The following is a 55793-nucleotide window of genomic DNA, read 5'->3' on the forward strand; positions in this document are numbered from 1 at the left end:
CAGCGTAAGGAGCAAGAGGCAGCACGGCAAAATGGTCAGGACCTGGGTCGGGACACTCCGCCTTCGTCATCGCGCCATCAAAGCGCGCTGGGATGATTGGAACCCGATCCGCGTAACCCTTGCGGGCTAGCGGTCATCAATGTCGACCGCATCAACAGGCCGAATACATGACCGCTCCAGACTATCCGCCAAAATGCCGAATGCACCTTGCCAACAGGGGGCCGTCCATACATGACGAAGGAGGAAGGGCTTCGGCCAATCTTCCAACCGCTCTAACCGCATCAAGCAAACGGCACCGCGGTCGTGCCCTTGGGCAGCTTGGCCTCGTCGTCGGGCTCGACATGGATGGTCACCCGCACCGAGGGAATGTCGGCCTTCAGCGCATCCTCGATGCGGTCGCAGATGATATGGCTGGCGCCAACCGACATGTCTGCATCGACGACCAGATGGAACTCGATGAAGGTGGCGCGGCCGGCGATGCGGGTCTTGAGATCATGCACCTCCAGCGCGCCCTTGCAATTGGCCGAGATGATGTCGCGGATGCGCATGTGCTCCACTGTGTCGACGGCCCGATCCATCAGGCCGTTCATCGACGAGCCGATGACATGCCAGCCCTGCCACAGGATGTTGAGCGCGACGATGACGGCCAATGCCGGGTCGAGGATCTGCCAGCCGGTCAGGATCGCTCCGACCAGGCCGCCGAAGACACCAACCGAGGTCACCACATCGGTCATGATGTGATTGCCGTCGGCGACCAGCGCCGGTGACTTTTCGGCTCGGCCCGCGCGGATCAGCGTCCAGGCCCAGAAAGCATTGATGGCGGTGGCGACGCCGTTGACGGCAAGGCCTTCCCAAGGCTGTTCGAGTGGGGCCGGGGTCTGCCAGGAGCGCCAGACCTCGCTCAGGATCAAAAGCGCGGCGACCACGATCAGCACGCCTTCGAGCACGGCCGAGAAATACTCCGCCTTGTGATGGCCGAAAGGGTGATCCTGGTCGGCCGGCTTGTAGCTGACCTGGATCGCCCAGAAAGCGGCCATCGAGGCAATGACATTGACGATCGATTCCAACGCGTCCGAATAGAGCGCGACGGATCCGGTTACGTACCAGGCGGCGGCCTTGAGCGCGAGCACGACAAAGGCGACCACGATCGACCAGAAGGCGAGATTGGCGACCTTGCGCTTCGCGGCGGCTTTCGCCGCGATCGCCATGGTGTTCTCGGCTTCGGCCATTACCGTCAGGCTGCCTTTTCCTTGGCCTTGCGCGGCAGGTGGGCGACGATGTTCTCGATGATGCGCATGCCGGCATTGTGACCGAGCGTCATGATCGATTCCGGGTGGAACTGCACCGCGGCAATCGGCTCCTTGCGGTGCTCGAAGGCCATGATGACGCCGTCCTCGGTCTCGGCCGTGACCACGAAATCGTCAGGCAGGCGCACCGGATCGGCGAAGATCGAGTGGTAACGGCCGACGGTGACTTCCTTGGGCAGGCCCGAGAAGATGATGCCCGGCTTCGAGACGCGGATACGCGACGGCTTGCCGTGCATGGGAATGTGCAATTGCCTGAGTTCGCCGCCATAGGCTTCGGCCAATGCCTGCAGGCCAAGGCAGACGCCGAAGATCGGCAGGTCGCGGGCGCGCGCTCGTCTGATGGTCGCCGCGCAGTCGAAATCCTTCGGCGTGCCGGGTCCGGGCGACAGCACGACGAGGTCGGGCTTCAGCCGCTCGAAGACTTCCTCCGGCACCGGCGTGCGCACGGTCGAGACATTGGCGCCGGTCTGGCGGAAGTAGTTGGCCAGCGTGTGGACGAAGCTGTCCTCATGGTCGACGAGCAGGATGTTGACGCCATCGCCGACGCGCGCCGTGGTGCGCTCGGTGCTGGTCGAATTGCCCAACTTGGCGTCGCGGATGGCGGAGAGCATGGCGGATGCCTTCAGTTCGGTTTCAGCTTCTTCTTCCTCGGGAACGCTGTCGAAGAGTAATGTAGCGCCGGCGCGCACCTCGGCGATGCCGTCCTTGATGCGGATGGTGCGCAAGGTGAGCCCGGTGTTCATGTCGCCGTTGAAGTTGACCATGCCGATGGCGCCGCCATACCAGGCGCGCGGGCTCTTCTCGTTCTGCTCGATGAAGCGCATGGCCCATAGCTTCGGCGCGCCGGTGACGGTGACGGCCCAGGCATGCGACAGAAACGCGTCGAAAGCGTCCATGCCTTCGCGCAGCCGGCCCTCTATGTGATCGACCGTATGGATCAGGCGCGAATACATCTCGATCTGGCGGCGGCCGATGACGCGCACCGAACCTGGATCGCAGACCCGCGACTTGTCGTTGCGGTCCACGTCCGAGCACATGGTGAGCTCGGATTCATCCTTCTTGGAGTTGAGCAGCTTGATGATCTGCTCAGAGTCCGAAATGGCATCGTCGCCGCGCTTGATGGTGCCGGAGATCGGGCAGGTCTCGACGCGGCGGCCGTTGACGCGCACGAACATTTCGGGCGACGCGCCGATCAGGTATTCGTTCTCGCCCAGATTGATGAAGAAGGAATAGGGCGACGGGTTGATCGACTTCAGCTTGCGTGAAATCTCGGATGGCTGCGTCTCGCAGCGTTCGTAGAACATCTGGCCAGGGACGACCTCGAACAGGTCGCCGCGCTTGAAGCTGTCCATCGCCCGGCGCACCAGATTAGCGTATTCGCCCGGCTCATGGTCGCCGCGCGGCGGGATGCGGTCGGCGGTCTTGAACGGCTCGGCGATTTGATCGCGCGGCAGGCCTTCGGTCGAAAAACCCTCGCCCGCATAGTCGTAGCGGTCGGTCCAGGCCTTGGCCGAATAATGGTCGACGACCAGGATCTCATCGGGCAGGAACAGCACCAGGTCGCGCTGGCTTTCCTTGCGCACGAGCGTGTGCTCGACCGGGTCGAACTGGAAGGCGAGGTCGTAGCCGAAGGCGCCGTAGAGGCCGAGATTGGCGTCTTCGGCTGTCCTGAACAGAGCGGTGATGGCGCGCAGCACGGTGAAGACGGAGGGAACGCGGCTGCGTTCCTCCTCGGTGAAGACACGGCCGGGCTTGGCGACGTCGAGGCGGATCAGCTTTTTGGTGGTCTCGGCGATCGTGACCTCGGCGAGACCGCCGAGCGCCTTGCCGATGACCGGCAGCAGCGCCTCGCCGCGGCCGTTCAGCGCCTCGATGCGCATGGCGCGACCGCGTGCGGAGATGACCAGCGGCGGATCGATGATGGCGGTGTCCCACCGCGTATAGCGGCCGGGATATTCGTAGTTCGAGGAAAATACCGCGCCCCGGCGCGAATTCAGCCCGTCGACATAAGCGTCGATCGCACCTTCATAGGGCCGGCCATGGCGCTCGCGGGTGATGGTGATGCCACCCGCCGTCACGAAGCTTTCAGCGCCGGTTTCCAGAACCTTCAACGTCATTGCCGTCTCCATCAGCTACTTGGGCAACGGACCCGGGAATGGCTTTGAAAAACAAATGGCCGCCCGGACATTCCGTTGCGGCCACCCTCTATTTTCACGCGCACGCGTTCGAACAGGCCGCTGTCAGCAGGCCCACCACCAAATGGTCTTGATCGAACGCATGTTCATGGCGATTCCCTTAGCGGCGATTGGGCGGCCGCGCAACTGGATTCGACGGAGGCTAATCCTCCAGCGTGCCCGACCTGGCGTCGGCGCTCTTCCTGTCGCCGACCAGTTTCAACAGGTCTTCGCCGGCGCGGATGATGCGGCGCGAGCGGCGGGTCAGGATGATGCCGTCCTGCGGCGCGAACACTTCGGTGCGGCCGTCTGCTTCGCCCGGCGCGTGGACGATGGTGGCGAGGCGCGCGCCCCTGGTGACGCGGTCGCCAGGCTTCACGTCGTAGAGGACGGCGCCGCCCCGGGGTGCCGGCATCATGTCGATGTTTTCCAGAGGTGCCGCGACACCCTTGAACGGGCCGGGCGCGGGCAGCGTGCTGTCGGATATCACGCCGCGCGCCGCCAGCAGCCGGTAGAGGCCTGCCGCGTCGGCCGAGGCAAGCGCGCCATCGACATCGAGGATGCCGCGATATTCGACGGTGGTGGCGACGCGCCCGTCGAACTTCGCCACGCCGGCTGATGCGTTCTGGTAGGGCATGATCGAGGCGCCCTCGAAGGTGCCGTCGGTGTCCTCGCTCCACAGCACCACGGCATCGACGCTCATGGCGGCGGCGCAATCGGCCATTTCAGGCCACAGGCTGGTGTGAACGTAGAGATAGGCAAGGCCCTCATCGTCGCAATGCAGGTCGAGCACGATGTCGTGGCCCAGCGAAAGCTGCACCAGCCGCGACTTCAGCCGCTGGTCGGCGCCGCCAAAAGAGGCGTCCGGCAAAAGCCTGGTGTCGGGCGCGGCAAGCAGCGGAAAACCGCGGTTGAAGTTGGTGCGGGTGCCCAGATGAAAGCGGCCCTGGTGCTCGCCGAAATGATATTGCGCGCGGCCGATCGGGTTGGCCCAGGGCACGATGGTGATGTTGCCCTTGATGCGATCTTCGGCATCGGCTTTGTTCAGCATCGGCATCAATGCATCGATGGCGACGACGCCAGGCAATTCGCCGGCATGGAGCGCCGCCTGCAGATAGGCCGAAGGTGCCGCCTTGTCGGCACCGGCGAAGCGGAACACCGGGAATTCGTAGGAAACGCCTTCGCTGTCCCCGGCGATGCGTTCGATCGATTTCTGCATGACATCCTCCATCAAGTGCGAGAAGACATGCCCATTTGAAGGTGCCGATGTCGATTGGTCCAGCCCGCCGCGCCATGGGCGCAAGCTAGTCTTTTGCCTTGCTGCATGTCGTTGTCCCAAAACCGCTTCGCATTTTTGGGCGACAGGCAGTTACTCCGCGGCAGGCTGAAGGGCGACGGCCGGCGCGCGCCGGTCAAGCGTCTGCGACAGCACCGCGACGGCGACCGCCAGCAGGGCGAGCACCGCCCCGACCAGCGGCAGATTGGCGTAGGAAACGCCCGCGGACAGCGCCACGCCGCCGATCCACGCGCCGCCGGCATTGCCGACGTTGAAGGCGCCCTGGTTCAACGTGGCGGCAAGGTTCGGGCCTTCCGACGCTGCCTCGACGACGCGGATCTGCAGCGGCGGCACGACGACGAAGATGAGCAGGCCCCACAGGAAGACGATGCCGACGGCAACACTGGCGATCGCGCCGAACTGCATGAAGCCGACGAACAGCAGGGCCATCAACAGCAAGGTGGCGATCACCGTCGACATCAGTTTCCAGTCGGCCAGCCTGCCGCCTATGATGTTGCCGATGGTCATGCCGGCGCCGAACAGCAGAAGCACCCAGGTGACCGCCGCGGTCGACAGGCCCGACACGTCGGTGAGGTAGGGTTTGATGTAGGTGAAGACGGCGAACAGGCTGGCAGAGGTCAGCGCCGCGATCAGCATCGCCAGCCAGACCTGCAGCTTGCCGAGCACGCGGACTTCGGCGCGTAGGCCGCCGCCGCTCGGTTCCGTGACGTCGGACGGCACCAGCCAGGCGATGGCCGCGACCGAGATCAGGCCGATGCCGACCACGGCCAGGAAGGTGGCCCGCCAGCCAAAGGCTTCGCCAAGCGCCGTTCCAGCGGGAACGCCGAGGATATTGGCCAGCGTCAGCCCGGCGAACATCAGCGCGATGGCGCTGGCGCGCTTGTTGCGCGGCACCAGGCTGGCGGCGACGACCGAGCCGATGCCGAAGAAGGCGCCATGGCCGAAAGCGGTGAAGACGCGCGCGGCCATCAGCAGCCAGTAATTGGGCGCGATGGCGCAGAAGAGATTGCCGACGACGAACAGGGCCGCAAGCCCGACCAGCACGGGTTTGCGCGGCAAATGCGCGGTGGCCATGGCCACGACAGGCGCGCCGAAGACGACGCCCAGCGCATAGCCGGTGACCAGCAGGCCGGCGGCGGGGATCGTCACGCCGAGATCTGCGGCGACCTCCGGCAGCAGGCCCATGATGACGAATTCGGTGGTGCCGATGCAGAAGGACGCAATGGCAAGCGCAAGGATCGGCAAAGGCATGGGAGGTCCAGACTGAATCGGTTCAATTCGGAGACTGCGCGACGATCCCGACTGGGCGCAACAGACATTGCCGCAATGCAGCAATGCAGAAAGCGTGGAGCAGATTGAAAACGGGCGCCGAGGCGCCCGTAGAGCGGCTCGGCGGTTTGCCAAACGCTGAACCGCTCCAGTCTCAGGCCAGCGGCTTGAGTTCCTGGGCAATCGTCGGCAGCAGCTCCGAAACCGTCGGGTGGATGTGCATCGCGCGTGCCAGCGTATCGACCGGCGCCTTGGCGTACATCAGGTCGAGTACGCAATGCACCGCCTCGTCGCCGCCGGGGCCAAGCACCGAGCAGCCGAGGATTTCCCTGGTGTCGGCATCGACGAGGATCTTCATGAAACCTTGCGTCTCGCCCTTTTCGACCGCGCGGCCGACGCGGGTCATCGGCCGCTGGCCGACCAGCGCGCGGCGTCCCGATTTCCTCACCGCAGCCTCGGTCATGCCGCAGCGGCCGAGCGGCGGATCGATGTAGAGCGCGTAGGCCTCGACGCGATCACTGACCTTGCGCGGATCATTGTCGAGCAGATTGGCGGCGACGATCTCATAATCGTTGTAGGAGGTGTGGGTGAAGGCGCCCTTGCCGTTGCAGTCGCCCATCGCCCAGATACCTGGCACGCTGGTGCGCAGCTGGTCGTCGACGACAACCGCGCCGCGTCTGTCGACCTCGACGCCCGCCTTGTCGAGGCCGAGATCGTCGGTATTGAGCGTTCGGCCCAGCGCCAGCAGCACATGCGATCCGATCGCGGGCGGCTTGCCGGCGGAGAAGGTCACGGCAATATCCCCACCATGTTTGACGAAGCCGATGTTGTCGGCGCCGACATGGACCGCGATGCCTTCGTTTTCGAGGATCGACAGGATGGCGGCCGAGACGTCCTCGTCCTCGCGGCCGGTCAGGCGCGGGCTCTTTTCGATGACGGTGACTTCAGAGCCGAAGCGGCGGAACATCTGCGCGAATTCGAGCGAGATGTAGCTGCCGCCGACGACGATGAGGTGGCGCGGCAAAACGTCGAGATCCATCATCGACGAGTTGGTCAGATAGTCGATGTCGTGGATGCCAGGCAGGTCCGGCACCGAGGCGCGGCCGCCCGTGTTGAGGAAGATCTTTTCGGCGGTCAAAAGGTCGTCGCCGACACGTACCGTGTTGGCGGATTCGAAGCGTGCGTGGCCGCGATAAAGCGTGCAGCGCTCCATTCCGGCGATCCAGGTCTCCAGATTGCCACGGGCGTCGTTGGTGACCTTGTCCTTGCGCGCCTTGATCCTGTGATAATCGACCCCGACGGGACCCGAAAGCGTCACGCCATAGTCGGCGGCGCGCCGAGCCAGATGCGCGGCATAGGCGCTGGCGACCATGGTCTTGGTCGGCATGCAGCCGGTGTTGACGCAGGTGCCGCCGACCAGCTTGCGCTCGATCAGCGCCACGCTCATGCCCGCGGCCGTCAGGCGACCGGCCAAGGGCGGCCCCGCCTGGCCAGCGCCGATGATGATGGTGTCGAAGGTTTTCGCCGTCATGCCACCGCCGCCACGATCAGCAGCCCGCCGACAATCGCCACCGTATCCTCGGTGAAAGCCGCGGGCGTGTCCTTGCCGAAAGCGGCCGCCAGCCGGCCGCGCGCTTCGGCACCGCCCAGCGTGCCTATGACCGCGCCGATGGCGCCGGCGATCAGGCAGACGATAGTGGCGCCGCCGGCCGCGCCGAGCACCGCGCCGGAAAAGGCGCCGAGCAGGATGCGGACGCCGAACTGCTGCGGCACTTTGCGGCTTGGCGTCGACGGCAGCTGGTCGGTGACCAGTTCGACGATGGCCAGGACGGTGAAGATGCCCACAGCCGCCCAATGGCTCATGAAGCTCGCCCAGGTGCCGGCAACCGGCAGCCAGCCGAGATAGGCGCCCCAGGCGACGGCGGCAGGTGCCGTCATGGCGCGCAGGCCGGCAACGACGCCGATCAGAAGTGCAAGGATGTAGAGCAAGCCGATCCCTCTCGATGCCGGGCCGGAACAGCCCTGAAACGGCAAGCTACCATAGGTCGGATATTTGGCTAGGCCGCAGACTCATGAGCGCAGCCACGGCGGATCGAGGCGAGTCATTTGCTTGATGGAGCGTTGATCGCAAATTGCGCGGCGAAGGCCCTGATATAAGCGGGCCGAGCTTCCCCGCGCGCCACATAGGCGGCCAGGTTTTGGTATTCGTCCAGAATGCCTGACATTCGCAGTCGCAGCAGCACGGACACCATCAACAAATCGCCGGCGCTGAACGCATCATCGAGCCAGTCGGCGACGCCCAGGTGAGCCGAGAGACTGTCCAGCCGGGACCGAACACGGTCCTTAACCAGCGGCAAGCGCGCCTCGCTCCAGGGCTTGTCGGCTTCGAATATCCTTGCCGTGGTCAATTCGAGGATCGGCGGCTCGACGGTGTTCAGTGCGGCAAACATCCACGTTATCGCGCGGGCGCGGGCATTGCGATCCTTCGGCAGCAGGCCGGCATGCTGCTCGGCAAGATGAAACACGATCGAGCCGGTCTCGAACAGCGAGAGAGAACCATCCTCATAGGTGGGGATCTGCCCGAAGGGATGGATCGCCAGATGGTCAGGCGCCTTCATCCTTGCAAAGGAAACAAAACGAACCTCGTAGGGCTGTCTCACCTCTTCCAGCGCCCAGCGAACACGGGTATCGCGCGCCAGTCCCTTGCCGCCATCGGGCGATCGTTCAAATGCCGTGATGGTGATTGTCATCGCAGTCGTTTCCTTGCTTTGGCGAATTTCTTCGGCTTCCTGCCGAGGACGAACGAGTTACCCGGAAATCGACAGTGGTCTTGAACTATTTCATTGCCGGGCGCGGATCGCGAATGTCCGCTTGCGATCGAAGGTCGTGACGGCACGGTGACCAGTTCCGTCAAGCCGCTATCCCGGTCTATAAGTTCACGTCCTGGTCCTTGCCTCGGCGCTGTTCGCAATGATCTCAAACGGAGGCACTGCCATGGTTCAGAGCGAACGGGCGAAAATGGCGGCCGGCGAATGGTATACATGCCTGGATGACGGTCTTGGCGCTTTGCGCGGCCTGGCCGCGGATGCCGTGTTCGAGCATAATACGCTTCCGCCCCATCAACGCGGGAACCTCGGGCCAGCCCTGCGGACACTGCTGGGCGGCGTGGGCGAGGGTGCCCGCATCGAGGCGCCGTTTCACTGTGCCTACGGATTCAACATTTTCCTCGGCGACCGCGCTTTCCTCAATGCCGGTTGCACCATCCTCGACACCGCTTCGGTGCGCATCGGCACGGGAACGCTGCTTGGCCCCAATGTGCAGATTTATTGTGCCGAGCATCACAAGGAGCCGGCAGGGCGGCAGGCGGGACTGGAGATCGCCAGGCCGGTCACGATCGGCGACAATGCCTGGATCGGCGGCAGCGCGGTCATCCTTGGCGGCGTCAGCATCGGCGAAGGCGCCATTGTCGGCGCCGGGGCGGTGGTGACGCGCGACGTGGCGGCGAACACGACGGTGGTCGGCAATCCGGCGCGGGTGGTCATGCGTCGTTGACGTTACACAGTGGGAAACTGGATCTTTGCTTCAAAGCCATCCTGCCGGCCGGTTGCCGGCGAGTTCAGGGCCAGCGTCGCATCGACCTGTTGCAGGATTTTGTTGACGATCGCCAGTCCGAGGCCGGATCCCTCGGCACGTGTTGCGCCGCGTTCGAACCGTTTGACCAAGCCGCTTGGGGCGGAAACCACCGGACCATCGTTGATCACGCTGAGGCTGGCGTCACCTATGCGCACGACCACAGGCGCGCCTTCGGCACCATGTCGCAAGGCATTCTCGACAAGGTTGCGCAAGACAATGGCCAGTGCATCCGTGTCGATGGCCGCATATGCCTTGCCATTCGCCGGTGTTTCGAGACAAAGGCGACCCTTGTATTGGTTGTGCTGTTCGAAGTCCGCGACCACCAGCGCGGAGACGGCCGTAATGTCGGCTGGCTTGCCGGCGACCGCCACTCCTGCATCAGCACGCGCCAACTGCATCAGTTTTTCGGACAAGCCGGCGAGATCGGTCAGGGCCGCCTTGATCTGGCGCGGGCGTTTTCCGGCCGCCTCGTCGGGAGCTTCGGCGATCAGACGCTCCGTCTGGGCCAGCGCGCCGGCGATCGGCGTGCGCAATTCATGCGCAGCGTTAGCGGTGAATTCCTTCTCGGCGTCGAGTGCCATGCTCAAGCGCCGCATCAGGCTGTTGACCGACTTGGCGATGGCTGCGAGTTCGGAGGGCAGATCCTCTGTGCGGATCGGAGCCAGATTGTCGCCATGACGGGTGCTGATCTCGCCGCGGAGTGTAGCGATCGGCCTCAAGAAGCGCTCCCAGCGTCAGCCACGCCACAAGCGCGCTCAACGGGATGAGGATAACCATCGGTATCAGGAAGCCTATGGCGGCTTCGAATGTTTCCTCGTTGCGCCGCGTGTCGAGTTCGGCGACCTGAACGAAGACGGTGCCGCTGACTGCCGGCTCGGTATAAACGCGCCAGCCGGCTTCCTCCGAGAAACCTTGCGCCAATTTGATGGTCAATGGTTCGGCGGGGGCACCGTAGGAATGCATCAGGACGTGCCCGGCGCCATCACGAACCTGAAAGACCATACGACCGCCGTCATCGTCGGGCACAGCCTCCCCCAGCTTGCGGGGGGACTGTGACGTCTCGCGCCCAAAGAGGTCGTCGATGACGACCGGCAGCAGCCGGCGTGCCGCTTCCTGCATCGAGCTGTCCATGGCCTCGTTGATCTCACGATGCAGCGTGATGCTTCCGGTGCCTGCGGCTACCAGGCCAACGGCGACGGTGACGAGGATCAACGAGGCTACGAGGCGGCCGGCAAAGCTATTGAGCATTCTCATGGCGACGCCAGGCGGTAGCCTAGCCCCCTGACGGTGGTGAGCGCCTCGCGTCCGATCTTCTTGCGCAGGCGGCTGACATAGACTTCGACGGTGTTGCTTTCGATCTCCGCGCCGAAGGCATAGAGCGCGTCCTCGATCTGGTGCTTGCCGACCGTCACGCCGGGCCGTCGCAAGAACTGCTCCAGGACTGCCCATTCCCGGGATGTCAGCATGGCCTCCGTGCCGTCGACGATGACGCGGCGTGCGGCCTGATCGATTTTGACCGCCCCGAGCCGGATCAAAGGGTTCGGGTTTCCCGAGTAGCGGCGCGCGACCGCGGCCAGGCGCGCGGACAGCTCGCCGAGATCAAACGGCTTGACCAGATAGTCGTCCGCCCCGGAATTCAACCCCTCTATCCGGTCGGAGAGCTGGTCGCGCGCGGTCAGGACGATAACCGGTGTATCGGTGCCCCCATGTCGCAACGACTTCAGGAATTCAAGGCCCTTGCCGTCCGGCAAATGCAGGTCGAGCAGGATAAGTTCATAGGAGACGACATCAAGGTGATCGCCGGCACCGCCGAGCGTCGTGCTCCAGTCCACGGCATGGCCGTCAGCAGCGATGTGGTCGCGCACTGCCTCACCCAAAACCGGGTCGTCCTCGATCAGCAGAACGCGCACTTTGTCTCCGTGTCCGGCAACAGACCGCTTCTATGCGGCAGGAGGCTGACAGGAACCTGAATGAAAGCCAATCGCGGCTTTTAGACGATGCGGGAGTGTTCAGGTGGCTGTCAGATTTCACGGCCAGGGTCGCCGTATCGGAATTGGCCGATGGAGATAGCAAGATGAAAGCCTTGATCCTAACCGCATTGGCGATGGCCATTGCCGGACCCGCCCTTGCTGCCGACAAATGCGATGTGCCGACCGCCCAGTGGCAGCCGCGCGAGGCACTGCAAAAGAAGCTGGAAGGCGAAGGCTGGAAGGTGCGCAGCATCAAGACGGAAAACGGCTGCTATGAGGCCAAGGCAATCGACGCCAGCGGCAAGAAGCTGGAAGGCGTCTTCAATCCCAAGACGCTCGAGTCGGTCGGCGCCGATTCCGACGACGGTTGATCGCCATGAACGCCACCGTCTCGACACGAGAAACCTCGGTCAAGGTCTGGAGCCCCTATGTCCGCCTCTTTCACTGGTCGCTGGTCCTGTGCGTTGCGGTGGCGTGGCTTTCTTCTGGGGAGATCATGAAGGTGCATGAACTGGCCGGTTATTGTGCCGGGGTTCTGATCGCCTCGCGTCTGATCGCCGGCTTGGCCGGGTCCGGATATACCCGCTTCCGTCAGTTCGGGCGTGGGCCGCGTACGGTGAGTTCATATCTTGTGGACGTGGCGCATGGCGATGAAAGGCGTTATCTCGGCCACAATCCCGCCGGCGGCGCCATGGTGCTGGCGCTCCTTGCTTGTTTGGCGGGAATTGCACTTACCGGCTGGATGCAAACCACGGATGCCTGGTGGGGCGTGGGCTGGGTAGAGGACATGCACAAGATCCTAGGCAATGGAATTCTCGTGCTCGTCGGACTTCATGTCTGCGGCGTGTTGCTGGCCAGCCTGCGCCACCATGAGAATCTGGTTCGCGCCATGGTCACTGGCCGCAAACGGGCGCCATCGCCGGAAGACGTTACCTGACTGCAGAGGGTGGAAATGCAGGGGCGTCGCGGCGATGTGACGCCCTTTGTCGTTCGATCTCAAGACGACAGGGCCTGTGCCATCCGTTCGTTCTGGTCGATACGCCTGGAGAATTCGCGCCTATATTGCGCCGGCGACGTTTTCAGCCGCGCGGAAAAGTGCTGGCGCAGCGATGTGGCGCTGCCGAAGCCGGCCTCGAAGGCCACGATGTCGATCGATTTGTCCGTGGCTTCCAGCAGCCGTTGCGCCAGTTCGATCCGCTGGCTGGTCAGCCAATCGCCAAAACTGGTGCCGATCGATTTCTGAAAACGGCGGGTGAAAGTGCGCCGTGTCAGGCCTGCGGCGTCGGCGACGCTGTCGAGGCTGTGCGTTTCGCCTGATGTCGCGCGAACCGCGTCGAGCGCCTCGGTGAAACGGTCGGCATTGGCGCTTTTTGCCACGGGACGCTCGATGAACTGCGCCTGTCCGCCCTGCCGGTGCGGCGAAAGCACGACGTGCCGGGCGAGCCGCAGTGCCGCCTCCGCGCCATAGCGGGCACGCACGATGTGCAGGCAGCAGTCGAGCCCGGCGGCGACGCCGGCGGAGGTGACGATGTCGCCATCGTCGACGTAGAGCACGTCGGCATCGACTGAAATGTCGGGATGGAGGGCCCGCAACTGGTCAGTATAGGCCCAATGCGTGGTCGCCTTCCGTCCCGAGAGCAGGCCGGCGGCGGCGAGGGCAAAGGTGCCGAGACACAGGCTCACGATCAGCGCGCCGCGCCGGTGGGCGCGGCCGAGCGCTTCCTCGAGCGGTTTGGCCAGAGGCGCTTCGAGATCCTTCCAGCTCGGGATGATGACGATATCGGCGTCTTCGAGCGCGGCAAGCCCGTGCGGGACCAGGATACCCAGGCCGGCATCGGTCCGGATCAGCCCTTCCTCGACCCCGCAGACACGGAAGTCGAAGCGTGGCAGGCCGAGGTTGGTCCGATCCGCGCCGAACACCAGGCAAGGCACGGAGAGATGGAATGGGCTGATGCCGTCGAAGGCGAGGACGGCGATGATGGGAGCGGTCATGGGCGTTTCCAGTGTGAGTGTGGATTGTCCCACTTCTTTCGGATGATGTCAATCGGGCCACTGTTGGCTCCCAAGCCAGCAGATTACTTTCGGCCCATCGCATTCAAGCCTGAAAGGAAACATCATGTCTGACCCAGCCAACACCGCGCCGCGCCGCGCGCTCGTCGTCATCGACGTCCAGAACGACTATGACGGCGGCAATCTGGCCATCCAGCATCCGCCGTTCCGCGACAGCGTCGTCAACGTGGCGCGCGCGATGGATGCCGCGGCGGCCGCAGGCATCAAGGTGGTGGTCGTCAAGCAGATGGCGCCCGAGACGTCGCCGATCTTCGCCACGGGCAGCCATGGCGGCGAACTGCATCCGGAGATCGCCAAGCGTGGCCGCGACCATTATGTCGAGAAGAAATTGCCGAGCGCCTTCACCGGCACCGACCTCGAGGACTGGCTGCGCGCCAATGCCGTCGATACGATCGCGGTCATCGGCTACATGACGCATAATTGCGACCTGTCGACCATCATCCACGCCGTGCATATGGGCTTCGCGGTCGAGTTCCTGTCCGACGCGACCGGTTCGGTGCCCTACGCCAACAGCGCCGGCTACGCCTCGGCCGAGGAGATCCATCGCGTGGTGAGCATCATCCTGCAGTCGCGTTTCGCCGCCGTGCTCAAGACCGCCGAATGGATCGACTGCCTCAAGACCGGCGCGCTGCCGGAACGCGACACGATCCATGCGTCCAACCAGCGGGCGCTGGCGCGCAGCGCCGCGTAGCCATCCGCGAAATGCAAAGGGCGCCGCGGTGATGCGGCGCCCTTTGCCGTTTGGACTTGAAGGATTTAGAACAGGCCTTCGATCTGGCCAATCTCGTTGAGGAAAATCTTTTCCGAGGATGGCGCCTTGGGCAGGCCGGGCATGGTCATGACCTCGCCGCAGATGATGACGACGAAGCCCGCGCCCGCCGAAAGTCTGACCTCACGCACCGGCACGGTGTGGCCGGTCGGCGCGCCGCGCAGGTTGGGGTCGGTCGAGAAGGAGTACTGGGTCTTGGCCATGCACACCGGCAGGTTGCCGTAGCCGGCCTGCTCCCAGGCGTGCAACTGGTCGCGCACCGACTTGTCGGCGATGGCTTCCGAGCCGCGATAGATGCGCTGGACGATGGTGTTGATCTTCTCGAACAGCGGCATGGCGTCGGGATAGAGCGGCGCGAACTGCGAGGCACCGGATTCGGCCAGCGCCACCACCTTGTTGGCGAGGTCCTCGATGCCCGCCGAGCCCCTGGCCCAGTGCTTGCACAGGATCGCCTCTTCTCCCATCGAGGCGACATAGTCCTTCATCGCCTGGATCTCGGCATCGGTGTCGGAGTAGAAGTGATTGATGGCAACCACCGCCGGCACACCGAACTGCCTGATGTTCTCGATGTGGCGGCCAAGGTTGGCGCAGCCCTTCTTCACCGCCTCGACGTTTTCCTTACCGAGGTCTTCCTTCTTGACGCCGCCATTCATTTTCATGGCGCGCACGGTGGCGACGATGACGGCGGCCGCCGGCTTCAGGCCCGCCTTGCGGCACTTGATGTCGAAGAATTTTTCCGCGCCCAGATCAGCGCCGAAGCCGGCTTCGGTGACGACATAGTCGGCGAGCTTGAGCGCCGTCGTGGTGGCGACGACCGAGTTGCAGCCATGCGCGATGTTGGCGAACGGGCCGCCATGCACGAAGGCCGGGTTGTTCTCCAGCGTCTGCACGAGGTTGGGCTGCATGGCGTCCTTGAGCAGGACAGCCATGGCGCCGTCGGCCTTGAGGTCGCGGGCATAGACCGGCGACTTGTCGCGGCGGTAGGCGACGATGATGTCGCCGAGGCGCTTTTCCAGATCCTTCAGGTCGGTGGACAGGCACAAAATGGCCATCACTTCCGAGGCGACGGTGATGTCGAAGCCGGCTTCGCGCGGGAAACCGTTGGCGACGCCGCCGAGCGAGCAGATGATCTCGCGCAGCGCCCGGTCGTTCATGTCCATGACGCGGCGCCACACGACGCGGCGGGTGTCGATGCCGAGCTCATTGCCCCAGTAGATGTGGTTGTCGATCAGAGCCGAGAGCAGGTTGTGCGCCGTGGTGATGGCGTGGAAGTCGCCGGTGAAATGGAGGTTCATGTCCTCCATCGGCACCACCTGCGCGTAGCCGCCGCCGGCGGCACCGCCCTTGACGCCGAAATTCGGGCCGAGCGAAGCTTCGCGGATGCAGACGATCGCCTTCTTGCCGATGCGGTTCAGGCCGTCGCCGAGGCCGACGGTGGTGGTGGTCTTGCCTTCGCCGGCCGGCGTCGGGTTGATGGCGGTGACGAGGATCAGCTTGCCGTCCTTGTTGCCCTTCACCGACTTGATGAATTCTGCTGAGATCTTGGCCTTGTCGTGGCCGTAGGGCAGCAGATGTTCGGTCGGGATGCCGATCTTCTTGCCGATCTCCTGGATCTGCTTTTTCCTGGCGCCACGCGCGATCTCGATGTCGGATTTCACTTCGGCCATGACGGCGTTCCTCTGGATTGGACGGTGGAGGGGACGGGTTGATCTCACTCGCAAGAAGGCTGGAGCCGGACGCGCGGGGCATCTAACCCTGTCGCTGCGGCGGCGTCAACTTTCATGCAACTATGTTTCCTATAGAGAAAATTCCTCTGCGGCTGGCCAACCTATTCCCGGTTCTTTATGGCTCCGCTTGCCGCGCCGTATAGAAGCCAGAGCAGGGGCGCTTCCGCCGTCTCAAAACAGCCGCACAATGCACGGAATGCGACAGACGCGACGGCGCAAATTCGCCATCGCTGGTGTTGCGGTGGGACAGCGCTACTGCGTCAGCACGTTGCTGATTTCAACCATGTTGGAGCGCACCCGAAGCACGTAGAAGCCCATCGTCGTCAGATGGGTCGGCAGCAGCCAGCCGTCCTCGCGGCCGTTGGCGATGATGAAGGGCTGGATACGCAGGGCCGACACGAACTGCGCGTCCATCGTATCCCAAAGGCTCTGCAGGTGCTTTTCCTTGATGACGTTCTCGAAGTCGGCCTGGGCGCCTTTCATCAGGCCGTAATAGGCATAGAGCTGGCCATAGGCGAACCAGTAGCGGTCGTCGGCGCGGGTGTCGAACCAGCCATTGTTGTGGTTCTCGGCGCGCTCCTTGAGGATGGCGGACGTCGAGCCGATGTCACTGGCGATGCGGTCGATATACTGCTTCAAATTGTCGGCGCGGGCATCGAAAGTGGCCTGGCAGGTGGCAAGCCGGGCATTGAACGAACGCAGCTTGCGCACCGCGTCGCGATAGTAGCTCGGCGTCGGCGTCTTCGGTCCAAACGGGCTCACGCCGAAGTACCAGGTATACTCGTCGAACTGCAGATTGCCGCGCGCGTCCTGCAGGTCGGCATCGATCTGCGAAGTCGTGCGCACGCGGCCGAGATTGTCGGCAAGTTCGGTCGCCGTACGTCGCACCGCCTGGTTGATGCCGCGCTGGAAAGAGGCCTTGTTGTCCATCCACGGGGTGTTGTCCCAGTCGATGCCGAACAGGCCGAGCTTGTAGAGGATCATCGACGAGATCCAGGCGTTCTGGTTGACGTTGAAGTCGGTCAGGTCGGCCGCCACCTGGGCGATGCCGGAGTTGCCGCAGGTCTTGGCCGTGTCGGTGCCTGCGCCGGCGGCCACCTGCTCACCGGCGGAAACGTTGCGCTTCTCGAAAGTATAGGTGTCCGGGTAGTTCGGGTTGAAGTTGTTCCACCACTGGGTGGCGTAGAAGAAGTTGGCGTAGAGGCCGATCAGCACCAGGACGGCAAGGCCGACTATCGCCTTGAGGATCCAGCCGCGCTGCGTGTACCAGCGGCCGGCCCACATGAAGGGCCACAGGATCGCGCCGATCAGAAGACCGATGCCGCGGCCGATCCACTGGAAAATCCGGGTGAAGAAATTCACGATCGGATCGAGCATGGCTGTATCACCCCCTCAACATGATGCCAAAAAGTTGCAGACTTTTTTGGATAACATCATGCACCAAAACAACAAGTTAGAACGGAATGGCGGTGCATTCGTTCTAGTCGGTCAGGCCGTAGAGGCGTGTGCGAAACGCCACCTTGTCCTTCAAATATGTGGTTTTCAGAACGTCCACAACATGCGATCGCCAGGCGTCGCTGAAGCCGTCATAGTCCTTGTAGAAGCCGTCCTTGTTGAAAATGTAGCGCGAGACGAAGTCCGACGGCACGAAATCCGAGATCAACTGGTTGGTCAGCCAGGCGTCGGGATGGTCGGTCTTGGCGCGGACCACCAGGAAGCGCTGCTGCGGGAAGACATCCTCGACCTTGAGATGGCCGAGCTGGGCGATCTCGCGTTTGGCGGCGTTGAGGAAAGGAAAATTTCCGTCCGAGGTGATCAGGTCGGCATGGCTCTGGATCCATGTCTGCAGCCAGACCTTGTCGACATCGGTCAAATTGCGATCCGGCTCGGCGTCGCGGATCAGCGCGCGCACCACCATTTCGGCGCGATGCTCGAGATAGCCCGAGGCCTCGATCCAGGAAGCGCGCGGCAGTTCGATGCGGCCGGTGGCAGCCAGGAATTTGAACACCTTGTCGGCGTCCTTGATCGAGAGATAGCTCACCTGCCAGGGCCGCGAGCGGCGAAAACCGGGGGCGGCCGGATCGCTGATCACCGTCGTCATGTCGGGATCGACAAAGACATAGAGCCCGCCGAAATGGCTGGTCCAGTAGGCATTGTGGCGGAAGATCACCTGGTCCGGCACCAGCGCGTTCTCACGGATGTCGCCGCAGACCTTGGCGAGTTCCACCATGCGGGTCAGCATGGCATCGTCGCGCCAGGCGTCGGGCTCCTGCTTCAGCCGGTCGACGAGCTTGCCGAGTTCGGCGGCCTTGCCCAGCACGTCTTCCGCCGACAGCACCTTGAATTCGACCTGGCTGATCGACAGCAGGTCCTCGATGTCGTTGACCTTGGGAACGGAATCCTCGATCTCGCCGTAGATGACGTCCTTGATGGTCAGCGCGTCGATGGCGCGTTGGTTCCTGGACATGAACTCGAACATCAGTTGCGAGGTGTTGGAGAAGGCGGTGTGCACCACCGGCAGGTCGATCTGCGACGGCGTCAGGATGATGAAGCGGCGGTTGACCTCGTTGGGATCGAGATAATCATAGTCGCCACACTCCTCGGCCACTTCGGGCGAAAAGCCGGTGCGGTCGATCTGGAAGCTCTTCAGCTTGGTGGGCTTGAGGCCGAAAGCAGCCAGCGCCTTGTTGTAACGCTGGATGAGATGCGCCTCGTCGACGGTGAGCAAACGGCCGTAGATGAGCTCGTTATCGCGAAGGAGGTCGGGTTTTTTGCTCATCTTGCCTTCTCCCCGTGAACGGGGAGAAGGTGCCCGAAAGGCGGATGAGGGGCGCGGCTCTTCCTTCTCCCCTTGTGGGAGAAGGTGTCGCCGAAGGCGACGGATGAGGGGTGTTCCAGCTTGGCGCGATCAGCGCCAGCACCCCTCAACCGTCTCGGCGCTTCGCGCCGATCCACCTTCTCCCACAAGGGGAGAAGGGAAGGCTGGCGCGCCTCACGCATTCCACAGACCCTTCTTCTTCATCTCCTCCATTTCGCGCACAGCGCGTTCGCGCAGGCGGGCGTCGCGTAGCAGTTTTTCGACCGCGGCGTCGTCGGATTTGTCGGAATAGCGGAATTCGGAATCGGCGTAGCGGTTGATCTCCTGCATGACCATCTCCATCGAGAACGGGCCGCGCAGTTCCTCGATCATCGCTTTCTTGTCGTCGTAGCTCTTGTGCATGAAGGCTTCCGGCTTCTCGAACCAGTCGTCGGGAAGCTCGATGTCCATGGCGCGCATTTTGATCGCGTCGGTGACGTTCTTGATGGCGCGGCCGGTGAAGCGCGGTTCGGCGTCCTTGATCAGGTGCAGGTAGGTGCCGATGTCGGCCATGGTCTTGGGCGCGCCGTTTTCCTTCATGTAGCGCTCATAGACCCGCATCAGCCCGTCCTCCTGCGGCTTTTCATGCTCCTCATAGGCTTCGGTCACGGCGCGCTGGATCTCCTGCGCGGCGTAGAGCTCGTGCTTGCCCAGGGGGATCTCGTGGTTCTTGCCGGCGAGCAGCACGAAAATGTCGATATAGTCGTCGCGGGTCTGCGGCCCGTCGACCAGCCAGCGGGCGCCGGCGCGCTGGCGCAACGCGTCGTCGACATTCTCCGGATAGTTGGAAAACATGCCGAACGAGCAATTGCCGCGCACCACGGTGGCGGCGCCGGCGAAGGCATCCATCAGCACGCCGGTGATCTCCTGCTGGCCGGCCGACGCGCGGTCGTCGGAGCGGCGTGCCGCCACCTGGTCGATATCGTCGATGGTGCCGAAGCCGATGACGCGCGGGTTCAAGACATTGTTGATGAACTGGCGGCAGTTCTGGCCTGATTTGCCCTGGTAGGAGGAAATCTGGTCGACGCCGAAATTCTCGTAGGCGAAGGGATAGCCGGCGACCTGGCAATAGCCGTTGACGAGGCCGGCGATCATCTGGATCAGCGTCGTCTTGCCGGTTCCGGGCGCCCCATCGCCGATAAAGGTGAACAGGAAGCCGCCAAGCTCGACGAACGGGTTCAGCTCGCGCTCGAAGTCGTAGGCCATCAGCATCTTGGCGAGCTTGACCGACTGGTATTTGGCGATGTGGTTGCCGACGACCTCTTCCGGCGTCTTGAAAGTCATCACCAGCGGCTTGGAGCGCTTGCCCGGCGCGACGTCGAAGCCGTCGAGGGTGAAGTCGTCGGCGTCGATGCGGATATGGGCGTTCTCGAACGGGCCGATGCCGTCGAAGCGGCCTTTGCGCGCCAGAAGCCCGTCGATGGCGACGCGGGCGAAGGCGCGGGCGCGGGTCATCAGGTCGGTATCGTCGGTCGAGCCCGATATCGCCTTGTCGAGACCGGCCAGGATCGATTTCACCGCGTCCTGCGGCGTGTCGAACAGGAAGTCCGGTTCTGGTATGTCGTTCGGCGCCTCGCCGTCACTGTCGATGAGCTGGAACAGGTAGGAGGCAAGGCTGAAGGCCGAGATATAGGCCGAGGCCGACAGCAGTTTCTTGAAGGTGGACGCCTCCTCGCCTTCGAGCGGAGCGCGGGTGTTCCTGGCCTGCAGGCTTTCAAGATCGGAGCCTTCGGCGAATACGTCCGATACCGCGAGCGCGAGCGCCGTGCCGCGCCGGGCGCGAAAGAGCAGCGTGTGCTGCGCGATGGTGAGCAACTGGTCGTCTGGATGGACGGCGCCGACGGTCTTCGACAGCTCGACCTCGCGCGTGCGGCGCACCGAACCGACCGAGACGGTGGAAACGAAGCGCCGGTTGGTGCCGGCAAGCGCTGTACCGGATTCGCGCGAGGGATCCTCCAGCACGACGATGCGGGTGATGAAGCTTTGCGCGGTGGCGCGGTGCTTTTCGATAGCCGCTTCCGGGATGGTGGTCAGGCCGGTGTCCATGATCAGCTCCTTATCGGGATTACTTTCCCGCCTTCCGCAGAATGATCCTGCGCCTGACGCGCTGCGTCCAGATAGATGTCCAAAGTCTGATCCAGCCTTTCGAAAAGCAGCTTGTCGAAAGCGACGTGCCCTCCGCCGCTCTGGTCGATCTCGAGCGCGGCAATGTAATCGGGACGATCTTCGGGACGGATCGCTACCGGCGGGTATCCACCGCGCGCCAGCACCAGATTCATCAAAAGGCGTGCTGTACGTCCGTTGCCGTCATTGAACGGGTGAATGGCGACGAAACGCCGATGAGCCTCGAAGGCAGTACGTGGCGTGCTTGGCGCCGCGCTCAACCACCGGCAAAAAACTTCCATCAGCGCTGGAATCTCCACAGGGGCGGGAAAATTGAATACGCCGACATTGGTATTCACGTAACGGGCGCTGTCGGCGTATTGGCCAGCTATCTCCGGCTTGGAGTTCGCCACGACCAGATGATGAAGATTGCGGATGTCCGCCTCCATGATCGGATGGTCGTCTTTAGATGCGATTTCGAGTACCCAACGCAGTGCGCGTGCGTGGTCGATTGCCTCGAGATGATCCTTGAGCGGCTTGCCACTGATCGTGATGCCTTTTTCCAGAACCAGGGCCGTCTCGCCCGCCGTCAGTGTGTTTCCCTCGATCGCGTTTGACGTGTACGTTATGTCGATACGCTGGCTGTGTTCCAAGCCTTCCAGGGCGCCGGGCCGAACTCTCCTCTTCAGCGCATCGAGCTGCCGCTTCTTGCTGGAGACATTAGCTGCGGCGGTCATTGCTGGCGCCTCAGTGCTGCGTGGCTTTCAATGACGCAAAGCAGGTTCCTAGACATCCGATATCACCTGCCCATTCGACAGGATGTGAACCTTGTAGCCGGCAAATATCTTCTGTGCTTCGCCCGCGGCGTAAAGCGCCTGGTAGGCCTCGTGCGGGATCAGCGCGTGGTTTTCGTAGCTCGATACGCCCTGGCGAGCGGCCTCGAGGTCATCGGTGTTGATGAAGAATTCCTGCGTCGTCTTCTCGCTTGAGAACAGGCCCTTGCGGCCCGGCTTCTCGCCCTTGGAATAGACTTCCTGGATGGTCCAGGTCAAAAGCCAGGCGTTTTCGGGCTTGCGCACCTTGGCCAGCACTTCCGTCACCGTCGAATTGTTGTCGGTGATGCCTGCCGAGTAGAAGGGGCCGAGCACCACCCGCCTCAGCTGCTTGGGGTGCAGTGGCTCGAAGTCCTCGTCAAGGTTGACGGCGATGGTCGCCGGCGACAGCGTATAGGCCGAATTCTTCTCGGTAAAATCGTCGAAACGATGGGCAAGTTCGGGGTTGAGCAGGCCGTCGACCGGCAGCGGAATGTCGACCTTGTCGCTGAGCTTGCCGCTTCGGTCGACAAGCTGGCTGACCATGCTTTCCGATGAATCCTCCACTGTCACCATGTAGACCAAAGGCAGGTTGGCGCTGCCGTCGAAGGTCGCCCAGTGGACCAGATAATAGGGCCGCGCCGTCTTCGGATTGACCGACACCTTGGCCGTCTGCGCCAGCGTGAACGGACCGAAGGTCTGCTCGCTCTTGACGTCCTCAAGATAGAGCCGCTCTGCCATCGATTTCTGCAGCGCGTCGGGGAACTGCTTGTGGCGCAGGATGAAGTCGGCCATCTCCTCGCGCAGCTCGCCGGCCTGGGGAATGTTGGCGAGCCGACCGTCGGCCTGGCGGCGGTCGTTTTCCAGTTCGAGCAGGTTCTGGAACACCGGGTAGCCGCTTTCGGCGCGCGAAATGCGGAACGTGTCCATAAAGCCCAGCCGGTTGCGCCAGCAGGAAAAGGACTTGTCGAGCCGGGCGATGTATTCGGCAACGATCCTGGCGACGATGCCGTGCCGGTAAAGCGGCGAGCGGTCGTCGCGCATGAACACTTCAAGGCCGCCGAGCGCGGCCGTGATTGCCGAGAAATACCGCGCCGCCGCGTCGTTTTCGGGTGTCATGCTGTCAGCCCTGCGATTGTCGCACCGGTGCGCGCGGCAATTATGACTGCACGTAGTTGGCCGAATTGTGCTTCTTCAGCACCTCGTCGAAGCGGCGGGCGAAGGCATCGTCGGCCAGCTTCTTGCGGCGCTGGATGTCGGCGCTGGCCACCATGTTCTTCTCATGCATCTCCAAGAGGTCGCCGATGTGCTTCTGGGAGGCTGCGCCGATGCCGGCCATGGTTTCCTCGGCCGTGTTGTCGACCTGGCTGCCCAGCGTGTTGATCTTGTGGGCGACGTCCTGCTGCGCGGCGGTCTTCAGTGAATCCTCCAGCGCCTTGTAGAGCACGATGCGCTGCTCGGTATCGATGGTCAGTTTGTTGATCAGCGTCGACTGCGCGGCGATCTGGTTGTTGAGCGAATCGACGAAGGTCTGGAACATCGAGGTGTAGCGCTCCAGCGTCTGGCTTTCGGCCAGCAGCTCCTGTTCCTTGGCCTGCTTTTCATTGTATTCGGTGGCGAGCTTGGAACGCTCGCCCTCGAGCTGCGTGCGGTCTTTCTGGCTTGTCGAGGCGGCGATCTTGTTTTCGATGTCGAGCAGCATCGGATTGAGCTCCTCGATGCGCTTCTGCACGGCTTCGAGGTTCGTCATAGTGGTCTTGCGGCGCTCGATAACCTGCGACAGGCTGGCTTCGGAGGTCTTGTAGCGCTGGTCGAGAACTTCCTTCTGCGCCTTCAATATGCCGACGATGGTGTCGGACTTGGCCAGCAGTTCCTGCAGATTGCCGGCGAGCGACATGTTGCGCACGCGGTCGGTGCGCATGCGCTGCTTGCGCTGCGCCGAAAAGACGCCGACGAAGTTTTCCCAGCCGGTATAGTTCTTCATGCTCTCGAACTCGGCGCCGAAGACATTGGTGGCGTCCTCGAGGCCGATGATCAGGTCGGCGATGTTGCCTTCCATCACCTTCTGCTGCTTCAGCACATCCTCGATGCGGGCGTTCTCGATGTCGAAATTGGCGTCGCCGATCTTCTTGTCGGCGGTTGCGAGCGTGTCGAGCACGGTGCCGGATTGCTCGATCTTGGTGCGCATATCCTGGACGACCTGCTTGGTCTTGGCAATTTCGGCATCGAAATTCTGCAATGTCGCCATAGGGGCCTCCCGCTTCGGCTTCCGCTCGCTGGTTGCGAACAGCGGCGAATATATGTGGGGTATCAGGGGATTGAAAGACGTGAAAACAGTGCGCTGCGCGAAACAAATATTCGGCCGAACCCTTGAAAGGCAATGGAGCCGTGGTCATGACGTGATCAACTGGCCGGCCAAGCCTGGTTCAGCTGATTTTGAACTTTCATGTCGGCAAAGCAATCAGTCCACGGCGAAGCGGATGGCTCCGAAACTTGACAACAACTGACCCTTCCAGCCCCACAGGCGGGCGCAAGCCGGCCCTGCCCACTCTCGACGGCGTCTCTTCAGGGTTTGGGGTCAGCCTTCAGATAGGCAATGACGTTGGCGATGTCGTCGTCATTGCTCAGACCGCTGAAGGCCATCCTGTTGCCGGGCACCTTCAGCTTGGGCGATTTGAGGTATTCGGCAAGATTTGCCTCGTCCCAGACGAGACCGGCAGCGCCCGCGCTCTTCATCGCCTCCGAATAATGGCCGAGGAAGCTTTCGGCGGTTCCCGCCGTGCGGCCGACGACGCCCATAAGATGTGGGCCGACCTTGTCGCGGTCGGTGGCCGCCTCATGGCAGGTCATGCACCGGTTGAAAACATGTTTGCCCAGCACAGGATCGCCTCCGGCCTCGGCAACGGAGGTGGCCAGGAGAAGAAGGCTGGCGGACAAGACGGCTCGAAGCATGGCTGACCCCGGGGAGTTCTGGCTGAGGCGGGAAAATAGGGCGCCGACCCTAACAAAGGCAACATGGAATGGCGCGGCTGCAAGAGGTGGCAGCCGGCTACCCGATGCCGGCGTCCAGCGGGCGCTCGTCTCAGCCGCTGACAAAGCCGATGAAGTCGTCGGGTGCCGCGCGGCCCATTTCCTCTTCCCAATGACGGCGGCAGAGCGAGACATAGACATCCTTGCCGATCGCCACCTGTTCGCCCTGGCGGGCCACCTTGCCGTCGGGACCGAGGCGCACGACCATTGTGGCCTTGCGGCCGCAACGGCAGATGGTGCGCACCTCGCGCAGATCATCGGCGATCGCCAGCAGCGCGCGCGAGCCGGGAAACAGCTTGCCCTGGAAATCGGTGCGCAGGCCGTAGCACATGACGGGGATGTTGAGCCGGTCGGCGATGCGGGCAAGCTGCCATACCTGTTCTTCCTCCAGGAACTGCGCCTCATCGACGAAGATGCAATGCACCGCCGTGTGCAGGTGATGCTCGGCGACGCGGGCGAACAGGTCGTCGCCATCGCGAAACATCTCGGCTTCCGCCTCCAGCCCGATGCGCGACGAAATCAGGCCGGTGTCGCCCATGCGGTAGTGACCGGCGACGAACAGCATCGTCGTCATGCCGCGCTCGCGGTAATTGTAAGATGCCTGCAACAGCATGGTCGTCTTGCCGGCGTTCATCGTCGCGTAGTGGAAGTAGAGCTTGGCCATGCCGCCCTTTTAAGCCGACTTGCCGTCGCGCGGGGAGAGGCCGCGGCCGCATTCCCCTGAAAAAGCAGCCATTGCCGAGGCAGATTGCGCTTGGGCCTGGCACGGAAAGCGTCAGCGGTGTCGCTGATTGGCCAGCCAGCGCCGTTGATCGTGATTGTCTTAGTGCTTGAAACCACTCCAGAATGGTGTTTGGCTGACGAAACAAGGCGGGCACAAAAACCGTAACTTCGCTTCGCCAAAGAATCGAAATGGGAGAATACAGATGTCGCGTATGAATTCCTTCGTCGCCGGCCTAGGCTTGGCGGCTTTCCTGTCCACCGGTGCAGCCTTCGCCGGCGATCCGGCAAGCTGCAAGGCGGTTCGCCTCTCCGATGTCGGCTGGACCGACATCCAGGCCACCACCGGGCTGGCCTCCGTGCTGCTCACCGCGCTCGGCTACGAGCCGCAGGTGATCCAGCTCTCGGTTCCGGTGACCTATGCGTCGCTGAAGAACAAGGACCTCGATGTCTTCCTCGGCAACTGGATGCCGTCGATGACCAACGACATCAAGGATTACACGGCCGACGGTTCGGTCGAGACCGTCAGCCAGAACCTGGCCGGCGCCGGTTACGGCATCGTCGTGCCGACTTATGTCGCGGATGCCGGCGTCAAGTCGCTGACCGACCTCGGCAAGTTCAAGGACAAGTTCAACGGCAAGATCTACGGCATCGAGGCCGGCAATGACGGCAATCGCATCATCCTCGACATGATCAAGAACCCGAAGGACAATCTCGACGGGTTCGAACTGGTCGAATCCTCGGAGGCCGGCATGCTGACGCAGGCCGAGCAGTCGATGAAGAACAATGAGTGGATCGCCTTCCTCGGCTGGACGCCACATCCTGTGATGGGCGCCATGAAGATCACCTATCTCGACGGCATGGGCGACAGCGGTTTCGGCGCGGCCACCGTCTCGACCAATGTGCGCAAGGGCTACATGACCGAGTGCCCGAATGTCGGCAAGTTCATCGCCAACCTGAAATTCAATCTGGATATGGAAGGCCAGATGATGGACGCCATCCTGAAAGGCAGCGATGCAAACACGGTGGCAACCGACTGGCTGAAGAAAAATCCGGATGCGGTAAAGCCCTGGATCGCCGGCGTGACCACCTTCGACGGCGGCGACGCGGCGGCGGCGGTCAAGACCGCGCTCGGGAGCTGAGCCGACTTTGATTTCGGCGTGACCGAAACAGAGGGCAGCCATCGTGGAAAAGGCTGCCCTTTTTCGTATCCTGTGACAAGATGACGTTGCGACAATACGGGGCCGAAGGCAGAGCTCTGGCAAACGAGGGGTGAGATGGATCCGATTTCCAAATTCATGGTCGATCACAAGATCCCGATCGGCGCCTGGGGAAAGGCGTTCTTCGGCTTCCTCACCGACAATTTCGACACCGTATTCAGGGCTTTTTCGAATGGCCTCAATTTCCTGCTCGACGGGCTGGTCAACATCCTGCTGATGGTACCGCCGGTGCTGCTCGCTTTGGTGATCGCCGTCATTGCCTGGCTGCTGCAGCGCTCGCGGCCGCTCGCCATCGCGGTTTTCCTCGGCCTGATCTTCATCATCAACCAGAACCTCTGGAAGCAGACGGTGCAGACGCTGGTGCTGGTGGTCGCGGCCGCCGCGGCGGCGATGGCCATCGGCGTGCCGCTCGGCATCTGGGCGGCGCACAAGCCGAAGGTCTATCGCATCATGCTGCCGGTGCTCGATCTGATGCAGACGCTGCCGACCTTCGTCTACCTGATCCCGGTGCTGACGCTGTTCGGCCTCGGCAACGCGCCCGGCCTTATCGTCACCATCATCTTCGTCATCCCGACCGCGGTCCGGCTCACCCATCTCGGCGTCGTCTCGGTGCCGAAGTCGATCATCGAGGCCGGCGAGGCCTTCGGCGCCACCAAGAGCCAGCTGTTGTGGAAGGTCGAGCTGCCCTCGGCGCTGCCCACCATCATGGCGGGCCTGACACAGTCGATCATGCTGTCGCTGTCGATGGTGGTGTTCGCCGCCCTGATCGGCGCCGGCGGTCTGGGCACGGAAATCAACCGGGCGCTCGGTTCGCGCCGCATCGACCTTGGCCTTGAGGCCGGTCTCGCCATCGTCGTGCTCGCCATCGTGCTCGACCGGATGACCCGCATTGGCGTTGGAGGCAAGAAATGACCGTCGCCGTCGATTTCAGGAATGTCGATATCGTCTTCGGCGCCGACCAGGCCGGTTCGCTGGCGATGATCGACAAGGGCGCTACCCGGGCCGAGATACTCGAGAAGACCGGCAATGTGCTCGGCTGTGCCGGAGCCAGCCTGACCGTGCATGAAGGCGAGATTTCCGTCCTCATGGGCCTGTCCGGTTCGGGCAAGTCGACGCTACTTCGGGCGGTCAACCGGCTCAACGTGGTGTCGCGCGGCCAGGTGCTGGTCAAGGACGGCGACCGCACGGTCGATGTCGTCACTTGCGACGAGCCGACCTTGCGGCGGCTGCGGCAGAAGCAGGTGGCGATGGTGTTCCAGCAGTTCGGCCTCTTGCCGTGGCGCACGGTGGAGGAGAATGTCGGCCTCGGCCTCGAACTCGCCGGCGTGCCGGATGCCGAGCGCAAGGAGCGGGTGCACAGGCAGCTCAAGCTGGTCAACCTCGACCAATGGTCGAACAAATACGCGCATGAGCTCTCGGGCGGCATGCAGCAGCGCGTCGGCCTGGCGCGCGCCTTCGCCACCGAGGCGCCTATCCTGTTGATGGACGAGCCGTTCTCGGCCCTCGATCCGCTGATCCGCACCAAGCTGCAGGATGAACTTCTGCAGCTGCAGGCGGAGCTGAAGAAGACCATCATCTTCGTCAGCCACGACCTCGAGGAGGCACTGAAGATCGGCAGCCACATCACCATCATGGAGGGCGGCCGTATCGTCCAGACGGGCGCGCCGGAAGACATCGTGCTGCGCCCCGCCAACGATTATGTCCGCGACTTCATCGCCAATGTGAACCCGCTCTCGGTGCTCACCGCCTGGAACGTCATGCGCGACCGTCGCGACCTCGAGCATGGCGACAATGGCTGGGTGTGGCTCGACCGGCGCAAGACGACGCGTTTCAAGATCGACGAGCACGGGCTGGTGGCGGCGGCCGAGCGCGACGGCAAGCCGGCCGTATGGGTGTCCTGCGCCGACGTCGAGGGCCAGCCGGAGGAGTTGGCGCAGGTGTTCTGGGCCAATCCCGGCACCTCGCTGAAGACCGTGATGCTGGCCATGCACCGGTCGCAGACGGCACCGGTAGCGCTGTTCGACGATCAGTCCCGCTTCGTCGGCGCCATCGGCATTCGCGATGTGCTGAGCGCGGTGCTGCGGCGGTAGGCCGGCAACGTCAACCGAAGGCTTTCGGGTCGCATCGGGAGGCGCCTTGGAACGGATCTTGAACTGGCTGTCGACGGCGCGAGCGGCGCAGGCGGCGCTCGGGTTGCTGATGGTGATCGCGATCCGGTCGATCCTGGAGTTCTTCCGTGTCGGAGGCGCAAGCGGCGGGCCGATTGACGGCGCACAGCTCTTCTATGTCGAAGGGGCCCTTGCCGCGTCGATCGCGGCGCTGGCCGTTCTCGTTCTGCATGCATCCGGGCGGCACCGCTGGGCAACAATGCTCACCGCGGCGGTCATCATCGTGCTGTTGGCCTGGAAGATCATCGCGACAAGTTGACGTTCGATGCGGCCTGATCAGTCTCAAGCCGCCAGCGGCAGGCGCAGCTCCGTCAGCAGGCCGCCGTCCGGATGGTTGGACAGGCGGACTTCGCCACCCGCCGCACGCGCGATGTTGCGGGCGATGGTCAGCCCGAGCCCGAGCCCACCGGTCTGGCGATTGCGGGACTGTTCGAGGCGCACGAAGGAGCCGAACACGGCGTCGATCTGGGCCTGGGGTATGCCCGGCCCCTCGTCACGGATGGCGAGCGTGATCGTGCCGTCGGAGCGGCGCAGGCTGAGATGCGCCTTCTTGCCATAGGTGACGGCGTTCTGCACCAGATTGGTGACGCAGCGCTTCAGCGCCACCGGCCGCGCCATGCAGATCAGGCCGCGTGAGCGGGTGTCGTCATTGTCGAACGAGACGTCCGGATAGGCGTCGGCGATCGATTCCACGAGCGACCAGAAGTCGATGCGTTCACTCTTTTCCTCGTTCACCTCGAAGGTGGCGAAGTCGATCACCGAACTGGCGATGCTCTCGACATCGGCGAGATCATGCGCCAGCGCCTCGCGAACCGCCGATTTGCGCAACAGCTCCAGGCGCAGCCGCATGCGCGTCATCGGCGTGCGCAGGTCATGCGCGAGTGCGGCGGCAAGATGTTCGCGGTCCTCGACATATTCGCGCAGCCTGGTCTGCATGGCGTTGATCGCCCTGGCGGCGGCACGCACCTCACGGCTGCCGCTCTCGGCGATCGGCGGGCTCTTCAGGTCCTTGCCGATCCTGTTCACGGCGGTTTCCATCATCCGGTAGGGCGCGGTCAGCCGGCGCAGCGACCAGATCGACATGATCACCACCAGCCCCGCGATCAGCGCATAGAGCGGCAGGCTGTCGACGCTCAGGATCGGGCCGACGGGGGTGATCGGTTCGGTGAAGTTCAGCCATTGGCCGTCGGCGAAGCGCAGCGAGGCCGTCAGCTTGTCGCTCTGGGCGAAATCGGCGGCCAGCACCAGAAGGTCCCGCTCGACCTGGCCGATATCGGGCCCCGGCGCCGCGCCGCTGGCATCATCTGCTTCGCGCGTCGCCGGATCGCGGCGCACGCGCGCGTCGGTGATGCCGAACTTGGACAGTCGGCCGACGAGGATGTCCTCGAGCTCGGCCAGTTCGTCGTCGCCGGCGATCGAAGAGGTGACGGCGGGCGTGTCCGAGACGGTGAGCGCGTATGTCGAGTTGAACAGGCCCGCGGCGGTCGCCTTGCGCTCCTCCGGCGTGGCGCCACTCATCAACTGCACGAGCGAGAAGGCGCGGTCGTTGAGACGGTAGAGGTCGACCACGTCATTGGCGGCGGCGCGGTCGCGCGACACGATGTAAAGCGTCGCGACCTGGCTGATCAGCAGGCCGGCAATGACGATCAGCAGCACCCAGACAGGCAAGGTCTGCGGCAGGAAACGTCTCATTCGGAGGTCGTCTCGGGCAGGAACTGGTAGCCGCCGCTGCGCACGGTGAGGATCAGTTTGGGCGTCTTGGGATCATCTTCCATCTTGCGCCGCAACCGGCTGACCAGGATGTCGATGCTGCGGTCGAAGGAATAGTCGCTGTCGCCGCCGGACAATTCGATGAGCTGGTCGCGGGTCAGCACGCGCTGAGCGCTCTTGACGAAGGTCTGCAAGAGGTTGAACTCGGCCATGGTCAGTTCGACCCTGACGTCGTCGGGCGCGGTCAGCCGGCGGCGCGAACAATCCATGGTCCAGCCGGCGAAATGGTAAATCTGTTTTGCGGTGGCGCGCTTCGGCTCGGCGGCGCCGTTGCGCCGCAGCACGGCGCGGATGCGCGCCAGCAACTCGCGCGGGTCGAAGGGCTTGGGCACGTAGTCGTCGGCGCCCATCTCGAGGCCAACGACACGGTCCGTTGTCTCGGTGACGGCGGTCAGCATGATGATAGGTGTCGTATACTGGGCGCGCAGGTCGCGGCACAGTTCCAGCCCGCTCCTGCCGGGCAGCATCACGTCGAGCACGATGAGATCCACCTGGGAACGACGCAGGACGGCCTCCATCTCGGCGCCGTCGGCGGCAACAGAGGTGTGCAGGCCTCGCTTCTGGAAGAACTCCTGAAGCAGGTCGCGGATGCCCTTGTCGTCGTCGACGATCAGTATGTGTGTCTCGGATTTCACAGGTGCGCTGTCCCGGTTGCCGGCCAAGCCATGATTGGCTGGTCAGCCACACGATAGAATTCGGGCCATATGTTGGCCAGTACCTTGCTTTTCAAGGGAGAATGAATTCCGCCTTCTCCACATGGAAAGCGACGGTCAGCTTGGCGTGGCCTGGCCAGACACAATCCAGAAACAAAATTCTACAATCGGGAAAAACTCCTGAAAAAGTAGGCCGGCATAACGGTGCCGTGGCGGTCAGGTCATCGGCTGCGACGCTAGTCTCCGGGTTCACGGATAAACCAATGCCAAGATTGTCGATCAGTTTGTTGGGAGTTCTGCTGGGCCTTGGCCTGCTCACTGCCACTGTCGACCAATCGGATGCAAAGGCGCCGCTCACCCGGAGCGAACGGTGCGCCAATCTCAGCCACCAATTTGATGAAGCCCTCGAAACCCATGCCACGGCAACGCAGGTCACCGCGGCAAAGGCACTTCAGAGAAAGGGCAACCGGTACTGCGCCGCCAAGAAACAGGCGCAGGGCATCCGGATGCTCGCCAATGCTTTGAAGCTGCTTGGAGTGACACCGAACGACCCGGTCCAGTGACACTCAAAAACGACCCGCAGAAAAAAGGAAATGAAGCCATGAACAAGTCCATCCTGTCCGCCCTTGGTCTCGCCGTCGCTCTCGCCTTCTCGATGCCGGTTCTCGGCAACGCAGCCGCCACCACGACCGCTGCCCCGGCTGCCGCCACCACGACCACCGCTCCGGCTGCTGCCGCGATGACCACCGCACCGGCCAAGGCTGCTCCGAAGAAGGTCGCCAAGAAGACCGTCTGCAAGGTGACCAAGACGCACAAGTGCCCGGTCAAGAAGGCTCCCGCGATGGCTGCTCCCGCGAAGGCGGCCCCTGCGAAGGCTGCTCCCAAGAAGCCCTGATCGGCTTCGAGGCTAGTTCAACCAAGGCCGTCCCAGCCGCAAACCGGCTGGGACGGCCTTCTGCCAAGGGCACGGTCGATAAGCTGAACACCCGGCGGCTTCCAGCCACGCATCTCGATCGTGCTTAACCCGTTTGCAATGCCGGCCCTGTAGGACAATCCGCATGAAGAAGCGGCTTTCGTCCATTTTTCGCTCCATGGTGATCGGCGGCCTGGTTGCCACCGGCGTCGCCAGGGTGCTGATTCTGCTCACCGCCAGCCCCGTGCCGGACCCTGCAAGCGGGCGCACCGAGCCTTCGCTGTTCGCGCCGGCCATTTCCAGCAACTGGGATTACATCACGCCCGTGCAGGCGTGGCTTTTGATCGTGCTCGCCGGCGTGACGCTGATCTGCGTTGCCGGATGGCCGATCGCGGCATGGCTGGAACGCCGGGCGGATGCCGACGCAAGTCGCCGGATCTTCGGCCGTCAGGGCCGTTGAACCGCGACAGACCATTTCCCACATGATCGTGAAGGACCGGCCGTGCCCGCCGACGGTCCGCAAATGGACGGTCGCTGCCGCCCGTGGCAAAATGCGGGCTTAAGTTTGATCGCGAAACAGTCGGTTCGAATGCCTGAAATCACCACAAAACCGCGCGTCAAGGTCAAGCCGCAGACAGAGCGGCCGAAGCTCTACAAGGTCATCCTCGTCAATGACGATTTCACGCCGCGCGAATTCGTGGTGACGGTGCTGAAGGGCGAGTTCAAGCTCAGCGAGGACCAGGCGCACCGGGTCATGATCACCGCGCACCAGCGCGGCGTCTGCGTGGTCGCGGTCTTCACCAGGGATGTCGCCGAGACCAAGGCGACACGGGCCACCGACGCCGGCAAGGCCAAGGGCTATCCGCTGTTGTTCACGACGGAACCGGAGGAGTGAGGAGCGGTCGCCCGCAGGGCGATTAGTCGACAACGTTTTGTCGACTAAAGCGACGAACGCCCGGAGCCATAGCGGAGGGCAGGAGCAGGGCGCTTTTTCCTTCTCCCCTTGTGGGAGAAGGTGGCCTCGCGAAGCGAGGTCGGATGAGGGGTGTTCCAGGGAACGCAACGCCTCACTCCGCTGGAACACCCCTCATCCGTCTCGGCGCTGACGCGCCGATCCACCTTCTCCCACAAGGGGCGAAGGAAAAAGCGCCGCTACCGTCCCTCGCGGTACCACATCGAGCCCATTGCCAGAAGCAGCAGGCCGAGGCCGAGGAAGCCGCCGAACAGTGGTACGCGCGACACGGCCTTCAAGACGCTGTCGTCGGTGGTGCGCAGGCCGATCCAGTCGCTGCCCGACGCTTCGCCGGCCGAACGCACCGGTACGATGGAAGGCAGCGTCACGTCGCTGGCCGTGGACGAGGCCAGCCGGCGCACGCTGCCGCCGGTGGCTTCCGCCGGCGCCTTCAGCCGCTCCTGCGTGGAGACGACGTCGGCGAATTCCGGCGCGTTGACCGGTCCGACATGGGCGAGCGCGGTGAGATCGCCATTGGCAACCTGGAAGAGGCCGATCTCGCTGGTCTGGACACTGCCGAGGAAGACGCCGGGTTCGGATTTGTCGAGCTTGACGGTGAGCGTCTTGCCGGACGGGGTGATGATCTGCGCCGGGCCGGGATCGTCGGCCATCGTCTGGCGGCGGATCTCCAGCACCATGCCGCGTCCCTCGGCGGTCAGCCGTTCTTCCTCGAGCTCGGGCTCCTTCATCAGCCAGTGGGCAATGCGCCGGTAGAGCTGGACATGCGGACCGCCACCCTCGAAGCCGCGTGCCCACAGCCAGCCCTGATCGGACAGAAGCATGCCGACGCGGCCTTCGCCCTTGCGGTCGAGCAGCAGCAGCGGCCGGTTGTCGGCACCTTTCATCACCACTTCGCCTTGCGGGTTCTGCACGCCGATGGTGCGGAACCAGCGGCTCCAGTGCGGTGGCTCGGTGGCCGAACCGTCGAGGCCGCGCGTCACCGGATGACGCTGGCCGAGTTCGGTCAGGCGCGGGTAGAACGCCTTGTCGACCACTTCGCCCGTCGGCATGGCCGGCAGGGCCGACATCAGCGGCGTGCGCGCGATCGAAGCCTCGCCGGCATATTCGGGGCCGGCGGCGATCAGCAGCGCGCCGCCCTTTTCGACATATTCGGAGATGTAGTCGTAATAGAGGATCGGCAGCACGTCGCGGTGCTGGTAGCGGTCGAAGATGATGAGGTCGAAATCCTTGATCTTCTCGACGAACAGCTCGCGGGTCGGGAAGGCGATCAGCGACAATTCATTGATCGGCGTGCCGTCCTGCTTCTCCGGCGGCCGCAGGATGGTGAAATGGACGAGATCGACCGAGGCGTCGGATTTCAGCAGATTGCGCCAGGTGCGCTCGCCCGCATGCGGTTCACCCGATACGAGCAGCACGCGCAGGTTTTCGCGGATGCCGTCGACCAGCGCGATGGCGCGGTTGTTGGCATCGGTCAGTTCGCCCGGTTCGCGGTCGATGGCGAGTTCGATGATGTTGCGGCCGGCACTCGGGATGGTCACCTGCAGCGGCATGGTCTGGCCGACGGTGGCATGCTCGACCGCAACCTGCTCGCCGTTGACGGAGACGCGGACATCGACCGGTCCGGTTTCGTTTTCGGTCGAGATGACGCGGTATGTCATGTCGAGCGGCTTGCCGACAAGGCCGAAACGCGGCGCGTTCTCGAAACGTATGCGGCGGTCCTTCTCGTGGTCGTTGCCGGTGATGAGAGCATGCAGCGGGGCGTTGAAATCGGGCGTGCCCGAAGGCGTGTCATGCACCTCACCGTCGGTGATCATGATGGCGCCACCGATGCGCGATGGCGGCACGTCGCGGAAGGCGCCTTCCAGCGCGCCGAACAGCCGCGTTTCGGTGCGCTCCTCGGCGGCGTCGGATTTGCCGGCCTCCACGACGCGGACGTCGAACTGCTTGAAGCGGCCAAGACGCTGCTGCAGCCCGGCCACGGCCTCGTCGGTCTGTTTGGTCCGATCGCCAATGTCCTGGCTCTGGCTACGGTCGACGATCAGCGCGACGACGCTCTTCAGCGGCTCGCGCTCCTCATTGAGGAACACCGGATTGAAGAGGGCGGCGGCGAGCGCCAGCAGGGCGACGAAGCGCAGGACCGCGCCGCGCTGGCGAAACCACAGGCCGATGAGCGCGAGCAACGCCAACGGCACCAGCACCAGGGCCATAAGCGGCCAGGAGATCAGCGGTTCGAACGAGATCGACCAGTTCATGCCTTATCCTCCCGCATCGGGGGAGGATCGAACATCGTGAGGGGTCCAAGAAAACGCATCATCCTACTGCCCCAGCCGTTCGAGCAGGATGGGAACATGCACCTGGTCGGATTTGTAGTTGCCGGTCAGCATGTACATCATGATGTTGACGCCGGCGCGCAGCGCGTAGACCCGCTGCATCGGGTCGGCCGGCACGGTCGGCAGCAGCGGATCGCCATTCTCGTCGACCGCCCAGGCGCCGGCGAAATCATTGGCGGTGATCATGATCGGCGACACGCCGTCGCCGGTGCGCACCGGCCGGTTGTCGGCATTGCTGGCGTCGAGCGATGCCTCGACCCAGAGCGGGCTGCCGGCGAAACGGCCGGGAAATTCGGGCAGGATGAAGAAGGACTTGGTCAGCACATGGTCCGACGGCACCGGCTCCAGCGGCGGTACGTTGAGATTGCCGAGGATGTCGCGCAGCCGCTCGGTCGCCGGGCTGGTGGAATCGGCGCCGATGCCGTTGGCGAACTGGTCGCGCGTGTCGAACAGCACGGTGCCGCCCTGCTGCATATAGGCGTCGATGCGGGCGATCGCAGCCTGGCTCGGCATCGGTGCCGACGGGTCGATCGGCCAGTAGATCAGGGGATAGAAGGACAGCTCGTCCTTCGAAATGTCGACACCGGCCGGCGCGCCCGGTTCAAGCGCCGTCTTCTCGATCAGGAAGCGGGTCAGGCCCTCGAGCCCGGCGCGGCTGATCGAATCGACGCCCGGCACGCCGGTCAGCACGTAGGCGATGCGGGTTTTTGAGATCGCCTCGATGGCGACCTGGTCGCCCGGCTTGGCATCGTCGGCGCGCGCGACATCGGCATGGCCGAACAGCGCGCCAAGCGCGATCAATACAGCGGCGGTGGTTGCCGTGGCACCAGCTCGGCGCGGCCGGCGCGAAAACAGGCCGCCCATCCACAACACCGCCAGCGTGTCGAGCAGCATCAGCAACAGAGCCGCCGCGACCAGCGCACCCTTCAGGTTGCGCGATTCATCAAAGGCATACTGGACCGTGGTGACCGGCACCGACACTTGCGGGCGCGCCAGCGGCTCGAACGTGCTTGCGGCGTCGAGCAGATTGTGGGCGTAGACGCCGGTCTCCGAGCCATAGAGGCCGGGCGGGTTCTCGAATGTGACCGGCAGTGCGCCGGCGCCCGGCACCAGCGGCCGCGCATCCGGTGTCGGCGGCACCAGCGAGCCGTCGGCCGCGATCATGCGATAGGGTGCCAGCGACGTGGCGGCGGCTTCGGCATTGGCGATCGCCGCGCCCTGGTTGCGGGACAATTGCACGATGCGGCGCAACATCTCGACGAAGCTGCCCGAGATCGGCAGGTTCGACCATGTCGCCTCGGGCGTGACGTGGAACAGCACCAGCGTGCCCTTGCCCTTCTTCAGCCCGGTGACCAGCGGCGTGCCGTCGGCAAGGGCTGCCCAGGTGCGCTCGACGATGTCGGGTGTCGGCTCGGCCAGCACCTGCCTGGTCACCGTGACCTCGGTCGGCGGCGCCAGGTCGGCGAAGGGGCCGGCCTTGGGAAATTCGGTGACCGGCTGCGGCGAGGTCCATGACAGCGCGCCGCCGAGCGAGCGTTCGCCGGTGCGCAAGCGGACCGGCAGCAGGTCGTCGTCATTGCCGGCGGCCGCCAGCCGCGAGCCGGCGAAACGCACCAGCGTGCCGCCATTGTCGACCCAGTCGACCAGCCTTTGCCGAACCTGCGCGGGAATGGTGCCGATATCGGCCATGACGATCATCGCCGGCTTCTGGTCGAGGATCTGCGGGATGGCGTCGGCGAGATCGGCGCTGGAGGGCTCGACCAGATCGGCGAAGGGCTGCAGCGCGCGCCTGATGTAGTAGAGCGGCGACAGAAGCGGCTGCGCCTGGTCGGCCTCGGCTTGCGACAGCAACCCGACGCGGCGGCGCTTGGAGCTTTCGTCGAGCACGCGCACCGCACCCGCATGGCGTTCGCCATCGAGCGCGATCGAGGCGAAGTCGTTGCGCAATTCGAACGGCACCGCCATGGTGCCGGTGGCCGTGGCCTCGCCCGGCGCGAAGGTCAGGGTCGCATCGGCGATGCGGCGGCCCTTGTCGTCGAAGGCGCCGGCGGTGACCTGCGCCGGGGCGGGATCGCCGGGCGCGCGGACGGCGGTCAGACCAAAGCCGTCGACCTGGTTTTCGGCTGATCTCAGGCCGGTCAGGGAAAGCCGGTCGGCCACCGCCCAGACAACGCGGGCGGCATTTTTCGACAACAGCGTGTTGAAGGCGGCCTCGTCGCCCTTGGCCGCCAGGCCATCCGCCAGCACGGCGACGCTGGCGCCGGGCAAGCTCTCCAGCACACCAGCGACGCGGGCATAGACGGCGGGCCGGTCGGTTGGGATCGGCCGCGGCTTGGCGGCGCGCAGCCGGTCGAGCGCGGCGGCGGCGTCGAAGGGGCCGATCTCCGCATTGGGCTTTTCGGCGGTGAAGGCGACGATAACAGGCACGCCGTTCGAGCCGGCGTCGTTGATCAGCCGCTCGGCGGTGGCGATGCGCTTGTTCCAGTCGGCGGCGCTGGCCCAGTCATTGTCGATGACCAGCGCAAGGGCGGCGCCCTCGGCCGGCAGCTTTTCGCGCGGGTTGAACACAGGTTCGGCCAATGCCGCGACGACGAGGGCCGCCATCAGCAGCCTGAGCAGCGTCAGCCACCACGGGCTACGCTGCGGGGTCTCCTCCCGTCTCAGCACACGGGCCAGGATCTTCAGTGGCGGGAACACCTCGGTTTGCGGCTTGGGCGGCGTCAACCTCAGCAGCCACCAGATCACCGGCAGCGCCAGCAGGCCCCACAGCACCATGGGAGCGCCGAAGGAGAGCGGCAGCCAACTCATGCGACGGTCTTCCCAGGCTTACCGCCACCGGCGGTAATGTCAGGCTTACCGCCACCGGCGGTAATGCCAGGCTGATTGCCACCGGCAATCATGCCGGGCCGACCATTGGTCATGCCAAGCTGATTGTCATCGGCAATCAGCCCGGCATGCCCGCCATCGGCGGTCATTGACATGTGCAGGCGCACCAGTGCGTCGGAAGCCAGCCGGTCGGTGTGGTTGACGGTAAAGCTCCAGCCGAGCCGCTTGCACCAACTGGCCAGTTCCTGGCGGCGGGCGGTGTAGAGCAAGCGGTACTCGTCGGCCAACATCTCGGCGCGGCCGGCGGTCAGCTTGTCGCCGGTCTCGGGATCGGTGAACTCGGTGCGGCCGGCATAGGGGAAAGTTTCCTCGGCCGGGTCGGCGACCTCGATCAGATGCGCGCGCACACCGTGGCGGGCGAGCACGTCGAGCCAGGCCATGGTTTCCTCGACCGGATCGAGAAAATCGCTGGCGATGACGATGTCGCAGAAGCGCCTGATGTCGGACAGATCGGGTTTTGCCGGCATCTCGCCGGCATGCATGAGTTGGGCCGCGATGCGCTCGGCGCCGTTGCGGGCGGTGAACGGATCGGTCAGCCCCGGCCAGGCGATGCGCTCGCCGCTGCGTGACAGGAGCTCGGCCATGGCCAGTGTCAGCACCAGCGCGCGCGATTGCTTGGAAACGCCGGCACCCGTCGATTTGTAGAGCATGGATGGCGAGGGGTCGGCCCACAACCAGACCGTATGAGCGGCTTCCCACTCGCGGTCCCGCACATAGGTGTGATCGTCGCGGGCCGAGCGGCGCCAGTCGATGCGCGAGGAATCGCCTTCGACATAGGGCCGGAACTGCCAGAAATTCTCGCCGATGCCGCGCTTGCGGCGGCCATGCCAGCCGGCGATCACGGTGTTGACGATACGGCGCGCCTCGACCAGCAGGTCGGGCACAAGCGAAGCCCGCAACCGGCCGCGGGCGAGCGCGTCGCGCGTCGCTGCCGGAGCCTGGACCTCGCCTATACGCGCCATTAGGGTCTGGACCCGCTAATATGATCTAAATGGTGTGAGGCCATCTGTTCGGATACACGGAGCGAAGGCGCAGGAAGCCATTCGGCTTTCAAGTCCTTCGCGACAAAGTAGGCGGGCAGATGGACCACATCCTCCGGACGCCGAAATGGCTGCAAGCTGCGTCGTCGAACCGCTTGGCCGGGGGAAAGACCCCGACCTTCGCGATTCTCCTCGCATCTTTTTGCCATTTCAGGCGCCATTTCGATCATATTAGCGGGTCCCGACCCTAAACGCTTTTCACGAGTTTCGCCACGACGTCGCGCACGCTGGTGCCCTCGGCACGGGCGGCGAAGGTCAGCGCCATGCGGTGCTGCAGCACCGGCTCGGCCAGCGCCCTGACATCGTCGACCGAGGGCGCCAGCCGTCCGTCGTAGAGCGCGCGTGCCCTGGTGCACAGCATCAGCGCCTGGCTGGCGCGCGGGCCCGGACCCCAGGCGACATGCTTGTCGGTGTCGGCATTGCCCTGGCCCGGACGCGCCGAACGCACCAGGGTGAGGATCGCCTCAACGACGCTTTCGGGCACCGGCATGCGGCGGATCAGCGTCTGGATCTCCTTCAGCCGTGCCGGCTGCAGCACGTTCTGGGCTTTCGCGTCCTCGACGCCGGTGGTTTCCAGAAGGATGCGGCGCTCGGCCTCGATTTCGGGGTAGAGGATGTCGACCTGCATCAGGAAGCGGTCGAGCTGGGCTTCGGGCAGCGGGTAGGTGCCTTCCTGCTCCAGCGGGTTCTGCGTCGCCAGCACATGGAAGGGCGAGGGCAGATCGTAGCGCGCGCCGGCAATGGTGACATGATATTCCTGCATCGCCTGCAGCAGCGCCGACTGCGTGCGCGGCGAGGCGCGGTTGATCTCGTCGGCCATCAGCAACTGGGCAAAGATCGGGCCGGAGATGAAGCGGAAGGAGCGCTTGCCGGTTTCGTCCTGCTCCATGACCTCGGAGCCGAGGATGTCGGACGGCATCAGGTCCGGCGTGAACTGGATGCGGCGTGAATCAAGCCCGAGCACGACGCCCAGCGTCTCGACCAGCTTGGTCTTGGCCAGGCCCGGCACGCCGACCAGCAGCGCATGTCCGCCGGCCAGCAGCGCCACCAGCGTGCGCTCGACGACGTTTTCCTGGCCGAAGATCACCCGGCCAACCCCGTCGCGGATCCTGGAGATGTCGGCAAGCGCCTTCTCGGCCTCGGCGATCATGTCCGTTTCGCTGATCGGGCTTTCCTTGACCATCACGCTCATGCCGCATCGATCCCTTTGGTTGGAATGCCATGGTTTGGAAATACTGGTCCGCACCATACCATAGACTGCCGCGATTCGGCCTCGCGGAGCGCCTACGGTTGAACTTAAATCACAGACTTAGGCTGACAAGCGGAACAACAGTGACTATTTCGTGACGATGACGGAACACCACGAACATCGCCAACAAAGCCTTACGCAGGCCACCGAGGCTCGAGGCCTCGAGGCGCTGATCTCGCGCGCGGCCCGTGCCGGCAAGGGCGCGGCGCCGGTCGAGCGCTGGAATCCCGACTTTTGCGGCGATCTCGACATGGAGATCAAGGCCGACGGCACCTGGTTCTACCTGGGCACGCCGATCGGCCGCATGCCGCTGGTGCAGCTTTTCTCCTCCGTGCTGCGCAAGGATGCCGACGGCAGGACCTATCTGGTGACGCCGGTGGAAAAGGTCGGCATCCGCGTCGCCGATGCGCCATTCATCGCCGTCGAGATGGATGTTTCGGGCGAAGGCGAGGATCAGGTCATCACCTTCCGCACCAATGTCGGCGACGTGGTCGAGGCCGGACCGGAGCGGCCGCTGCGCTTCGTCGACGAGAACGAGACCGGCGGCTTGAAGCCCTATCTGCTGGTGCGCGGCAGGCTGGAGGCGCTGGTGGCGCGGCCGGTCATGTACGAACTGGTCGGGCACGGCGAGGAGATCGAGATCGACGGCAGGGCGATGTTTTCGGTGCGCTCGAAGAACGCCGTGTTTCCGATCATGCCGGCGGATCAGTTGGAGCGGTTGAGCGCATGATGGACCAGGTGTCGCCGGCACCGTTCTCATCGGCGGATTTTCGCGCGCGCTTTGCCGCGCAGCCGGACGCGCATGCCGGCGACGACTATGGCGATCACCGCTTCAATCCCGGCCACCCGCGCCTCAACCCAGGCAAGCCGCTCCGCAACGCGGCGGTGTTGATCCCGGTGGTCGACCATGACGGCGAGGCGACGGTTCTCCTGACCAAACGGGCCGAGAAGCTGCGCAACCATTCCGGCCAAGTGGCTTTCCCGGGCGGCACGATCGACGCGACCGACGCGAGCCCGGAGGCGGCGGCGCTGCGCGAGACCTTCGAGGAGATCGGCCTTACCCCGGATCGCATCGAGATCATCGGCCGCATGCCCGATTACGTTGCCGGCAGCGGCTATCGCATCGCGCCGGTGCTCGGCATCGTGCGGCCGGGTTTCCAATTGGCTTTGAACGTCGACGAGGTCGATGCCGCCTTCGAAGTGCCGCTGCGCTTCCTGATGGACACCGCCAATCACAAGCGCGACAGCCGCATGTGGAACGATCTCGAATGGTTCTTCTACGACATGCCCTATGGCGACCGGCGCATCTGGGGCGTCACCGCCGGTATCATCCGTACGCTCTATGAAAGGCTCTATGCGTGAGTGTTTCGATCGCGGGCAGGGCCGACTGGCTCTCCGACAAGCATTTGCAGCGCCTGCTGGGCGTGCTTACCGAAGGCGGTGAAGAGGCACGCATCGCCGGCGGCGCCGTGCGCAACGTGCTGATGGGCCAGCCTGTCACCGACATCGACATCGCCACCTCTTGCCTGCCGCAGGAAACCATTCGCCGCGCCGTGGCGGAAGGCTTCAAGGCGGTGCCGACCGGTGTCGAGCACGGCACCATCACGGTGGTCGCCGGCGGCAAACCCTACGAAATCACCACCTTGCGCGCCGATGTGGAGACCGATGGCCGCCGCGCCAAGGTGTCGTTCGGACGCGACTGGAAGCTCGACGCCGAGAGGCGCGATTTCACCATCAACGCGCTCTACGCGGAGGCCGACGGACGGGTTGTCGACCTTGTCGGCGGCATTGCCGACATCGAGGCGCGCCGGCTGCGCTTCATCGGCGATCCGGAGGCCCGCATCCGCGAGGATTATCTGCGCATCCTGCGCTTCTTCCGTTTCTTTGCCTGGTATGGCGATGGCCGGCCGGACGCCGAGGGACTGAAGGCCTGCGCCCGGCTGAAGGAGGGCCTCGGCCAACTCTCGGCGGAACGCATCTGGTCCGAACTGAAGAAGCTTTTGTCGGCGCCCGATCCCTCGCGGGCGCTGCTCTGGATGCGGCAGGCCGGTGTCCTGACCGCCGCGCTGTCGGAAAGCGAGAAATGGGGCATCGATGCGATTCACGGGTTGACCAAGGCCGAGAAGGACCTGAGCTGGGCGGTGGATCCGATGCTGCGGCTGGAGGCAATCGTGCCGCCGGATGCAGCACGCATGAAGACGCTGGCCGAGAGGCTCAGGTTCTCGACCGCCGAAGCCGACCGCATGCTCCACTGGGCGCTCTCCACGGCCATCGAGCCGAAGACGACCGAGGGCGAACTGGCGAAAAAACTCTATCGCGGCGACCGGCAAGGGTTTGTCGATCGCTTGCGGCTTGCGCTTGCCGCGGCGCGGATGCGCGCTGTCGAGGACAATAATGCATTGCTTCAAGCGGGCGGCTTTTCGCGCCTGCTTGCCTTTGCGCTCAAATGGGAAAGGCCCGAATTTCCGCTACGGGGCGCCGATCTGACCGCGCTCGGCGCAACGCCAGGGCCGAAGCTCGGCGAAATCCTGAAAAACATCGAGGCGGAATGGATCGAAGCGGGATTTGCGCCTGATCGCGACGCGCTGCTCGAACGCGCCGCGCAGGCCCTTGAAAGCTGAGACGAGTCAGGCCGCGTCGCGGGCCTTCTCAATTCGGGAGCGGATAGCCTCGATCATCGTCTCGCGGATGATCGTCTCGCCATGCGTTTCGCGCATATGCTCGACGGCACGGCGCATGACCTCGGCTTCCTCGTCGGCACGGGTGTGCCAGTCGCAGCCGGGAACCAGCGATCCGCAGTGGAACTGCTTCATGGGATTTCTCCTCTTCCTCCATGGAGCCGGATCGACTGCCCTGCAGGGACAGGCCGGAGCTCCGCATCTTCTTGGCCCGCTGTGCGGCCTCGGAACCGGACCACGGGCAGGGTGAAGACCATAACACAGATGGGGTGGTATTGGTTGCGGTCAACGGTGAAAAGGCGGAGCAGCGCTGCTCCGCCCTCTTTACGCTAGCCCTGCGGGCAGGCCATCACTTCACGATCTTGACTGCCTCGGCAACCTTGTTCTTGCCGCTCATGTCCCACGAAATTCTGACCTTCTCGCCGACCTTCAGGCCAGGATCCTTGAAAGTCTCGGGAAGCGTAAAAGACGATCCATTGTCGAGAACCAGGCTCTTGGACGCCGTATCGAAGGTCTTGACCGTTCCGGTGGTATGCTTGACGGCGGCGAACGCCACCGAACCGGAAGCAAGAAGGGCGGCCGCGGCGGCGGAAACAATGATCTTTCTCATGCTGATACTCCTGGAAGAGCGGGCATCCTTTTTCACGAAGATGATCCGCATCGTCTTTGGGCCGTCCGGTCGCGTCGAGTCGCGGCCCGCCTTGTTCCGACGCAATTCCGAAGGGAAAGCGGTTGCATTTCCTGGAATTGCCCTCAGGCAAACCACCGGCGCTTCCCGACCCAAATGCGACAAATAACCCAATTTTTTCAGATGGATATTAGACGAAAAAGATATTCCTGGCGTCACATTCCGCGCCCATTTTCGACAAATGGGACATCAATGCGGCTTCACGTCGCGCTCACCATCTTGTTACGGCCAGCGCACCTCCGGCGGCAGGCTGGACAGGATCGAGGCGACATTGCCGCCGGTCTTCAGCCCGAAGATGGTGCCACGATCGTGAAGAAGGTTGAATTCGACATAGCGGCCGCGGCGGATGAGCTGTTCGTCGCGGTCGCCATCGGTCCAGTTCTCGTTGAAGTTGGCGCGCACCAAATGGCCGTAGACGACGAGGAACGAACGTCCGACGTCCTGGACGAAATTGAAATCGGCGTTCCAGCCGCCCTTCTCCTCCGCCGAATGCAGCCAGTCGAAGAAGATGCCGCCGGTGCCGCGCGGCTCATTGCGGTGCGGCAGGAAAAAGTACTCGTCGCACCAGGCCTTGAACTTCGGATAGTCGGCGACGCCGGCGTTCTTCTCGCAAGCGAACTGCATGGCACGGTGGAAGGCTGTCGTGTCGGGATCGTCCTGCGTGCGGCGGCGGTCGAGCACCGGCGTCAGGTCGGCGCCGCCGCCGAACCAATGCCTGGATGTGACGACCATGCGCGTGTTCATGTGCACGGCCGGAACGTTCGGGTTCCACGGGTGCGCGATCAGCGAAATGCCCGATGCCCAGAAACGCGGGTCTTCCTCGGCGCCAGGCATCTGCTTCCTGAATTCGGGCGAGAACTCGCCATAAACGGTCGAAGTGTGGACGCCGACCTTCTCGAAGACACGTCCATGCATCATCGACATGGTGCCGCCGCCGCCCTTGCCCTGATCGCGCTCCCACGGCGTTTTTTCGAAACGGCCCGGCGACCACGAAGCCAGCGGCCCGCCGAGATCCTGCTCGATCTGCTCGAAGGTGGCGCAGATGCGCTCGCGCAGCGCCTCGAACCAAAGCCGGGCCTTCATCTTCTTTTCTTCGATGTCGGCGGGCAGCCCCGCCGGTATTTCAGGTCGTTCCAAGTGCCGTCTCCGGTTGCGGGGCGGTGAGTCGACAAAAGACTCGTCTTTTCCGGGCGCGATCCCTAATCTCTTAAGGGACAGGGTCAAGTCACTTTGGTTTCGCGCATGATCCTTTCCGAACCTCGATTCCGATTTCGGGTCATGCGCCAGGTGCAAGGAGTTGTTTCGTGCGCACCCCGGCAAGACCGCCGCTGGATGGACTGAAGAAAAGGCTCGACCAAAGCCGGGCCGAGCGCGCGCGCATGCCGCGCGACGGTTTCCTGCGCGAGACCTTCGTCCTGCCGCGCTCGGATGCCCGCCTCAAGGCCAAGGAATGGTTCGAACGCTTCCCCAAGCAGGCCTACTGGACCGAGATCGAAAGCTGGTTCGAGCGCCCGGGGGATTTGATCGAGTTTACGATAAGACGGCTGCCGGCGGCGGATTAGGATTTCCTCGCCCCGTTTGCGGGGAGAGGATGCCGGTAGGCAGGTGAGGGGCGGCGCGAACCTTCGAGTGCTGGCGCTGCCCCTCATCCGCCTTTCAGGCACCTTCTCCCCGTGCACGGGAAGAAGGAAGAACCAGCCGCCGCGCGCCAGTTCCCTCCCGGGCCAGCCGATCCTCCTTGTTGCGCAGCGGACATTTGTCGATCGACATGCAGCCGCAGCCGATGCAGTCGGTCAGCCCGTCGCGCAGTTTCTTCAACTGGGCGATCTTGTGATCGAGCCCGTCGCGCCAGGCTGTCGACAAAAGGTTCCAGTCGTCGCGTGTCGGAGTCCGGCCCTCGGGCAGGGATGCCAATGCCTCACCGATCTCGGCCAGCGAGATGCCGACCTCCTGCGCCACCTTGATGATCGCCACCCGCCGCAGCACGTCGCGGCCGTAGCGGCGCTGGTTGCCTGACGTGCGGTGGCTGCGGATCAGCCCGCGGGCTTCATAGAAATGCAGCGCCGACACCGCCACACCGCTACGCGCGGCCACCTGGCCGACCGTCAATTCCAGCGCTGGTGCCATCTCTCGATTTTCCTCTTGACCTCAAGTTAAGTTGAGCTTGTAGCCAAGAAAGCCTGGATGTGCAAACGAAGGAGAAGGCGGATGTGCGCCTGGGCAAAAATCACCGCGGACCGCGCTGCCGCCGGTCCCCTAGCCGAGCTGCCGGATGGCTTCGCCCGCCACCATGGCCACGGAAAGGGCGACGTTGAGGCTGCGCGCGGTGGGCAGCATCGGGATGGTCAGCCGAACATCCGCCGCTTGATGGACTGGATCCGGCACGCCCGCGGATTCGCGGCCAAACAGGAGGATGTCGCGGCCGGTGAAGCTGAAGTCGGTGTAGGGGGTCGTAGCCTTGGTCGACAGCAGCACCAGCCGATCCGCGCGCGCCTTGCGCCACTCCTCGAAGGCGTGCCAGTCGACATGCCGGGTCAGGGCAGCCATCTCGAGGTAGTCCATGCCGGCGCGCCTGAGCGCCTTGTCGGAGAGCGGAAAGCCGGCCGGCTCGATGATGTCGACGCCAAGCCCGAGACACGCGGCGAAGCGCAGGATTGTCCCGGTATTGCCGGCGATGTCAGGCTGGTAGAGCGCGATGCGGAGACCACGGTTCACTTTCGCGTCCTTCTAATAAGTGGCAGATCGGCCACAGCTGCTTCGCGGTTTTGGAAATTCCTGGACCTGCGGGTGGCCATTTTCTGCGAAGTCGAGTATACGACCAGCATTGTCAACCCGAACCGATGGAGGGGTAATTCATGATGGCCATGTACATCCAGCGCCCCACCCGTGGGCTTACTTGCGCCCTGGCGGTTTCGGTACGACGTTTCTCCTGATCTTTTAGACACTTCCGCACCGATTTCCGCCGAAACCATACCCTGGTCTTCGAAGGAATCCTGCGATGTTTTTCAAGCTGCCGAAGGGGCCGATGGCCCCGTCCCAACGCGTCCCGACTGATCCGCCGCCGATCCCGCGGCACGATGTCGATCATCCTTTTCATCTCTATTTTCACACGGAGGACGGACCGATGTTCGATCCCTACAGAATACCGGGCTCGAGGAGCCTGCATATCCACCGGCTGCCGACCTGGGCGCTGCTGATCGGCGAGACCTATTCGTCGGCGGTTCATGCCGAAGTGCGCCGGCGTCCGCATCGCGGCATGCTGCCGGATGTCGATTTCTCGCACGCGGTTCCCGATCCGAGCCGGCCGTCGCTGGTGCGCCGGATCGTCCGGCTGATCCGGCCGGGCGCGAAGAACCGGACTGGTGGCACCGTGTCGTCAGGATCGACAAAGGTGCCTGTCGGCGAAAAGCCGGCGAGCCCCTATATAGCGCGAAGCAGGGCCGACGCTCCGGATGATTCCGGAGCGTCGGCCCTCGATGCCATGCGGTCCGAGGACTTTGTACGTCGCCAAGCCGCGTAAGCGGAAAACAGATTTTACAGGCATGCCCTATGTTGTTGTTTAGCTGGTTTGAAAGAAGGCTCGATCCGTTCCCGGCCGCGGAACCGGTCGAGCCGCCCAAGACGCTGGTTGCCTTCTGCCTGCATTATACACGCGGGGCATGGCCCTATATCCTTGTCGATGCGGTGCTGGTGGCGGCCATCGCCATCGCGGAAGTGTGGATGTTCGGCTTCCTCGGCCGCATTGTCGACTGGCTGTCGGGGCAGAACCGCGAGACCTTCCTGCAGACGGAGGGCTGGAAGCTCGCCGGCATGGCCTTCATCGTCTTGTTTGCGCTGCCCGGCACGGTTTGGCTGCATTCGCTGCTCAACCAGCAGACGCTGATGGGCAACTATCCCATGCGCATCCGTTGGCAGGTGCATCGCTACCTGCTCAAGCAATCGATGAGCTTCTATCAGGACGAATTCGCCGGCCGCATCGCCACCAAGCTGATGCAGACCGCGCTCGCCGTGCGCGAATGCGTCATCAAGGTGATCGACGTCCTGAACTACGTCATCGTCTATTTCCTCGGCATGCTGTTGATCGTCGGTTCGGCCGACTGGCGGCTGGCGGCGCCGCTCGGCGTCTGGCTGGTCGGCTACATCCTGTTGCTGCGCTTTTTCATCCCGCGCCTGGGCAAGGTCGGCGAGGAGCAGGCCAATGCGCGCTCGACCATGACCGGCCGCGTCGTCGACAGCTACACCAACATCCAGACGGTCAAGCTGTTTTCCCATTCGCGCCGCGAGGCCGCCTTCGCCAGGGAAGGCATGATGGGCTTCCTCGACACGGTCTACCGGTCCATGCGGCTGGTGACGGTGCTGTTCGGCTCGCTCTACATACTGAACGCGCTGCTGCTGTTCTCGGTCACCGCCATCTCGCTGTGGCTGTGGATGGGGCAAGCGGTGACGATCGGCGCGGTCGCAGTGGTCATCGGCCTGGTGCTCCGGATGTGGGGCATGTCGCAGTGGATCATGTGGGAAATGTCGGGCCTGTTCGAGAATATCGGCACGGTGCAGGATGGCATTGCCTCCATTTCGCTGCCGCGCCTCGTCGAGGACAGGCCGGATGCCAAGGAGATCAGCGTTTCCAAAGGCGATATCCGCTTCGAGGACATCCGCTTCCACTACGGCAAGCAGAAGGGCGTCATCGAAAACCTGTCGCTGACGGTGAAGCCGGGCGAAAAGGTCGGCATTGTCGGACGCTCGGGTGCCGGCAAGTCGACGCTGGTCAATCTCCTCTTGCGCTTCTACGATCTGGAGTCCGGCCGGATCCTGATCGACGGCCAGGAGATCGCCGGCGTGAAGCAGGATTCGCTGCGCGCCCAGATCGGCATGGTCACACAGGACACCTCGCTGCTCCATCGTTCGGTGCGCGAGAACATCCTTTATGGCCGGCCCGATGCCAGCGACGACATGCTTGTCGAGGCGGCGCGGCGGGCAGAGGCGCTTGATTTCATATCGGCGCTTTCGGACCATAGCGGCCGCCAGGGCTTCGATGCCTATGTCGGCGACCGTGGCGTCAAACTGTCCGGCGGCCAGCGGCAACGCATCGCCATTGCTCGCGTTATGTTGAAGGACGCGCCCATACTTATCCTTGACGAGGCGACGTCGGCGCTCGATTCCGAGGCGGAAGCCGCCATCCAGGAGAATCTCTACAGGCTTATGCAGGGCAAGACCGTCATCGCCATCGCGCACCGGCTGTCGACCATCGCGGCGATGGACAGGCTCGTCGTGATGGACCAGGGCCGCGTCATCGAGGAGGGTTCGCACGAGGAACTGATCGCCGGAGGCGGGCTCTACGCGCAGCTCTGGCAGCGCCAGTCGGGTGGATTCCTGCTCGAAGACGGCCCGGTCGACGCCGCCAACGACGCAGTTGTGAAGGGGCAAGCCGCAGAATGATGGCCGCCGCATGATGACAGCCGTCTACCGCTGGTTCGAGACCTGGGTCTACCCGTTCAGGGAGCCGGCGAACCTTCGGCCACCGGCCAGCGTCGCCGGCTTCCTCCGGCACTATGTCGGGCAGGCGAAGTTCGCCTTCTTCGCCATGCTGGTCATCGGCGGCATCGCGCCGCTGGTCGAGGCCGGCCTGTTCTATTTCGTCGGACGGCTGGTCGATATTCTCGACCAGTTGCCCGGCGAGCGGAGCTGGCACGCGCTGTGGACCGCCGCCGGCCCCGAACTTATGTTCATGGTCGCGGTGGTGCTGGTCATCCGCACCGTGGTCGTCGGGCTGTCGGCGCTGGTCGACGAACAGACGATCACGCCCGGCTTCTACAATCTGGTGCGCTGGCAGGCGCACCGGCACGTCTCGCGCCAGTCCTATGCCTTCTTCCAGAACGATTTCGCCGGCCGGATCGCGACGAAAGTCTGGCAGGCCGGGCAGGCGACCGGCGACCTGATGGAAAGCTTCATCGAGGTCGTCTGGTTCATGATCGTCTATACGGTGACGACGCTGGCGCTGGTCGCGGGGCTCGACCTCAGGCTCGCGGTGCTGGTGGTGATCTGGATCACCGCCTTCGGATTTCTGGCCAAGCGCTATCTGCCGGCTATCCGCAAGCACGCCGAAGCGACGGCCGAGGCGGGCTCGATGATCAATGGCCGCATCGTCGATTCCTATTCCAATGTACAGACACTGAAACTGTTCGCGGCCGACGGAGACGACCGCTACATCAGGAACGGCTTCGACATCTATCTCGACGCATTGCGTCCCTTCACCCGCCGGTTGACCGGCGTGCGCATGGCGTTGACGACGCTGTCGGGCATCATGATCACGGCGATCGGCTGCTTTGCCGTCTATCTCTGGGTCGAGGGCTCGATCACCGTCGGCGCCGTCGCCTTCACGCTGTCGCTGGTGCTGCGCCTCAACATGCTGCTCGGCCGGCTGATGATGCAGATGAACGGTATCTTGCGAAACCTTGGCGTGCTGGAGAACTCCAAGGCGCTGATCTCGCAGCCGCTCGGCCTGACCGACGCACCGGGCGCGAAAGAGCTGGTGCTGACGGGCGGACGCATCGACGTGAAGAATGTCGAATTCCACTACGGCAAGGGGTTTGGCGTGCTGAACGGCATCGACCTTGTCGTCAAGCCGGGCGAGAAGGTCGGGCTGGTCGGGCCATCGGGCGCCGGCAAGACGACGCTGGCCAACCTGATCCTGCGCCTCTACGATCTCGAAAGCGGCCGGATCACGATCGACGGCCAGGACGTCTCCGGTGTGACGCAGAATTCGCTGCGCGCCAATATCGGCGTCGTCAGCCAGGACACCGCTCTGTTTCATCGGTCGCTGCGCGACAACATCAAGCTCGGCATGCCCGATGCGACCGACGCGCAGGTGATCGCGGCGGCCAGGAAGGCCGAGGCCCATGAATTCATCCTGACCTTGCGCGACAACAGGGATCGCCAGGGCTACGAGGCCTTCGTCGGCGAGCGCGGCGTCAAACTGTCGGGCGGCCAGCGCCAGCGCGTGGCGATCGCCCGCGTCTTCCTCAAGGATGCGCCGATCCTGATTCTTGACGAGGCGACGTCGGCGCTCGATTCCGACATCGAGGCGGCGATCCAGGAGAATCTGACGCGGCTGATGGAGAACAAGACCGTGATCGCCATCGCGCACCGGCTGTCGACGATCGCGGCCTTGGATCGCCTTGTGGTACTCGACGGCGGCCGCATCGTCGAGCAAGGCACGCATGACGAACTGGTGGCGCTCGACGGGCTCTATGCCCGGCTGTGGAAGCGCCAGTCCGGCGGCTTCCTCTATCACGAGGAAAGCGTGCTGGAAGAGACGCGGCCGGCGGAGTAGGCGCATGGGTGGATCGCCAGAGGTCGGCCCAGAGATCGGCCCAGAAATCGGCTATGTCCTCAAGCGTTTGCGACCAACCGTGGCGGCCTTCGACGCGTTGAAGGAAGAGAGCCGGCTGGAAGGCTACTGGATGCTGGTGCGCCTGGGCGATGGCTGGGCAAGCGGTCGCAACAAGTTCCTGAAGCGGGGCGAGGGACTGTTCGGGATGTGGCATGGCCGGGAACTCGCTGGCGTGTGCGGGCTGAACATCGATCCCTACTTCGAGGGCAGGGACCAGGGCCGGGTCCGGCACCTGTTTGTCAGTGCGCGCCACCGCCGCAACGGCCTTGGCCGCATGCTGGTCGAGACCGTGATCGGCCAGGCCGGCCAATATTTCGCTGTGTTGAACACCCGCGCGCCGCCGGAAGCCTCCGGTTTTTATGAACGGCTTGGTTTTCAGCGCGTGGAAGGCGAAGACTTCGTCACCCACCGCATGGTGCTCGGGAAGGAGAACTGAAATGTCCTTGCGTCCGCCATCTCATCTTGCCGGCGCGTCGGCCGCCGACGCGGCCTTCGACGCCCTTGGCCATGAAATCCTCGCCGAGAAGGCGGCGGCACTCGGTCGCGCGGGACGGCGCGTGGAAGAAACCTTGGCCCGGCTGCGTGACAATGGCGACGACAAGTTGCGCCCCCGTCTGCTCAAGGAGGCCGCCGCCGCGGTGCATGGCTATTTCATCCAGCGCGAATTGTGCGGCTTTCGCAAGCATGACGCCGTAATCCGCGAATACAACATCCCGAAAGCCGTGCTGGTCAGGCTTGGCGCCATGTAGAGTTGGAGCTTGCCGCGCTGATTTCCCTGTGGAAGCGCGCCAGGCGGGCGGCAAGCGCTTCGGGATTTTCATCGGCAACGAAGTGTCCGCTGCCGGCTATGATGTCGCCCTCGACATTTGAGAGCCCGGCTGCGCGCAGGCCATCGACATAGTCGCCGATGGCGCCGGACTCGGCCGCACCCCTCAGATACAGCACCGGAACCGCAATCGGTTTCGCGGGCCGCGCGGCATTGACCTTGGCATCCTCGGGAAAGGCACGATACCAGTCGAACCCCGCCTGGAGGCTTTCCGGCCGTGAATAGGCCTTGGCGTAGATTTCCCTGGCGTCGTCAGGGATCGAGGCTCGATCCTTCGAAAGCACATTGAAGAAGAAGTCGAAATAAGCGCTCTGATGGCCGCTGACCAGCGTTTCCGGCAACGCCGGGACGGCATGGAACGCGAAGTGCCAGATCCGCGGATCGCGAATGACCTTCTCCCACGGCGCGATGCCTGGAATGACGACATCCATGATCGCCGCGCCGGAAAGGATGTCCGGATGGTCTCTCAACAAGGCAAACACGATCTGGCCGCCGACATCATGGCCGGCGGCCACAGCTGGCGTAGTCCGCAAGTCTCTGCGACGCCTCTCATCAGTCTCGCCAGGGTTCTCTTGTCGCCAGCCCCGGGCAGGCCTTGCGAGCCGCCGATGCAGGGCAGGTCAGGGGCGACGACCCGGTAGTCGGCCGCCAACCGGCCGATCACCCGCTCGAAGGCGTAGGAGCTTTGCGGCCATCCGTGCAACAGGAGGAAAGCCGGCGCTCCTGCAGGGCCTGCCTCGCGCAGGGCAATGCTCAGCCCTTCGATTTCGATGGTCGAGGTTTGCATGTCCTGGCCCTGGCGGCTTTGCGTTTGGCTCCCATGCCGTAGATCTAGGCGCCGACCGGGAAGCCGCCAGGGTTATGCAGGAATTACTCCAGCCATTCGGTTATGAAGCTGCCGTTCTCGTGGATGTCGGTCGTTTCCAGCGGACCCGGGCCGAGATTGGTGAATTTGTGCGGCGTGTGCGGCGGCACGATGACGATCTGACCGGCGGTGGCCTCGATTTCCTGGTCGCCGACCGTGAACAAGGCGGTACCCTGGCGGATGATGAAGATCTCCGCATAGGGATGAGCGTGCAGCCGCGGGCCGCCGCCGACGTCGGGCAGGTAGTTGAAGATCAGGCAGGAGTTCGAGCCGTAGGCGCCGCATTGCAGTTCGCCCTTCCAGTGGTTGGAACGAACAGCCCATTCCTCGCGATCGATGACATGCGCCATGCGGCCAAGGATAGATCACGCCGATGCTCCGTGTCGAGGCGAAGCCAGGCATCGGATTTGCGGTTGTTTCCCGGCTGTTTAGCCGCCTTTCGCCGCGCCTGGCCGTCCCGCCCGGCGACAGGGTATTTTGTCCCCGCGACAATCTGCCCTTGTGCCTTCACCCGTCTGGACAAAAACGGGCTTCACGCATAAACCGAAGTCCAAATGCCGGAGGAATTCGCTAGCCTGTTCGCCATGCGCTGTCGGGTTGGCGTGATTGAGCGGGGACAAGGCTCGGCCACCGGCGCGGAAGAGGCGAAAGGATCAGGCACCCGTGAGCGCAACCGACATCCACGATCCCAACCGTCGAGATTTTCTCTACGTCGCTACCGGCATGGCCGCCGTGGTCGGTGCCGGTGCCGTCGCCTGGCCGTTCATCGACCAGATGCGCCCCGACGCCTCGACCCTGGCGCTCGCTTCGGTCGAGGTCGATGTCTCTTCGCTGACGCCTGGCAGCTCGCTGATCGTCAAGTGGCGCGGCAAGCCGGTCGTGGTGCGCAACCGCACCGAGAAGGAAATGAAGGACGGCGAGGCCGTCAGCCTCTCCGATCTCAAGGATCCGATCGCGCGCAACGCCAATTTGCCATCCGATGCGCCGGCGACCGACGCCAACCGCACCACGCCCGGCAAGGAAGCCTGGATGGTGATGGTCCAGGTCTGCACCCATCTGGGCTGCATTCCGCTCGGCCAGGAAGGCGATTTCGGCGGCTGGTTCTGCCCGTGCCATGGCTCGCAATACGACACTGCCGGCCGCATCCGCAAAGGCCCGGCGCCGGAGAACATGGCGATTCCGGTATTCAAGTTCGTTTCCGACACCAAACTCCTTATCGGTTGAGGCAGGGGATATTTCGATGAGCGAGGGACACTCGACCTATACGCCGAAGACCGGTATCGAACGCTGGTTCGACGCCCGCATGCCGCTGCCCAGGATGGTCTATGACAGCTTCATCGCCTATCCGGTGCCGCGCAACCTGAACTATATGTGGACCTTCGGCGGCATCCTGGCGATCATGCTGGTGGCGCAGATCCTGACCGGCATCGTGCTGGCCATGCACTATACGGCCGACACCAATCTCGCCTTCAGTTCGGTCGAGAAGATCATGCGCGACGTGAATTCGGGATGGCTGTTGCGCTATATGCATGCCAACGGCGCCTCGTTCTTCTTCATCGCCGTCTACCTGCACATCTTCCGCGGTCTTTATTACGGCTCCTACAAGGCGCCGCGCGAGCTTCTGTGGATCCTCGGCTGCATCATCTACCTTCTGATGATGGCGACCGGCTTCATGGGCTATGTGCTGCCATGGGGGCAGATGAGCTTCTGGGGCGCCACCGTCATCACCGGCTTCTTCAGCGCCATTCCGCTGGTCGGCGACTGGATCCAGCAGCTGCTGCTCGGCGGCTTCGCCGTCGACAATCCGACGCTGAACCGCTTCTTCGCGCTGCATTACCTGCTGCCGTTCATGATCGCCGGCGTCGTGGTGCTGCACGTCTGGGCGCTGCACGTCGTCGGCCAGTCGAACCCGACCGGCATCGAGGTCAAATCGAAGACCGACACCGTCGCCTTCACCCCCTACGCGACCATCAAGGACGCGTTCGGCATGATCGTGTTCCTGTTCGTCTTCGCCTATTTCGTCTTCTACCTGCCGAACTACCTCGGCCATCCGGACAACTACACGGTCGCCAACCCGCTGAAGACTCCGGCCCATATCGTCCCGGAATGGTACTTCCTGCCGTTCTACGCGATCCTGCGCGCCATCACCTTCAATGTCGGGCCGATCAATTCCAAGCTCGGCGGCGTGCTGTGCATGTTCGGCGCCATCGTCATGCTGTTCCTGGTGCCGTGGCTCGACACGTCCAAGGTGCGCTCGGCGGTCTACAGGCCCTGGTACAAGCTGTTCTTCTGGCTGTTCGTGGCCGATGCCATCCTGCTGGGCTGGCTGGGCTCGCAGCCGGCGGAAGGCAGCTATGTGTTCATGGCGCAGATGGCGACGCTGTTCTACTTCGCCTTCTTCCTCAT

57 protein-coding genes (1 of these 57 running past the window's edge) are annotated in these 55793 nt (G+C 63.8%); 23 read left to right on the forward strand and 34 right to left on the reverse strand.

Going from position 1 to position 55793, the window contains the following annotated elements:
• Window positions 1–281: 281 nt before the first annotated feature.
• From O7A70_RS06790 to O7A70_RS06820, 7 genes are all read right to left on the reverse strand, one after another.
• Complete coding sequence (locus O7A70_RS06790; RefSeq protein ID WP_337139703.1) at window positions 282–1229, reverse strand: cation diffusion facilitator family transporter; 948 nt, start codon at window positions 1227–1229, stop codon at window positions 282–284.
• A 5-nt stretch (window positions 1230–1234) separates the two neighbouring features.
• Window positions 1235–3424: an anthranilate synthase gene (locus O7A70_RS06795; protein ID WP_337139704.1), complete on the reverse strand. Its 2190-nt coding sequence runs from the start codon at window positions 3422–3424 to the stop codon at window positions 1235–1237.
• A 220-nt stretch (window positions 3425–3644) separates the two neighbouring features.
• Window positions 3645–4700, reverse strand: a complete 1056-nt coding sequence (locus tag O7A70_RS06800; RefSeq protein WP_337139705.1) for a succinylglutamate desuccinylase/aspartoacylase family protein — start codon at window positions 4698–4700, stop codon at window positions 3645–3647.
• Between the two features lie 150 nt (window positions 4701–4850).
• On the reverse strand, window positions 4851–6029 hold the full coding sequence (locus tag O7A70_RS06805; protein WP_337139706.1) for an MFS transporter: 1179 nt from the start codon (window positions 6027–6029) through the stop codon (window positions 4851–4853).
• Between the two features lie 172 nt (window positions 6030–6201).
• On the reverse strand, window positions 6202–7578 hold the full coding sequence (locus O7A70_RS06810; RefSeq protein WP_337139707.1) for an FAD-containing oxidoreductase: 1377 nt from the start codon (window positions 7576–7578) through the stop codon (window positions 6202–6204).
• A complete protein-coding gene (locus tag O7A70_RS06815) occupies window positions 7575–8036 on the reverse strand; it encodes a DUF4126 domain-containing protein (RefSeq protein WP_337139708.1) in 462 nt (153 codons plus the stop codon). The genes O7A70_RS06810 and O7A70_RS06815 overlap by 4 nt, the downstream gene beginning before the upstream one ends.
• A 113-nt stretch (window positions 8037–8149) precedes the next feature.
• Window positions 8150–8797 (reverse strand): glutathione S-transferase family protein, encoded by a 648-nt coding sequence (locus tag O7A70_RS06820; RefSeq protein WP_337139709.1) that lies wholly within the window; start codon window positions 8795–8797, stop codon window positions 8150–8152.
• A 244-nt stretch (window positions 8798–9041) separates the two neighbouring features.
• Here O7A70_RS06820 and O7A70_RS06825 point away from each other — a divergent pair, with 244 nt between their 5' ends.
• Window positions 9042–9599: a sugar O-acetyltransferase gene (locus tag O7A70_RS06825; protein WP_337139710.1), complete on the forward strand. Its 558-nt coding sequence runs from the start codon at window positions 9042–9044 to the stop codon at window positions 9597–9599.
• A 2-nt stretch (window positions 9600–9601) separates the two neighbouring features.
• Here O7A70_RS06825 and O7A70_RS06830 read toward each other — a convergent pair whose 3' ends face one another.
• The 3 genes from O7A70_RS06830 to O7A70_RS06840 are packed head-to-tail and all read right to left on the reverse strand — an operon-like array spanning window position 9602 to window position 11590.
• On the reverse strand, window positions 9602–10261 hold the full coding sequence (locus O7A70_RS06830; protein ID WP_337139711.1) for a sensor histidine kinase: 660 nt from the start codon (window positions 10259–10261) through the stop codon (window positions 9602–9604).
• On the reverse strand, window positions 10227–10934 hold the full coding sequence (locus O7A70_RS06835; protein ID WP_337139712.1) for a sensor histidine kinase N-terminal domain-containing protein: 708 nt from the start codon (window positions 10932–10934) through the stop codon (window positions 10227–10229). The genes O7A70_RS06830 and O7A70_RS06835 overlap by 35 nt, the downstream gene beginning before the upstream one ends.
• Window positions 10931–11590, reverse strand: a complete 660-nt coding sequence (locus O7A70_RS06840; protein WP_337139713.1) for a response regulator transcription factor — start codon at window positions 11588–11590, stop codon at window positions 10931–10933. Before O7A70_RS06840 ends, O7A70_RS06835 begins: the two co-directional genes overlap by 4 nt.
• Before the next feature lie 164 nt (window positions 11591–11754).
• Here O7A70_RS06840 and O7A70_RS06845 point away from each other — a divergent pair, with 164 nt between their 5' ends.
• Window positions 11755–12021 (forward strand): PepSY domain-containing protein, encoded by a 267-nt coding sequence (locus O7A70_RS06845; RefSeq protein WP_337139714.1) that lies wholly within the window; start codon window positions 11755–11757, stop codon window positions 12019–12021.
• A gap of 5 nt (window positions 12022–12026) precedes the next feature.
• On the forward strand, window positions 12027–12587 hold the full coding sequence (locus O7A70_RS06850; RefSeq protein WP_337139715.1) for a cytochrome b/b6 domain-containing protein: 561 nt from the start codon (window positions 12027–12029) through the stop codon (window positions 12585–12587).
• 59 nt (window positions 12588–12646) lie between these two features.
• Here the strand turns inward: O7A70_RS06850 and O7A70_RS06855 are convergent, their stop codons facing one another.
• Window positions 12647–13642 (reverse strand): GlxA family transcriptional regulator, encoded by a 996-nt coding sequence (locus O7A70_RS06855; RefSeq protein ID WP_337139716.1) that lies wholly within the window; start codon window positions 13640–13642, stop codon window positions 12647–12649.
• A 124-nt stretch (window positions 13643–13766) separates the two neighbouring features.
• On the opposite strand from O7A70_RS06855, the gene O7A70_RS06860 reads away from it, so the two are divergent.
• Complete coding sequence (locus O7A70_RS06860) at window positions 13767–14411, forward strand: cysteine hydrolase family protein (protein ID WP_337139717.1); 645 nt, start codon at window positions 13767–13769, stop codon at window positions 14409–14411.
• A 65-nt stretch (window positions 14412–14476) separates the two neighbouring features.
• Here O7A70_RS06860 and O7A70_RS06865 read toward each other — a convergent pair whose 3' ends face one another.
• The 9 genes from O7A70_RS06865 to O7A70_RS06905 form a co-directional block, all read right to left on the reverse strand.
• Complete coding sequence (locus O7A70_RS06865; RefSeq protein WP_337139718.1) at window positions 14477–16156, reverse strand: formate--tetrahydrofolate ligase; 1680 nt, start codon at window positions 16154–16156, stop codon at window positions 14477–14479.
• Between the two features lie 312 nt (window positions 16157–16468).
• A complete protein-coding gene (locus O7A70_RS06870) occupies window positions 16469–17593 on the reverse strand; it encodes a DUF2333 family protein (protein WP_337139719.1) in 1125 nt (374 codons plus the stop codon).
• A gap of 103 nt (window positions 17594–17696) precedes the next feature.
• Window positions 17697–18995, reverse strand: a complete 1299-nt coding sequence (locus O7A70_RS06875) for a DUF6638 family protein (protein WP_337139720.1) — start codon at window positions 18993–18995, stop codon at window positions 17697–17699.
• 213 nt (window positions 18996–19208) lie between these two features.
• Window positions 19209–21119, reverse strand: coding sequence for an AAA family ATPase (locus O7A70_RS06880; protein ID WP_337139721.1), 1911 nt, complete (start codon window positions 21117–21119; stop codon window positions 19209–19211).
• A gap of 2 nt (window positions 21120–21121) precedes the next feature.
• Entirely contained in the window at window positions 21122–21913 is a 792-nt protein-coding gene (locus O7A70_RS06885; protein WP_337139722.1) for a Fic family protein, read from the reverse strand.
• 48 nt (window positions 21914–21961) lie between these two features.
• Window positions 21962–23107: a hypothetical protein gene (locus O7A70_RS06890; protein ID WP_337139723.1), complete on the reverse strand. Its 1146-nt coding sequence runs from the start codon at window positions 23105–23107 to the stop codon at window positions 21962–21964.
• A 40-nt stretch (window positions 23108–23147) separates the two neighbouring features.
• Window positions 23148–24236 carry a hypothetical protein gene (locus O7A70_RS06895; protein WP_027143401.1) on the reverse strand — a complete coding sequence of 363 codons (1089 nt, stop codon included), beginning with the start codon at window positions 24234–24236 and terminating at the stop codon, window positions 23148–23150.
• Window positions 24237–24553: 317 nt separating this feature from the next.
• Window positions 24554–24940, reverse strand: a complete 387-nt coding sequence (locus tag O7A70_RS06900) for a c-type cytochrome (RefSeq protein WP_337105863.1) — start codon at window positions 24938–24940, stop codon at window positions 24554–24556.
• A gap of 130 nt (window positions 24941–25070) precedes the next feature.
• Window positions 25071–25682 carry a thymidine kinase gene (locus O7A70_RS06905; protein WP_337139724.1) on the reverse strand — a complete coding sequence of 204 codons (612 nt, stop codon included), beginning with the start codon at window positions 25680–25682 and terminating at the stop codon, window positions 25071–25073.
• A gap of 262 nt (window positions 25683–25944) precedes the next feature.
• On the opposite strand from O7A70_RS06905, the gene O7A70_RS06910 reads away from it, so the two are divergent.
• The 4 genes from O7A70_RS06910 to O7A70_RS06925 all read left to right on the forward strand — a co-directional run bounded on the left by O7A70_RS06910 (window position 25945) and on the right by O7A70_RS06925 (window position 29385).
• Window positions 25945–26880 carry a choline ABC transporter substrate-binding protein gene (locus tag O7A70_RS06910; RefSeq protein WP_140504874.1) on the forward strand — a complete coding sequence of 312 codons (936 nt, stop codon included), beginning with the start codon at window positions 25945–25947 and terminating at the stop codon, window positions 26878–26880.
• Window positions 26881–27015: 135 nt separating this feature from the next.
• On the forward strand, window positions 27016–27870 hold the full coding sequence (gene choW, locus O7A70_RS06915; protein WP_337105861.1) for a choline ABC transporter permease subunit: 855 nt from the start codon (window positions 27016–27018) through the stop codon (window positions 27868–27870).
• Entirely contained in the window at window positions 27867–29048 is a 1182-nt protein-coding gene (gene choV / locus O7A70_RS06920) for a choline ABC transporter ATP-binding protein (protein WP_027143396.1), read from the forward strand. The genes choW and choV overlap by 4 nt, the downstream gene beginning before the upstream one ends.
• Window positions 29049–29094: 46 nt before the next feature.
• Window positions 29095–29385: a hypothetical protein gene (locus O7A70_RS06925; RefSeq protein WP_337139725.1), complete on the forward strand. Its 291-nt coding sequence runs from the start codon at window positions 29095–29097 to the stop codon at window positions 29383–29385.
• A gap of 23 nt (window positions 29386–29408) precedes the next feature.
• Here the strand turns inward: O7A70_RS06925 and O7A70_RS06930 are convergent, their stop codons facing one another.
• Both O7A70_RS06930 and O7A70_RS06935 read right to left on the reverse strand, forming a co-directional pair.
• Window positions 29409–30818 (reverse strand): ATP-binding protein, encoded by a 1410-nt coding sequence (locus O7A70_RS06930; protein ID WP_027143394.1) that lies wholly within the window; start codon window positions 30816–30818, stop codon window positions 29409–29411.
• On the reverse strand, window positions 30815–31531 hold the full coding sequence (locus O7A70_RS06935; protein ID WP_337139726.1) for a response regulator transcription factor: 717 nt from the start codon (window positions 31529–31531) through the stop codon (window positions 30815–30817). The genes O7A70_RS06930 and O7A70_RS06935 overlap by 4 nt, the downstream gene beginning before the upstream one ends.
• A gap of 281 nt (window positions 31532–31812) precedes the next feature.
• Here O7A70_RS06935 and O7A70_RS06940 point away from each other — a divergent pair, with 281 nt between their 5' ends.
• The 4 genes from O7A70_RS06940 (at window position 31813) to clpS (ending at window position 33357) form a co-directional block, all read left to right on the forward strand.
• On the forward strand, window positions 31813–32112 hold the full coding sequence (locus O7A70_RS06940) for a hypothetical protein (protein ID WP_337139727.1): 300 nt from the start codon (window positions 31813–31815) through the stop codon (window positions 32110–32112).
• Between the two features lie 38 nt (window positions 32113–32150).
• Window positions 32151–32444, forward strand: coding sequence for a hypothetical protein (locus tag O7A70_RS06945; protein ID WP_027143392.1), 294 nt, complete (start codon window positions 32151–32153; stop codon window positions 32442–32444).
• A gap of 163 nt (window positions 32445–32607) precedes the next feature.
• Window positions 32608–32922, forward strand: a complete 315-nt coding sequence (locus tag O7A70_RS06950; protein WP_027143391.1) for a hypothetical protein — start codon at window positions 32608–32610, stop codon at window positions 32920–32922.
• 129 nt (window positions 32923–33051) lie between these two features.
• Window positions 33052–33357 carry an ATP-dependent Clp protease adapter ClpS gene (gene clpS, locus O7A70_RS06955; protein ID WP_337139728.1) on the forward strand — a complete coding sequence of 102 codons (306 nt, stop codon included), beginning with the start codon at window positions 33052–33054 and terminating at the stop codon, window positions 33355–33357.
• Between the two features lie 257 nt (window positions 33358–33614).
• On the opposite strand, the gene O7A70_RS06960 is transcribed toward clpS, so the two are convergent.
• From O7A70_RS06960 to O7A70_RS06975, 4 genes are all read right to left on the reverse strand, one after another.
• Window positions 33615–35687 (reverse strand): hypothetical protein, encoded by a 2073-nt coding sequence (locus tag O7A70_RS06960; RefSeq protein ID WP_337139729.1) that lies wholly within the window; start codon window positions 35685–35687, stop codon window positions 33615–33617.
• 63 nt (window positions 35688–35750) lie between these two features.
• On the reverse strand, window positions 35751–38573 hold the full coding sequence (locus tag O7A70_RS06965; RefSeq protein ID WP_337139730.1) for a DUF4159 domain-containing protein: 2823 nt from the start codon (window positions 38571–38573) through the stop codon (window positions 35751–35753).
• Window positions 38570–39613 (reverse strand): DUF58 domain-containing protein, encoded by a 1044-nt coding sequence (locus tag O7A70_RS06970; RefSeq protein ID WP_337139731.1) that lies wholly within the window; start codon window positions 39611–39613, stop codon window positions 38570–38572. Before O7A70_RS06970 ends, O7A70_RS06965 begins: the two co-directional genes overlap by 4 nt.
• Before the next feature lie 265 nt (window positions 39614–39878).
• Window positions 39879–40883, reverse strand: a complete 1005-nt coding sequence (locus tag O7A70_RS06975; protein WP_337139732.1) for an AAA family ATPase — start codon at window positions 40881–40883, stop codon at window positions 39879–39881.
• A 157-nt stretch (window positions 40884–41040) separates the two neighbouring features.
• Between O7A70_RS06975 and O7A70_RS06980 the strand changes: the two genes are divergently transcribed.
• From O7A70_RS06980 to O7A70_RS06990, 3 genes are read left to right on the forward strand one after another with little or no spacing between them, the layout of a single operon-like run.
• Complete coding sequence (locus tag O7A70_RS06980; protein ID WP_027143385.1) at window positions 41041–41670, forward strand: DUF1285 domain-containing protein; 630 nt, start codon at window positions 41041–41043, stop codon at window positions 41668–41670.
• Window positions 41670–42302 (forward strand): CoA pyrophosphatase, encoded by a 633-nt coding sequence (locus O7A70_RS06985; RefSeq protein WP_337140201.1) that lies wholly within the window; start codon window positions 41670–41672, stop codon window positions 42300–42302. Before O7A70_RS06980 ends, O7A70_RS06985 begins: the two co-directional genes overlap by 1 nt.
• On the forward strand, window positions 42299–43561 hold the full coding sequence (locus tag O7A70_RS06990) for a CCA tRNA nucleotidyltransferase (protein ID WP_337139733.1): 1263 nt from the start codon (window positions 42299–42301) through the stop codon (window positions 43559–43561). The genes O7A70_RS06985 and O7A70_RS06990 overlap by 4 nt, the downstream gene beginning before the upstream one ends.
• A gap of 6 nt (window positions 43562–43567) precedes the next feature.
• On the opposite strand, the gene O7A70_RS06995 is transcribed toward O7A70_RS06990, so the two are convergent.
• The 3 genes from O7A70_RS06995 to hemF form a co-directional block, all read right to left on the reverse strand.
• On the reverse strand, window positions 43568–43753 hold the full coding sequence (locus O7A70_RS06995; protein WP_027143380.1) for a DUF1059 domain-containing protein: 186 nt from the start codon (window positions 43751–43753) through the stop codon (window positions 43568–43570).
• A 214-nt stretch (window positions 43754–43967) separates the two neighbouring features.
• Window positions 43968–44228: a DUF1344 domain-containing protein gene (locus tag O7A70_RS07000; protein ID WP_337130839.1), complete on the reverse strand. Its 261-nt coding sequence runs from the start codon at window positions 44226–44228 to the stop codon at window positions 43968–43970.
• A gap of 300 nt (window positions 44229–44528) precedes the next feature.
• Window positions 44529–45443, reverse strand: a complete 915-nt coding sequence (gene hemF, locus O7A70_RS07005) for an oxygen-dependent coproporphyrinogen oxidase (protein WP_337139734.1) — start codon at window positions 45441–45443, stop codon at window positions 44529–44531.
• A 167-nt stretch (window positions 45444–45610) separates the two neighbouring features.
• Between hemF and O7A70_RS07010 the strand changes: the two genes are divergently transcribed.
• Complete coding sequence (locus O7A70_RS07010) at window positions 45611–45868, forward strand: hypothetical protein (RefSeq protein WP_023770299.1); 258 nt, start codon at window positions 45611–45613, stop codon at window positions 45866–45868.
• Between the two features lie 94 nt (window positions 45869–45962).
• Here O7A70_RS07010 and soxR read toward each other — a convergent pair whose 3' ends face one another.
• Window positions 45963–46433 carry a redox-sensitive transcriptional activator SoxR gene (gene soxR / locus O7A70_RS07015; RefSeq protein WP_337139735.1) on the reverse strand — a complete coding sequence of 157 codons (471 nt, stop codon included), beginning with the start codon at window positions 46431–46433 and terminating at the stop codon, window positions 45963–45965.
• A 129-nt stretch (window positions 46434–46562) separates the two neighbouring features.
• Window positions 46563–47021, reverse strand: coding sequence for a tRNA (cytidine(34)-2'-O)-methyltransferase (locus O7A70_RS07020; RefSeq protein WP_337139736.1), 459 nt, complete (start codon window positions 47019–47021; stop codon window positions 46563–46565).
• Window positions 47022–47304: 283 nt separating this feature from the next.
• Here O7A70_RS07020 and O7A70_RS07025 point away from each other — a divergent pair, with 283 nt between their 5' ends.
• Genes O7A70_RS07025 through O7A70_RS07045 form a run of 5 tightly spaced genes read left to right on the forward strand, consistent with a single transcriptional unit; the run spans window position 47305 to window position 52445 of the window.
• Window positions 47305–47826, forward strand: coding sequence for a hypothetical protein (locus tag O7A70_RS07025; protein ID WP_337139737.1), 522 nt, complete (start codon window positions 47305–47307; stop codon window positions 47824–47826).
• A 29-nt stretch (window positions 47827–47855) separates the two neighbouring features.
• Window positions 47856–49742 carry an ABC transporter ATP-binding protein gene (locus O7A70_RS07030; protein ID WP_337139738.1) on the forward strand — a complete coding sequence of 629 codons (1887 nt, stop codon included), beginning with the start codon at window positions 47856–47858 and terminating at the stop codon, window positions 49740–49742.
• Between the two features lie 10 nt (window positions 49743–49752).
• Window positions 49753–51636 (forward strand): ABC transporter ATP-binding protein, encoded by a 1884-nt coding sequence (locus tag O7A70_RS07035; protein ID WP_337139739.1) that lies wholly within the window; start codon window positions 49753–49755, stop codon window positions 51634–51636.
• 4 nt (window positions 51637–51640) lie between these two features.
• Window positions 51641–52132: a GNAT family N-acetyltransferase gene (locus tag O7A70_RS07040; RefSeq protein WP_337139740.1), complete on the forward strand. Its 492-nt coding sequence runs from the start codon at window positions 51641–51643 to the stop codon at window positions 52130–52132.
• A 1-nt stretch (window position 52133) separates the two neighbouring features.
• Complete coding sequence (locus tag O7A70_RS07045) at window positions 52134–52445, forward strand: DUF6665 family protein (RefSeq protein WP_337139741.1); 312 nt, start codon at window positions 52134–52136, stop codon at window positions 52443–52445.
• On the opposite strand, the gene O7A70_RS07050 is transcribed toward O7A70_RS07045, so the two are convergent.
• From O7A70_RS07050 to O7A70_RS07060, 3 genes are all read right to left on the reverse strand, one after another.
• The gene (locus O7A70_RS07050; protein WP_337139742.1) at window positions 52426–53037 is read right to left on the reverse strand and encodes an alpha/beta fold hydrolase; all 612 of its coding nucleotides are present in this window, start codon (window positions 53035–53037) and stop codon (window positions 52426–52428) included. The two genes, O7A70_RS07045 and O7A70_RS07050, sit on opposite strands and share 20 nt — an antisense overlap.
• On the reverse strand, window positions 52989–53309 hold the full coding sequence (locus tag O7A70_RS07055; protein ID WP_337139743.1) for an alpha/beta fold hydrolase: 321 nt from the start codon (window positions 53307–53309) through the stop codon (window positions 52989–52991). The genes O7A70_RS07050 and O7A70_RS07055 overlap by 49 nt, the downstream gene beginning before the upstream one ends.
• Before the next feature lie 83 nt (window positions 53310–53392).
• Window positions 53393–53737, reverse strand: a complete 345-nt coding sequence (locus O7A70_RS07060; protein ID WP_027143369.1) for a cupin domain-containing protein — start codon at window positions 53735–53737, stop codon at window positions 53393–53395.
• Window positions 53738–54050: 313 nt separating this feature from the next.
• On the opposite strand from O7A70_RS07060, the gene petA reads away from it, so the two are divergent.
• Both petA and O7A70_RS07070 read left to right on the forward strand, forming a co-directional pair.
• Window positions 54051–54611 (forward strand): ubiquinol-cytochrome c reductase iron-sulfur subunit, encoded by a 561-nt coding sequence (gene petA, locus O7A70_RS07065; RefSeq protein ID WP_015316073.1) that lies wholly within the window; start codon window positions 54051–54053, stop codon window positions 54609–54611.
• A gap of 16 nt (window positions 54612–54627) precedes the next feature.
• A protein-coding gene (locus tag O7A70_RS07070) for a cytochrome b (protein WP_337139744.1) crosses the window boundary here: on the forward strand, window positions 54628–55793 show its 5' portion. 136 nt of this gene lie beyond the right edge of the window; 1166 of the gene's 1302 nt are visible here — the first part of the coding sequence; its start codon is at window positions 54628–54630; the stop codon falls past the right edge of the window.

Source organism: Mesorhizobium sp. Cs1299R1N1, assembly GCF_037179655.1.
Lineage (GTDB): Bacteria > Pseudomonadota > Alphaproteobacteria > Rhizobiales > Rhizobiaceae > Mesorhizobium > Mesorhizobium salmacidum.

Excerpts from the sequence above, each read along its gene's own strand:
- O7A70_RS06805 (WP_337139706.1), bottom strand. The coding sequence starts at position 6,029 with ATGCCTTTGCCGATCCTTGCGCTTGCCATTGCGTCCTTCTGCATCGGC.
- soxR (WP_337139735.1), bottom strand. The coding sequence starts at position 46,433 with ATGGCACCAGCGCTGGAATTGACGGTCGGCCAGGTGGCCGCGCGTAGC.
- O7A70_RS06965 (WP_337139730.1), bottom strand. The coding sequence starts at position 38,573 with ATGAGTTGGCTGCCGCTCTCCTTCGGCGCTCCCATGGTGCTGTGGGGC.
- O7A70_RS06795 (WP_337139704.1), bottom strand. The coding sequence starts at position 3,424 with ATGACGTTGAAGGTTCTGGAAACCGGCGCTGAAAGCTTCGTGACGGCG.
- O7A70_RS06890 (WP_337139723.1), bottom strand. The coding sequence starts at position 23,107 with ATGACACCCGAAAACGACGCGGCGGCGCGGTATTTCTCGGCAATCACG.
- O7A70_RS07055 (WP_337139743.1), bottom strand. The coding sequence starts at position 53,309 with ATGCAAACCTCGACCATCGAAATCGAAGGGCTGAGCATTGCCCTGCGC.
- O7A70_RS06970 (WP_337139731.1), bottom strand. The coding sequence starts at position 39,613 with ATGGCGCGTATAGGCGAGGTCCAGGCTCCGGCAGCGACGCGCGACGCG.
- O7A70_RS06820 (WP_337139709.1), bottom strand. The coding sequence starts at position 8,797 with ATGACAATCACCATCACGGCATTTGAACGATCGCCCGATGGCGGCAAG.
- O7A70_RS06810 (WP_337139707.1), bottom strand. The coding sequence starts at position 7,578 with ATGACGGCGAAAACCTTCGACACCATCATCATCGGCGCTGGCCAGGCG.
- O7A70_RS07040 (WP_337139740.1), top strand. The coding sequence starts at position 51,641 with ATGGGTGGATCGCCAGAGGTCGGCCCAGAGATCGGCCCAGAAATCGGC.
- O7A70_RS06835 (WP_337139712.1), bottom strand. The coding sequence starts at position 10,934 with ATGAGAATGCTCAATAGCTTTGCCGGCCGCCTCGTAGCCTCGTTGATC.
- O7A70_RS06830 (WP_337139711.1), bottom strand. The coding sequence starts at position 10,261 with ATGGCACTCGACGCCGAGAAGGAATTCACCGCTAACGCTGCGCATGAA.
- O7A70_RS06825 (WP_337139710.1), top strand. The coding sequence starts at position 9,042 with ATGGTTCAGAGCGAACGGGCGAAAATGGCGGCCGGCGAATGGTATACA.
- O7A70_RS06910 (WP_140504874.1), top strand. The coding sequence starts at position 25,945 with ATGTCGCGTATGAATTCCTTCGTCGCCGGCCTAGGCTTGGCGGCTTTC.
- O7A70_RS06985 (WP_337140201.1), top strand. The coding sequence starts at position 41,670 with ATGGACCAGGTGTCGCCGGCACCGTTCTCATCGGCGGATTTTCGCGCG.
- choV (WP_027143396.1), top strand. The coding sequence starts at position 27,867 with ATGACCGTCGCCGTCGATTTCAGGAATGTCGATATCGTCTTCGGCGCC.
- O7A70_RS06930 (WP_027143394.1), bottom strand. The coding sequence starts at position 30,818 with ATGAGACGTTTCCTGCCGCAGACCTTGCCTGTCTGGGTGCTGCTGATC.
- O7A70_RS06790 (WP_337139703.1), bottom strand. The coding sequence starts at position 1,229 with ATGGCCGAAGCCGAGAACACCATGGCGATCGCGGCGAAAGCCGCCGCG.
- O7A70_RS06870 (WP_337139719.1), bottom strand. The coding sequence starts at position 17,593 with ATGCTCGATCCGATCGTGAATTTCTTCACCCGGATTTTCCAGTGGATC.
- choW (WP_337105861.1), top strand. The coding sequence starts at position 27,016 with ATGGATCCGATTTCCAAATTCATGGTCGATCACAAGATCCCGATCGGC.
- O7A70_RS07060 (WP_027143369.1), bottom strand. The coding sequence starts at position 53,737 with ATGGCGCATGTCATCGATCGCGAGGAATGGGCTGTTCGTTCCAACCAC.
- O7A70_RS06865 (WP_337139718.1), bottom strand. The coding sequence starts at position 16,156 with ATGGCCGAAGTGAAATCCGACATCGAGATCGCGCGTGGCGCCAGGAAA.
- O7A70_RS06855 (WP_337139716.1), bottom strand. The coding sequence starts at position 13,642 with ATGACCGCTCCCATCATCGCCGTCCTCGCCTTCGACGGCATCAGCCCA.
- O7A70_RS06960 (WP_337139729.1), bottom strand. The coding sequence starts at position 35,687 with ATGAACTGGTCGATCTCGTTCGAACCGCTGATCTCCTGGCCGCTTATG.
- O7A70_RS07045 (WP_337139741.1), top strand. The coding sequence starts at position 52,134 with ATGTCCTTGCGTCCGCCATCTCATCTTGCCGGCGCGTCGGCCGCCGAC.
- O7A70_RS07030 (WP_337139738.1), top strand. The coding sequence starts at position 47,856 with ATGTTGTTGTTTAGCTGGTTTGAAAGAAGGCTCGATCCGTTCCCGGCC.
- O7A70_RS07000 (WP_337130839.1), bottom strand. The coding sequence starts at position 44,228 with ATGAGAAAGATCATTGTTTCCGCCGCCGCGGCCGCCCTTCTTGCTTCC.
- O7A70_RS06860 (WP_337139717.1), top strand. The coding sequence starts at position 13,767 with ATGTCTGACCCAGCCAACACCGCGCCGCGCCGCGCGCTCGTCGTCATC.
- O7A70_RS06885 (WP_337139722.1), bottom strand. The coding sequence starts at position 21,913 with ATGACCGCCGCAGCTAATGTCTCCAGCAAGAAGCGGCAGCTCGATGCG.
- O7A70_RS06975 (WP_337139732.1), bottom strand. The coding sequence starts at position 40,883 with ATGAGCGTGATGGTCAAGGAAAGCCCGATCAGCGAAACGGACATGATC.
- O7A70_RS06800 (WP_337139705.1), bottom strand. The coding sequence starts at position 4,700 with ATGCAGAAATCGATCGAACGCATCGCCGGGGACAGCGAAGGCGTTTCC.
- O7A70_RS06980 (WP_027143385.1), top strand. The coding sequence starts at position 41,041 with ATGACGGAACACCACGAACATCGCCAACAAAGCCTTACGCAGGCCACC.
- O7A70_RS06875 (WP_337139720.1), bottom strand. The coding sequence starts at position 18,995 with ATGAGCAAAAAACCCGACCTCCTTCGCGATAACGAGCTCATCTACGGC.
- O7A70_RS06895 (WP_027143401.1), bottom strand. The coding sequence starts at position 24,236 with ATGGCGACATTGCAGAATTTCGATGCCGAAATTGCCAAGACCAAGCAG.
- O7A70_RS06880 (WP_337139721.1), bottom strand. The coding sequence starts at position 21,119 with ATGGACACCGGCCTGACCACCATCCCGGAAGCGGCTATCGAAAAGCAC.
- O7A70_RS06950 (WP_027143391.1), top strand. The coding sequence starts at position 32,608 with ATGAAGAAGCGGCTTTCGTCCATTTTTCGCTCCATGGTGATCGGCGGC.
- O7A70_RS06940 (WP_337139727.1), top strand. The coding sequence starts at position 31,813 with ATGCCAAGATTGTCGATCAGTTTGTTGGGAGTTCTGCTGGGCCTTGGC.
- O7A70_RS06995 (WP_027143380.1), bottom strand. The coding sequence starts at position 43,753 with ATGAAGCAGTTCCACTGCGGATCGCTGGTTCCCGGCTGCGACTGGCAC.
- clpS (WP_337139728.1), top strand. The coding sequence starts at position 33,052 with ATGCCTGAAATCACCACAAAACCGCGCGTCAAGGTCAAGCCGCAGACA.
- O7A70_RS06945 (WP_027143392.1), top strand. The coding sequence starts at position 32,151 with ATGAACAAGTCCATCCTGTCCGCCCTTGGTCTCGCCGTCGCTCTCGCC.
- O7A70_RS07025 (WP_337139737.1), top strand. The coding sequence starts at position 47,305 with ATGTTTTTCAAGCTGCCGAAGGGGCCGATGGCCCCGTCCCAACGCGTC.
- O7A70_RS06850 (WP_337139715.1), top strand. The coding sequence starts at position 12,027 with ATGAACGCCACCGTCTCGACACGAGAAACCTCGGTCAAGGTCTGGAGC.
- O7A70_RS07035 (WP_337139739.1), top strand. The coding sequence starts at position 49,753 with ATGATGACAGCCGTCTACCGCTGGTTCGAGACCTGGGTCTACCCGTTC.
- O7A70_RS06900 (WP_337105863.1), bottom strand. The coding sequence starts at position 24,940 with ATGCTTCGAGCCGTCTTGTCCGCCAGCCTTCTTCTCCTGGCCACCTCC.
- O7A70_RS06845 (WP_337139714.1), top strand. The coding sequence starts at position 11,755 with ATGAAAGCCTTGATCCTAACCGCATTGGCGATGGCCATTGCCGGACCC.
- O7A70_RS06905 (WP_337139724.1), bottom strand. The coding sequence starts at position 25,682 with ATGGCCAAGCTCTACTTCCACTACGCGACGATGAACGCCGGCAAGACG.